Source organism: Paraflavitalea speifideaquila (genome assembly GCF_032395985.1).
In the GTDB taxonomy this organism is placed as follows: domain Bacteria; phylum Bacteroidota; class Bacteroidia; order Chitinophagales; family Chitinophagaceae; genus Paraflavitalea; species Paraflavitalea speifideaquila.
The window spans coordinates 7,935,799-7,992,029 of the sequence record NZ_CP135920.1 but is presented as its reverse complement, the minus strand read 5'-3'; the positions used below and the strand labels follow the sequence as shown (position 1 = coordinate 7,992,029).

Sequence of the window (56,231 nt, the reverse complement as noted above, 5' to 3'; positions counted from 1 at the left end):
TTATTTTAAAGCCTGACAGGATAGAAGGCGGGGCTGAAAAATATGATCACCCCTATACCTTAATTTTTCATAAGCAGACCGGTATTTACCGGCCTTTCTGCTTTATAATCCTATAGACTTCTTTAGATAGGCTGCACTGATCCACTTTACGTTCCGCTCGCTACTGAAGAAGAAGTACCTGGCATCGGGCGAGAAATAAGGGCAAAAGTCGCGGGTATTGGTATTGATCTTGTTATCGAAATGAACAGCGGGTTGCCAGGTTTGATCGCTGGCTGCTTTGGCATAATAAAGATCAGCACGACCGAATCCATCCTCCCGGTTAGAGGAGGCGAATATGAGCAGGTCTTCCCGGGCAGTAATAAATGGGTCAAATTCTGCGTGGGATGTATTGATGGCAGGCCCCAGGTTGGTGGGGGCAGTATACTGTGTATTTACTAACCGGCTTACATAAACATCTTCTTCACCAAAGCCACCTGGCCGGGAGGATGCGAAATACAGGTTGCCATTGGCGGCAAAAGAAATATAGAATTCGTTGCTGTCGGTATTGATGGCCTCCAGGCGTTGGGGGCAGACCAGTTGTTATTGGCTAAAGGGGTGGCCACCCAAATGTCGAAGTCGAACAGTGTATCGGATACGTTTTTAGGTCTATCGGAAATAAAGTAGAATTTACCATCCGGGGCAAATACGGGGTCGGCATCGGAGTAGCCATTGGCCCCCAGGCTTATGGGTACTGGTTCTGTCCAGTTGGTATCATTATAATGGGAAACATGAATAATTGTTTTATGATTGATGTTCCTGGTAAAGTAATACGACTTGCCATCAGGTGAAAAGGCAGCATTGAAGTCGAATGAGTCTTTAGAAACCAGGTTGGGTAAAAAGGTAAGGGCAGTGGAGTCAGGAAGGGGTTGGGGGTAAGGGATACCACTCGTGGGTTGCTTGGTTGCCGGGTCGGTGGCACAGGAGAAAAAGAAGGCGCTAAGCAGGGTACAGAGAGTTACAATAACTAACAGTGTTGGTTGTATGGATTTCATCTGCATAGAATTGGCTGGTTATTAATGGAAGGGTAGGCGGGGTTTCCTAAATTCCCATTTATTTCCTGATCCCAGGGGAAATTTGACAGGCGGGTGGTAATGGCCGTTAAAACAAGGTTTAAGGGGTTAGGCGGCAGTAACATGGCCTGGTTGCTATACCAGGCCATGTTGGGGCAGATGGGGGCTTTTACGTTACGCTATGAGGTTGTCGAGGGCGCCAAAAGCGTGGTCGATCACGATCTTCCAGGTACTATCGGGTTGTTGCTTCATTACCTCAATGCCTTTGGCGCTCACTTTAACTTCCTTACCATCGGTGATATTCCATTCGGAGCGGCCAACGGCCAGGTTGCCGGTTTGAAGGCAATACACGGTTTTGATCTCCATGGTTCCTTTGATGGCTAAAATGGCCTTGATGGCTTCTTCAAATTGTTCTCTTCCGGAAACCGGTTTGTCGGGTTCGAGTACAATAATGCCAGTAACATCATACATGTTCATAACGGTGGCTACATTGCCTGTATTAAAGGCGGCTGCCAGTGTTGCGTGTGCATCTTCGGCTCTTGTAGGTAGATTCATTGTAGTTGACTTTATTGGTGGTTAAATAATACTATTTCAGGAAAACAGGGAGAGAGGTTATTGGTGGTGCGGGTGGCTTGTGCCAGTGCGCCTACCTGGTCATAAACTTTATTAAACAAGAAGGGGCCCATGCTTACGCGTTTTACGCCCCAATTGTTCAGGGTGTCAAAGCCGGGTAAGTCGGGAATACTCATAATGTTCAGGGGTAGATGGGTATGGCTTACCACTGTTTTGATGTCTGTTTCTTCGGCAATACAGGGTAGGAAGATGCCATGGGCGCCGGTAGTTTCATACAACTTCAACCTTTGCAGGGTTTCCTGAAGTTTGTTCTCCACATTGAGGATAAATGTATCGCAGCGGATATTGATAAAAAGGTTCACATGTTGGGTGGCTAGTTGATTGCTCAGGTAGTCGATGGTGCGGGCAAATGTATTGGCATTCTTTAGTGAGCGCCCTGTTTTAAGCAGGGTCGAATCTTCTATATTGATTCCTACCACGCCAAGATCAATAAGCTGTTGAATATTGGTATAAATGGCTTCGTCGGATGCAGCATAACCCATTTCGATATCTACAGATACTGGGATGGTAACGGAGCTTAGGATCCTTTTAATGATAAAGAGGTAATCGGCAAAGGGCATATCTTCTCCGTCGGCATAACCCAGGCTATTGGCAACAGCGGCGCTGGAGGTTGCTATGGCAGGGTAATGATTATCCTGTAGCCACCGGGCGCTTGCAGGGTTCCAGGCATTGGGCAATACAAAAAGGTTGGGTGTGTGGTGCAGGTTATTGAAATGATCAAATAAAGAAGGCATGGTTATTTGTTTACTGAACGATGATTGATATTATCAGTAACAAAATTATAATGGAGGATACTACCGGAATTGTATAAAACGGAACAGCTTAATTAGTAGCAAGTGCTAAGGTAACAGGTGAACGCTCGATAGAATAACCGGAAGGTGTATAACCAGTAAAAGATTTGAATTCGCGGATAAAATGGGACTGGTCGAAGTAACCACTATCGTAAGCAATGGAGGTGAGTGAGGTATCGTTTTGGGTTATGAGTTGCAGGCTGCGCTGAAAACGGTTGATCTTACTGTATAGTTTAGGAGTAAGGCCGGTATATTGTAAAAACAGTTTTTGCAGGTAGCGGGAGGTGATGCCGTAGCGGGAGGCGACATTCTCCAGGTTATCAAAGAAGTCGGGCTGCTTTAATTCATTCATGATATCGTTTACTACTGCCAGCTTATTGAGTTTCTTTTCTGTGAGGGACAGCTTGTGTAGTAAAAAGGCTTCTACCAGTTCAATGCGTTTGTTCCAGGCCGGAATTTCCAACAGGGTGGCATGGAGGGTATTCACTGCTTTGTCGGCAACATCAGCAAAGCTTACTACCTGGTTGGTAAACAGGTCGGCTTTTTCATTCATGAAGCAGGCAGCGGCATGGGGATATAGGCGGATGCCCAGCATGGTATTTTTGCCGATGGACTTAATGGCCAGGGGGCGAACAATTTGGCCCCATAATTCAATAGGCGGAGTGGTAATGTAATGATCGTCCACGGCGGTTTGCCAATGGCCTTCGCCCAGGTTAAAGATGATCTCCATATTGCCGCTGGGGAAAACGGTATCTTCAAACGCTACGGATGAATTGGATTCATAGATGTAGTAGCATTTGACATACTGATTTAAAGACTGGCCTGGTTTGATCTCTCTATAGTGCATATCTATTTATTAAAGATACGAAGGGGGACGGATTTTGCTAATGCTTGTACCTGCACCAGGGTGAGCCGCCCCTTAGAGAGCGACCCACCCTAATACAGCCTGCTTTAGGCTACTGTTTAAGCCTGTAGCCGGAGGCTACAAAATAGCCTCATCCGCCATACGGCGGGAAGGCGAGCGAGTGCTAGGAAAATCGATATTCAAAAGAGGTGACACCTTTCCCTTGCGTAGAAAACGAAAGGTGTCACCTCTTTCGACTGCTCTTCGACAGGCCCCCTACGTCAACAATAGGTAAAATTAGGAACGGCCTGTTGCCGGGAATTGTATAAAACGGAACTGATTGTTAAATTGTAACTTTGAATGCCAGGCAATTGGCGGGTGGTAGAAATCGTATTGCAATGAATGACAGCAGGTACATATTGTTTTTCTCGGCATTTTGGGGGCCTTTAATGGCCTTATCCTGGGCATCTATTTGCTATTCATGACTAAGAAAAAGTCGCTACCCAATCTCTTTTTGGGTTGTTTATTGTTGGTGCTGAGCATCCGCATCGGGAAATCAGTATTTGTATACTTTAATCCTTCGCTGGCGCGGATCTACTTGCAGGTGGGGCTTTCGGGCTGCTTTTTCATTGGCCCCATGCTCTTTTTATGTTCGTTCGTCGCTGGGACGAATAACTACGATGCCGGTTGCCTGGAAGTGGCAGTTGCTGGGCTTATTGGTCCTTATTGCAGGGGTGGGGATCATGTACCCGTATGCTGATTATCCCCAATTGTGGAATCGTTATTTCATAAAGGTTATTTATGGGGTATGGTTTATTTATGTGGGGGCTGCAGTAATAGCCGTTAAGGGGCCGCTTACAAAACTGTTTGGCAGGCATGCCGGGGTGCAGGGTAGCTTATCACGGACTGAAAAATGGGTATTGACGATTGTAGGGGCCAATATCGTGATCTTCGCTTCTTTTTCCTGGCGATGGTGATGACGCGGGGCGGCAATATGTATTTCAGTGGCTCGCTCATCTTTTCTTTCAGTCTTTATGCCATTATTTTTGTGTTGCTGTACCGTAAAAAGCCGCAGGAGTTATTCGATTCCACCACGGCTGCGGTCAAATACCCCCATAAAAAGTAAGCGATGACAGTGCGGCTGTATTGCTAAGCAAGTTGGAGCAGGTGATGGTGGAAAAAGAAATGTTTAAAAACCCTGGCCTGACGTTGAGTGAGCTGGCCAAAGCGATCAACATATCAAGTCATCAATTATCGCAGGTATTGAATGATAACCTGGGTAAAAATTTTACTTCCTATATCAACGAATACAGGATCAACAGAGCCTGTTTGATGATCGCTGCCAACCATCCTTTTTCGCTGGAGGCGATCGGTTATGAGGTTGGTTTCAATTCCAAATCCACTTTTATACTTCTTTCAAAAAATTAAAGGCTACAACGCCCGCGCTTTACAAGGAAAACCTGGAGAAAACAGGATATTCGTAAATGCATCATTATCAATGCTATGCAGTTTTCCAGTAAGGTTGAACGTCCGGATTTATAAATCCGGACATCCGGAATAAAAGAGCCGGACGGGCTGTGGCTGTGGGCTTTCTACATTTAGGTACTTGCCTGCAAAAGGGCAAGCTAACTGAATTGTATGCGTAGTGTATGCTTATTGGCCTGCTTACTATTAGTGAGCACTTTTTCTATACAAGCCCAGGTGATGGTGAAGGGGAGGGTGATTGACGGCAGCAGTCAAAAGGTGTTGGCTATGTCAATGTATCGTTATTGGCCCTTCCGGATTCTTCTCTTGTACAAGGGGTGCAGGCGGACTCGGCTGGTAATTTTGGTCTTACGGTGAATAGAGCGGGCCGGTTTATGGCGGTATTTACTTCGCTGGAATACGGTTCGCAAAGACGGGAATTGTTGGTGAGCAGTTTGGCTCAGGGGCCATTGACCTGGGGCGTATTGCCTTGATGCGGGAGCAAAAGTTGCTGGAAGCGGTGGTGGTAAGTGGAGAAAAGCGGGCTATCCAATTCCGGGATGATCGGACGGTATTGCGGGTAGCGGGCAATAGTTTTTTTAAAACTTCTTCCAATGTAATGGATATTCTGACGAAGGCGCCGGGAATGACGGTGAATCCGGATGGCACGTTGCTAATGTCGGGTAGAAATACGCCGGTTATTTTTATTAATGGGAAGCCTACGGCCATGAGTGCTGAGGAGCAGCAAACTTACCTCAATGGGCTATCGCCGGAACTAATTGAATCAATAGAGCTTATCAGCAACCCCTCTTCCCGGTATGATGGTCAGTACAAGGCGATCATTGATATCAAGCTTAAAAACGAGGGGTTGGGCTGGAAAGGAACGATCAACAGCAACTTGCGGCAAAGCATGTATACGTATGCTGATAATTCATTAAACCTGACGCTGGGCACCAGGAAGCTTACGTATGGCCTTAGGGCCGGTTATATAGGTGGCAGGAGCCCGCATTTGTACCAGGCATTGCAACAATTGGCCAATACGAACTGGATGGCTACCCGTACGCTGAACAGGACGACTCTAAATGATTTGAATGTGCAATTGAGTGTTGATTATCTAATCAGGAAAGATCAGGCTATCGGCCTTTCCTGGAAGATGTATGATTCGGACCGGGACCGCCGGAGTGTGAATACGCTGGATTTTTCGGATTCCACGCGGCAACGCCAGTTGATGGCCACGCAAAACATTACGTTGGCCGATCCTTCGCAGCGTAACAATGCCATTAACCTAAGTTATGACGGGGTGTGGGGAAGAACCGTTTAAATGTGTTTAGCAATATTACACAAACGAAAAACCGGCAGGGGGAGGATATTCAAAACAGGAACCAGCTAACCGGTGAATTGATCAATTATTGGAAAACGACGATGAAAAATGATATCCTGCTGCGGACGGTACAGGTGGATTATAGCAGGGACCTTTCCAGGGAACCCTGGAGGCAGGGGCTAAGTTTGCCTTTATCACTACGGATAATGACTTGAAATACGATACGCTTAGCAAGGACAATCTATTTGTGCGGGATGCAGGGCGCACCAACCGCTTTTTGTATGATGAGTACATCAGCGCAGGGTATGCGGTGTACAGTTATAAAGTTAAAAAAATGAGTTTCCGTCTTAGTGTACGGTTGGAACATACGTATACAGAAGCCAATGCTTTTACGCAGGAACCCAATAAGAAAAGGAATTATTTTACCTGGCTTCCAGGCGCTAATTTTTCTTATGCCCTTGGTGCGCAGCAACAGGTTAATGTTTCATTTACCCGGCGGATGACCAGGCCTGGGTTTGCACAGCTTAATCCATTCCGGTTTTACCTAAGTCCGCTTAACTATTGGGTGGGCAATCCTTACCTGCTGCCTTCTGTAACCAGTGTACTCAATTTGTCTTATACGCATAAGAATTTCAATATTGGTATAAGCCTGGGTAAAGAAGAGGATGTGATGACACGGTACCCGGAGTATAACGGTGTAACGAATGAGCTGTTGTACCTGGGGGCAACCTGCCGTATAACAATTTTGCGAATGTCGAAGCGGGATACACGATCACGCTTGCCAAATGGTGGAAGGTGATTCAAAATGCAGGTATCTATTATAATATGACGCTTACGCCTTATCATGGTAAGAATTACTCGATTGATATTGTTGATCTTTCGCTTAGTGGCAGTCATGTATTTACGCTGCCACATGGTTTTACTACTGATCTATCGTATCAGTATAAATCGAAAACGGGGAATGGGTTGTATTTTATCAGACCCATCGGGTCATTGGATTGGGGTTTGCAGAAAAGCTGGTTGCAAGGTAAGTTGAACACCAGGTTTAACTTTTTATGATATGCTTAATACGAATATTGTGCGGTATGTGTTCCGGGAGAAGCAGCTCATTAATAACCGGCTCTCGCATCGCAATTGGATGCAGCGGGTGAACCTGGCCCTTAGTTATACGTTTGGCAAGGCCCGTCAAAAGGCACGGCAAAACAGGACTACGGAGGAGGAAGGGAGGTTGTGATAGAGTCCGGAAGTCCGTTAGTCGGAAAGTCCGGAAGAAAAACCTTTCGGTCGGGTGACAAGCGACAAGTTCCTTTGACAGTCCTTCGTAAGACTGACTTTGTGAGGTTGCAGCTGAAGTAAGTGACAGGATTACTCAAATGCCCCCTTTATTTGTCGTACCAGCACCCGCCGGGTATGGGCAAGCTTGTTTATTTTTAGGATCAACATTCAATAACCGTTGATAGCTTATGGAACAATTACTAAAAGATAAGGTGGCTGTTATTTATGGGGCTGGCCCTATAGGAAGTACGCTTGCTAAGGCATTTGCACGTGAAGGAGCTATGGTATACATTGGCGCCCGTACACAAAACCGTTCGAGGAAACTGGCGGACGATATTATCCAGGCGGGGGACAAGCAGAGGTGGGAGAAGTAGATGTATTGGATAAAGATTCGGTTAATGCTTTTGTTGACGGTGTGGTAGCCAAATCAGGGCGCATTGATATTTCATTCTGTGTTACAAACGTAAAGGGTGGTAAGCAAGGGGCTGCTTTATCGGAAATAAGCTGGGACGATTTTACGCTTCCTATCACGCATTATACCAAGGCGCAATTTATGACAGCCACGGCGGCAGGGCGGCATATGGTGAAGCAGGAGGCGGGTGTTATTATGATGATAACGGCTATACCCAGCCATATTCCTATACCCTACACTACGGGTTTTGGACCTGCCTGGGCGGCTATTGAAGCGCTTTCCAAAACACTGGCTGCCGAGCTGGGGCCGCATGGGGTACGCACCATTTACCTGCATTCGGCAGGATCGCCGGAATCGCAGGAAAGTATTGACCATACGTTTAAACAAGATGCGCTTACAGAGCAACGCATGAAGGAATGGAAGTTTGTGCACAGGAGCTTGCTGGGTAAATTCCCCACGCTTGAGCAGGTGGGTAATATGGCAGCTTTTATGGCTTCGGATAAGGCCGGTGTTACTACGGGTACCAGCGCCAATTTAACGGGCGGCATGGTCAATGATTAATTCCACCCGCTTCTACTATACGAGGGCTGTTCCTGCAAAGGGGCAGCCCTTATTTTTGGGGCCTTTTTCAACGATGCTTTTTGCCTGCCTGCCGATTGGCCCGGACGCCCGATATAGGACTGGCCTAGTTTTGAGGGGCAAAATACACGGACTAACCTTAACAGTTTATGAATACCCACAAACAAATTTTTCAAACGGGCTCCAAGTGGCGGTGGAGAACTTTTCAATGGACGGGCAGGCTGGTGATCTTTATACTGGTCATGATGGTGCCCATTGTGATCATTACCCTGGCGCGGGGATCTAAGCCGGGCCTGCCGGCATTGGTGAATGAAGCAGACAGGCTACACCGCCTGGCCAACCCGGTTACTCCTGCCGGGCTCAATAAGCGGGAAATAAGGAAATACAAAGGGTTTGATGCCTTCCTGCGGGCGAAGCAAAAAATGAGCAGCTGAAAAATAGTGTTCCCACTGTTACTGCGGGCGGACAGGTACGGGCGGCTTTTTATGTAGACTGGGACCCGCAGTCGTTCTTTTCATTGCAACAACACCTGGACAAGGTCAATATGGTGATACCGGAATGGTTTTTATAGATCCCGCTACGGATACCTTGCGTACAGAAATTGATATGAATGCGTTGCAATTGATGAAGCAAAAGCATGTGCGGATAGTACCACTGATCAATAATACGAATGAAAGTCTGGGAGAAGGGGAGTTTGATGGCAATATGATGCACCGCATCTTGCACAACCCGGTAAAAGAGAAAGGCTGATCAATGATATAGTGAAATACCTTGACCAGTACGAACTACAGGGGATCAATATTGACTTTGAAGATTTTAAAGAAAAGAGTGATGCGCCCATCATCGCCTTTCAAAAGAGTTGTATGCAAGGCTGCATCCCAGAGGCTACCTGGTGTCGCAGGAGATCATGCCGCATGATGAGGACTTTAACCTGAAGGTGCTACAGGCCTATAATGATTATATGTTCCTGATGGCCTATGATGAGCATTATGCGTCGAGTGTACCGGGCAATATCAGCAGCCAACAGTGGATAGAAAAGGTATTGGATGAAACGGCCAGGGATGTGCCCTCTAACAAGTTGGTGCTTTGTATTGCAGGTTACGGATACGATTGGCCAACAAATATGGAAGGCGTAACGGTCACTTATCAGCAGGCGCTGGCTAATGCTAAGCAATACAATGCCACCATTGATTTTGATAACAATACCTACAATAATTATTACCGCTATACAGATGGGAATGGCTTAAGCCATGAAGTATATTTTAATGATGCGGCCTCTAACTTCAATACGATGCGTTTTGCGGATGAGTATGGTACAGCGGGTACGGCCCTGTGGCGGCTGGGTAGTGAAGATGAAAGGTTGTGGGGTTTTATGATCGCAGTCTTAAAAATAAGGACCTGCAGCAGCAGCCTTTTGATTTTAAGAGCCTGGAGTATGTGAATACACCGGTAGAAAGGCCGGACTATATTGGTGATGGGGAAGTATTGAATGTGATTACGGACCCGGCTCCCGGGAAAATAAACCTTACGGTAGACAGTATGGAAGGGCTAATTGCGGAGCAGGACTATGTGCAATTGCCTACGAAATATGTGATCAGGAAATATGGTATTGTACACAAACAGGTGGTGCTGACCTTTGATGATGGTCCTGATCCAGAATACACGCCCCAGGTATTGGATATATTAAAGAAAGAAAAGGTACCTGCCGCGTTTTTTGTAGTAGGCATGGAGGCTGAAAATAACCTGCCGCTTTTAAAACGGATCTACCGGGAAGGGCATGAGATAGGCAATCATACTTTTACGCACCCCAATATTGCGGCAGTAAGTAGTGAGCGGGCGGCTACTGAAATGGAGAGCACGCGCTTGTTGATAGAAGCGATTACGGGGCATAGTACGGTGTTGTTTAGGGCGCCCTATAATGCAGATGCGGAACCTACTACGGATGTGGAATTAAAGCCAATTTCTTTAAGCAAGCAAAAGAATTACTATACGGTAGGGGAAAGTATTGATCCCAATGATTGGGAGAAAGGGATCACGGCGGATAGTGTGTATGCCAGGGTGATTGGTGAATACGAGGCCAATCCTGCCAAAGGGATCATCTTATTGCATGATGCGGGCGGCAACCGGCAGGCTACTGTAGATGCCTTGCCCAGGATCATCCACTATTTCAAAAGTAAGGGAATACAGTTTACGACTATTGCACGTTTGTTGGGTAAGTCGAAGGAGGTGGTGATGCCAAGGGTGCACAATAACCTGGTGGAATTGAATGGGCATATTGCCAGTGTTGGGTATTGGATGGAGCATTTTTAACAGCTGCCTTTTGGGTGGCTATCCTGTTGGGCTTTTTTGAATTGGGGCGATGGCAGTAATGGCCATCTTACAAAAGATAAAGAGCAGGAAAGTACGGGGGCTGGCGCCGGATATATTGCCGGATATATTACCTGCTGTAAGCATTATTGTTCCTGCCTATAATGAAGAAGTGAATGCAGTTAAAACGATTGAGAACCTGTTGCAGCAGAATTACCCGCATTTTAATATCGTGTTTGTTGATGATGGTTCAAAGGATAGTACTTACCAGCGGGTACTGGAGGCATTTGGCGGTCATAACCAGGTAAAGGTGCTTACGAAGGCCAATGGGGGAAGGCCTCGGCGTTGAACTATGGCATTGGTGCAACAGACCGGGCTTATGTGATCTGTATTGATGCGGACACGCAATTGAAAAGGGATGCGGTAACGCAGTTGATGCAGAAGATGGTTACCGGTGCTAATGACATTGGTGCGGCGGCAGGCAATGTAAAGGTGGGCAATGAAAAGAATATGATTACGCGGTGGCAGAGTATTGAGTATACAACAGCGCAAAACTTCGACCGGCGTGCCTTTGACCTTGTTAATGGCATTACGGTGGTGCCTGGTGCCATCGGGGCTTTTAAAAAAGAAGCCATTGAACAGGCTGGCGGTTTTACCACGGATACGCTGGCCGAGGATTGTGATCTTACGATCCGGCTATTGCGCAGTGGTTACCGGGTAGTAAACTGTACAGAAGCGGTAGCTATTACGGAAGCGCCGGAAACATTCAAGCAGTTTATGAAACAACGGTTCCGGTGGAGTTATGGTATTATGCAAAGTTTTTGGAAAAACAGGGATGCCTGCTTTAATCGCCGCTACAAAGCGCTCGGTATGGTAGCATTGCCCAATATTTTATTGTTCCAGGTACTATTGCCCATATTGGCGCCGCTGGCGGATGTGATGCTTATATTAAGTTTGATCTGGAACCGGCACGATCCCGGCAGTATGCATAAGATCACCTTATATTATCTTATTTTCTTTGGGGTGGATATATTGGTGAGTATGATTGCTTTTGCTTTTGAGGGGAGAAGCCGGCCAAGCTGATCTGGCTCATTCCGCAGCGGTTTGTATACAGGCAGTTGATGTATTTTATTTTGTTTAAAGCGATCCGTAAAGCGATAAAGGGCGAAAGCCAGGGGTGGGGGTATTAAAACGTACAGGGAATGTGCGGCAATTGGCGGGTAATGGATTGGGTGCTTAATGGAGTTGGGTACTTGCAATATTGATAAGCCGCTCTTATTTTTACGGGCTTTCTATTCAACGATCGTATTTGCCTGTTCATCGAATGACCAATATTGTAAGTGCTGACCTTCCTACATTTACTTAAACGATTAAATAACAAAACATGAAAAAGTTACTTATTGCCGGCCTTATCCTGGCAGGTTTTAGTACGGCAACGTTTGCACAAACTGCACCGGCTGTCAAGAAAGAGAATCCTGCTAAACTGCAGGTAGTAAAGAAAACAAATGAGAAAAAGAAAATGCGAAGGTGGTGGCCATCGACAAGGCGGCGAAGCCTACCGCAACAGCCACTACACCCGTAGCAGCCAAGGCAGAAGAAAAGAAGCAGGCGGTGAAAGCCTCCTCGACACCAGTTACTGCTGCTACCGGGCCGCTTAAGGCAGACGGTACGCCGGACAAGCGGTACAAAGCGAACCAGGGAACAGCCGCAGGACCATTGAAAAAGATGGCACGCCCGATAAGCGGTATAAGGCCAACAAGAAGAAAAGCTAATATAGTTGTTAAGGTTACGTGTACAGTTTCCCGTTCATTCTGCAAGAGCCCTGGTTTCTAAACCGGGGCTTTTTATTTGGAGAAAAGCTACGAGCTGTGAGCAGGAAGGGTTAGAGGGTAAGCTTTGTGTTACCTGCTTCGAGGGGGAATGCATGAAGGTGTTGAGACGGGGCTTTTATAGGCGCAGGTATGGAAGATGTATCAGTATTCAAATCTTTTTACGGCGGGATGTTGCATCATATCCGCGATGAAAGCCTGGTGTTTTTGGCGTGGCCATAAGCCTGCCAGATGATGGACAATTCATTTTCGTTTTTATTTCACTGACGGTTTTGAATTTCAAGGAATGCTGGTGAAATATGAGTTCAAACTGTTTTTTGGCATCACCCGAAAAGGTGCAGTTAACGGTATAGGTTTTTGATTGGTTGAGTTTGTCGATGACGTTTTCAATACGGGGCAAAAAAAGCCAGTACGATCAGGATGAGTATGCTGGCATAAGCAGCAGGCCAATAATAACCGGCGCCGATACCCATGCCCACAGCCGCTACCGCCCAGATAGAAGCAGCGGTGGTGATGCCATTCACGCGGTTATCGCCCCTGAAGATAACACCGGCGCCCAGGAAGCCGATACCGGTTACAATATTGGAAGCTATGCGGTCGGGGCTACTGGCGGTACCAATGAGCATGGACATCATGGTAAAAAGCAGGAGCCCATGGAGATGGTGATCATGGTACGAAAGCCGGCCGACTTACTGCGGTATTCGCGTTCGGCGCCCACCAGTCCTCCCCATAATGCTGCCAATAAGAGGCGAAGTAGCATTTCATTGTTCATACTGCAAATTATTAAGGGTTGAAATAGCCTGCTTTAAAAGCTTTGGAAAAACAGTGTAATCTTTCGATACCTGCACGGCATATTGTTGTATCCATTGTACCAGGGGAAGTTCCCAGGAGCTGTCTTCGGCAAAAGCCTTTAGGTCATCGGCGGTGGCGGCGCCATATCGGCCGCTGCTGCGCAGGTGGGCAGAGGCAGTAAGCAGGGCCAGATCGCTTAGGTATTGGTCTATCAGGCCGCCTGGTTTCCAGGAATTGTCGACGGTTATCTTGTCGGCCGTGGGTTGAATGGCCCGGACGACATACCACTCGTGCTGGTGGTGAAAGGGCGACAGGAAAGCGGGTGTAACGTGTTGCATCATATCCTGTACGCGTATGATCCTTTCGGCCTCATCTTTCCAGGCGGGTTGTTGCAAATGGGAGGGGGCAATAATGGAAGAAGGCAGGGCCATCTTTATATCAATCAACCTTTTTTGTTTGGGGTTGGCTTCATTTTCCAGTAAACATACATAACGTTTTACACCAATGCTACCAGTGCCTGCGATCCTGAACCCTATATCGGCCACCCGGAAACCGGCATGGATACTATTGGCAAACCATTGCTCGAGTGACCCGGCCAAGGCGGCTTTTTCTTTTTAGGCAGTTTCAGGAGCTTGTCGTCTACTATCAGTTTGGCGTTTTGGGGTTTATTGTTGGTGCGTTTGGCCAGCAGGTCGTTTTTGGTCCTCCCGGCTACTTTATTGATCAGTTTATTGATCAAGCCGGTAGCAGTTTCTTTCTCAATATTGAGGGCTTTGTTCTTTACAAGGGCAAAGCGGTACTGTTGTAATAATTGCTGAACGAATTTCTTCTTTTCCTTATTGGGTAACTGAATGGCGGTTAAAGCCAATTCAAGTGAAACCAGTAGCCTGGAAATATCATACAATAAAGGTGCTTTTATTCCTTCGTCAAAATCATTCATATCGAAATACACCAGTTTGTTTTCGCCTTTGTAGCTACCAAAGTTTTCGAGGTGCAGGTCGCCACAGATCCAGGCAGCAGGTGAGGGCTGAAAGGGATAATTGTTGAGGAGGTCATCATAAAACAAGTGGCAGGTGCCCCTGAAAAACCGGAAGGGGCTTTCCAGCATAGCCTCGTATTTAAGGGGCAGCACCTGCTGGTCTCTGTTGGCGTTGAAGTTCTTTATGATTAATGGGATGTCTCGGCTCATTGTATTTGTAAGTTACCAAAACTCTGTTAAAGGGCCATCTTATGGGATGGATCCTTCTGGCAGGGATAGGGTACAAGGGCTTAATGTGTGAGGATCACATGACCTTTGCGGAAGGCGGGCACACCTCCCTCAATATGATAGCTGCATACCCATATATAGCTGCCATTATCGCAAGGTTTTCCCTTATAGGTACCATCCCAGCCTTTGTCGGGATCGGTGGTATTAAATACGCGTTCGCCATACCGGTTGTAGACCTGCAAGTTAAATTGCAGGGTTGGCCCATATACGAGGGCCCTGAATACATCATTTTGCCGGTCGCCATTGGGGCTAAAAGCGTTGGGGATAAATACGCCATACAGACAATCCTTCTGAAATACCAGGGTAGTGTCTTTTCCTACACAGCCATTGTTATCTGTTACTGTCAATACATACAAACCGGGTTTGTTGATTTGGGTTGTTGCATTGCTGGAACCTGTAGACCATTGATAGTGCTTGTATGTTTTAGCGGGCACCAGGGTGAGTTTGGAATATTTACAGATAGAATCAACCGATTTAAGGAATTCGGCAGGAAGCGGATTGATCTTATTGATACGTATACTGTCGCTACCTACGCATTGGTGGTTGTTGGTAACGGTAACCCAGTAATGGCCCGCTGCTGCTGCCTGGAAGGTGCGGTTGGTACTACCATCCTGCCATTGGTAGGTAGTGTGGCTGCCGGCATCGAGTAGTTTGGGACTGCCTGCGCAAAGGTCCTGATCGGCGCCCAATGAAACTACTGGCAGGGAATAGGTTTGAAGTACGCGGAGTGTGTCGCGGGAAAAACAGCCATTGGGGTCTTTGGCTGCTACATAATAGCTCCCTGCATTTTTGGCGGTGATGGTAGCGGAGATACTACCTGTGCTCCATTGGTATTGGAGGTATCCCGTCCCTGCTGTAAGGGTGATGGAATCGGAAGCGCAAAAGCTGGTATCGGCGCCCAGGCGAACAGGTTGGGGGAACAAGAGTTTTATAGAGAGGGTATCTTTTGCGGAACAGCCATCGTTGGTAATACCCTGTACGATGATCGAGGTATCCTGGTAAGGCGCCACCTTTACTTGCTGACCCTGTCCAAGGAGTAGACCGCCGGGTGACCAGTTATACTTTGCAAAACCAGGAGAAGCCAATAATGCCAGGGTATCCTGTATGCAGGCTACTATATCTTGCCCCAGGGTTAATGGAGGTACAATGGCGGGATTGATGTTAATGGTGTCTGCAAACTCATCGCCACAGGAGTTGGCCACTTTTACAAAGTATTGGCCGGCTTGTTTTGCTTTGAATTCAATGCCGGTTGATCCATCCTGCCAGGTATATTGTGCATAGCCGGTGCCTGCCTTTAAGGTTATTGAATCGCCAGGGCAGAGTAGGGTATCTTTTCCAAGGGTCAGGGAGGAAGGTTCTTTTTGTATGTTTAGCAGTATGCTGCCTTCAAAGATCTTGCACCCGGTATTCAATTTGCCTTTGATCCATACCTGGCCGTCTTTTTTAAAACGCAGGACTACTGAATTGGCATTTACGCACTGCAGGGTAACCATGCTGGTATCGTATTTCCATTGTGGTTTGATGGTGCAATTGGGGTCTTTGTTGAATGAAATGGTAATATCTGTATTGAGTTGGCAAATATTGCCGGGGTCCAATACATCTAAGAAGGAGCATTCCTGGACGGTATTGCACACAATGGAGCCCAGGTTTAAAGCGGATTGATCGGGGAGAAATTGTAATGTAAAAGTAGACGCCGGGTAATTGATGGTGAATGGTGTACAGGTAATGGGGGTAGTATTGAGGGGATTTCGGAGAGGTTAGCAGGTTTGGAACTGCCGGAACAAGTGCCTACTTCGCCCTCCTGCCCATATTTGATGATAAAGGTTTCCCAATTGTTACCGCCAACTCCATAGGGGTAGTTGCCACCAGAATACATATAACCGCCATCGCTAACGCCAATGCCCCGGCTAACACGGAATCGTTCCAGCTCATAATCTCTTGCATACAGGATATTGAGGGCCGTATCAGCCTTTAGCATTGCTTCATTCCACCGGCTGCCATTCCAATAATTGTAATTAACGTAGAGATAGCCGTCTCTGGCCGTGGCGGCCCGCATCATGGAGCCTGCATCGGATGAAGTCAGCATCTTAACAGGGCGGCCTGTGGTATCGAAAAGACCGACCAATAAATTTGTATTGGAGCCGGCATAAAAGATATGTCCTGCATCATAGGTCAGTTTCCGTGTGTACATCATACCATCTGTGTTTTTGAGGAAAGCATAGCTGTTGAGCACTTGTCCGGTTGTCTTATCCAGTCTGATGGATATGCCATTGGTGGCCTCTGCTACAAGGATGAGACTGGACGGTGTAGTGGTAGCGCAGATGGTACCCAGAAACACATTGGAGTTGATCTCATAGTACTTTGCCCAGAGGTCGTTTCCTGCTGCATCTACTTTGTAAACGAACGCTTTGGGTTTTCCATAAAACCCAGATTACAACTAATGAAGTAATAATTTCCTTCGGCGTCCCTGTGTATGTCTCCTATGGTCATGCCACCTGCATACCAGCCGGAAGGGGAAAAGGTTTTGCTCCATACTTGTTGCAGATCTTCATCAACGATGGTTACGTTGTACCGTGGCTGGTTATTAAAAGATACGTTTGATACCAGGGCTACGTATTGGCTATCTACCGGAATGGCTTTGATGGGTAGGGAGCTGGTATTGTCATATACGGATACTGCTTTTAATAAAGCGCCTTTTTCGTTCAATATTTTCAGGCCATAAGTAATCTGATTCATTCCGCCCAGTATACGGTCATACCTGGCAGTAGCGATGAATTGTTTATTGCCACGTAGTAAGTGGTATTGAGAAATTACATCAACATAGCTATTGGAACGGAAGGTTTTGTAATAGGTACTTAGGCAGCTATCCTCCAGCGGATCTTTGGGGCAAAAGTATTCCCTGCAATCGAAACTGGGAGCATAGGCGCTGGCGATATCGGTAACGGGGGCATTGATGCCAATACTGGTTGGGTTGACGGTGAAGGCAGCGATGGGCGTATTGGGTTCGAGGATGGTTTCGGTGCTATTGATAGTAAGTGTTTGGTAGCCACAGGTGGGCAATGTGCCGATACTGTCGGTTTTGATCAGGATGATATGATCTGCCGTAGTACTATTGAGACCAAAAAGAAAACCGCCATCGAAGGAGCGGGCGATACCGGCAATGGAAGATGCATTGAGTACGGCATACTCCCTGCAAAATTCGGGCGCTGTATTATTATAGGAGAAATGCTTGATGAATATCAACTGTCCGGAGGCGGGCAGGAAATAACCCAAGGCATCACCTGCATTATCCATCGCTGCAGTAACGCCCAGGTGAAGGGCCACAGGTACCTGGTACTTATGTACGGTTTCGCTTTTTCGGAACCATAAATATTATTCCTGAAGCCATCATATCCGCCACCGGTGTTTTTGGTAACGCCCAATATGTTCAACCTTTCATTGAACCCCGTAGTGGCCATTGCCTTGCTTTCGGCAGGCCCATTGTTTTCGATATGGGTGGTGATCAAAACCCCGGTTGTTATATCAATATCAAATACCTGTACAGCTGGGTTCCCGTTGAACTGGCAATTGGTAACCAGTCCTAATTTTCCGTTCATGAGGGTACTAAAGCCCACGAGTCCGGTTAAGGAGGTGGGTGTTACTTTTTTATTCCATTGCGGGTTGCCTGTTTCGTCATAGGCTTTATAGTGGATGGAATTGGCCAGTTGAACGGCTACGGCTATAAAATTAAGTCTGAAAAGGTCTAGTGTGACCTTAACGGGCAATTCGGTTTCGTTGACTGTTTTTATCCAGGTGGCAGAAAGGTTGTCTTTGAACCTGGCCATAAAGGTGGCCTGGGTGCCATCGGCAAATAGCCCTGCAATATAAATATCACCGGTGAGGGAAATCCTGGCGTCGGCGATGATGGTGGGCTGGTTGTTGATGCGCAATCTTTTCTGGGCAAGGATATTGCCATCGTTGGAAAGCACCAGGAGCAAACCTTCTTTGGCTCCATTGGCCAGTGTGATGGTACCAGCCGCCAGGTAGTTGTTGTTGGGAAAGGTTTGTAATTCAGACAGTACCACCTGTTCACCTGGAGCTACGGGTATCTTTAGTTGAAAGGTGCTGTTGTTGCAAGGGGCGGCGGTGGTACGGGCCGTGGCGGTGGATCGGGATACCTTCAAGGCATTGGCTAATGGGACGCGGTGTTGCCATTTGATGAAGGAATCGGGCTGTATGGGTTGGGGGTAAATGTTTTGTCGTGATTGTGCCTGCAGGCAGTATGCGAATAGGATGCATACTACAGCAATTAGCATTGGTTTGCTACTCGGTGCAGGCCAGGGGGTGGTCATAAACAAATATAAATATTACAATTGATTTTTATAGTCCAGGCCTGGCAGTAATGCAAAAGGGTGTCTTCGTATAAGCGAAGACACCCTTTTGAAAAGAGGTGACACCTTTCTTTTTCGACGGAGAAAAAGGTGTCACCTCTCTCGGAACGCTGTTGCTTTCGAAGCTTAATAGCTATCGTTCTGCTTCAGGTAATCCTTGATATTGTTGGCAGCGTCGATTGCTGTTTGAGGAATAGGGAAGAGTCTTTTCTTGGGATTGTTGTTGTTTTTCTCTGTCCAGGTGCCTTCGTATTTGCCAAAGCGTATCATATCTGTTCTTCTGAGGCATTCCCAATAAAATTCAAATCCACGTTCCCTGAAAAGGATATCGAGGTTCATGCTGGAGAGTGCAGGAGGAAGCTGCCTGGCAGTGCGTGAAGCTCTTACGGTATTGACATCATTCAAGGCGCCACCGGCATCATTGTTCTTGCGCAGTTTTGCCTCGGCAAGCATGTGATAAACATCGGCCAGGCGCAGGATCACAATATTGGCTTCGCCAAAGTTGCGGCCACTAACTGATTTACGGCTGAACTCATATTTGGATACGCGGTAGCCGGAAGGGTAGTTGCTGCCTTCGGTGGTATAATCCACTTTCTCGGTGAAGATCACAGGCAATGTAGGCCTGGTACGGGTATCGTGAAACAGGGGCCCTACTTTCATATTGCCATTGACGCATTTTACAAACACACCACCTTTGCGGATAAGGCCATATTGTTGACCACGCAGGATGCCACGGTTGATATTGAATTGAGCGGCAGGTACGCAGCTATCGGCTGGATTGGTGTAAATACCAAGGTTTTGTTTGAAGAACCGGGGATCGGCCACAGCGGGATCGATAGTGCCGTATGCGCTTACCCATGATTGGTAAAAATCGGAGGTAATGGCGGGGCCATCGGTACCATTGGCATTTACATAATCGGGTAAAGGAAATTGATCACCGGAAAGGGAGAAGTAGGCCATGCGGTTGTGACCGTTGAGGTCAGCGCGCTGGTCAACGGCGAAGATGATCTCCTTATTGGTGTCGTTGTTATCGTCGAAGATGGAAAAGTATTCTGGTGACAACTTGTATTTGTTGGTGGCGATGATCTTACCGCAATACTCGATCACTTTGTCCATATCGGCTGCCGGGAAATTGAATTGGGTAGCATAGATATCCTTGTACACGGCGGTGTTGAGGTACAGGCGGGCGAGGATACCCCAGCAGGCTTCTTTGGACATGCGGCCATGGGTTGCTGTGCTTTCGAGGTTGGGCTCGGCGGCCAGCAGTTCGCTCTTGATATATTCTACTGCCTGGGTGCCTCTCAGGATAACAGATGTTTCCAGGGGTTCGTCTTTAGAAAACACAATTCCAAACAGGTCGAGCGACAGCATATTGTAATAAGCCCGCATAGCCCTTGCTTCGGCCAGGAACGTTTTGGCAGAAGGGTCTTTAGAGGTAGGCAGGGTTTTCAGTGCTGTAATAGACCTGGAAATGGACTGGGTGATGAAGTTCCAGGTGTTCCTGATATTGGGATCGGTCGTGGTAAAGTTGTGGGTGTGCATGGCGATATAGATACCGTTATCGCCCCAATCGGTGCCACCGCGGTAAGGCAGGATGGCTTCATCGGTAGATATTTCCTGGAGGGCCAGGTAGTTGGTGTGCAAGAAGATATTGGGCAACTGGGCATACACAGGTGCGATAATACCTTCGGCAATTTGCTTTATCAGTAAGACCTACAGACGATGTTTCGTCGAGGATCTTTTCATTCAGTTTGGTGCAACCGGTACCTGCTACCAGTGCAGTTATAAGGAGTGGAAGTATAAATGATTGCTTCTTCATGTTAAATCGCTTTAGAATGTTACGTTAAGACCAAAGAGGAATGACCTTGCTTTGGGATAGCTGAGGTAATCAATACCGTAAGAGGATACGCCTCCATCCTGGCGGTCGATATTCACTTCGGGATCATATCCATCATAAGGTGTGATCACAAACAGGTTCTGGCCGGTGAGTGATACACGGATGGCAGATACCCATTTGGAAAGGCCCATTTTGGCTGGATTGAAGTTGTATCCGATGGCCAGGTTGTTGAAGCGGAAATATTTTCCATCTTTCACGAACCGGGAAGAAATGGGTGCATCATTGGTTTTGGCCTCTTCGGGGTATTTGATGGCTTCGGCGGTTGTATTTACTCCTTTAGACAGCAACAGTTTATAGAAATTGGAATTGGCGGTATTGTCGTAGATCTTATTGCCTGATACGCCATTGAGGTTGGCGGCCAGGTCGAACCCTTTATAGGCCAGTGTAAAGAACAGGTTGTAAGTGCGGTTGGGCAGGGCTGTTCCTATTGGCAAACGGTCGTAGTCGTTGATAAGACCGTCATTGTTTACATCCCTATAGGCGCTTTTACCATTGGCATCAAAACCAATAAACTCTTTGAGGTAGTAGGTTCCGATGGGTTGGTTGTTGATATAGCCATTTACGGGTGAGCTGGTGAGGCCCGCACCTTGAGCAAAACCAGAGGCGATGACTGAGTAAGGTGAATTTTTCACCTTGTTGTCAATGAAGGTAATATTACCACCTACTGAATAGGTGAAGCCGCCGGGGGTAGTATGCCTATAGTTCAGGTCGGCTTCCACACCCTGGTTAATGATGTCCATATCCTTAATATTGCTCCAGGTGGTATTGGCTGGTTGGATAGGATCGGCGGGTATGATCTGGAGGAGGATATTGTTGGATACTTTTCTAAAGTAATCAACGGTTCCGCTTAATGCACCTTTGAATAATTCAAAGTCTACGCCCACATCGGTTTGAGTAGATACTTCCCACTGAATGTCGGGATTGGCAAACCTGTTATAGGTAGTACCAGCGGGGTAAGCAGTACCGGGGTAGAGGGGATAGCTGGTGGTTCCTGATACCTGTGAGGTAAATAAGGCCTGGGTGATCTTGGGAGGAATTTCCTGGTTACCGGTTTGCCCCCACCCTGCCCGCAGCTTCAAATTATGGAAGAAGGAATTTTCCAGGAAGGATTCTTTGGAAAGTATCCATGCGCCGGCGAATGAAGGATAATAACCGTATTTGTTGTTGGCGCCGAATTTGGAAGAACCATCGGCCCGGATTGAAGCGGTAAACAGGTAGCGGTCATTGTATTGATAATTCACCCTTCCAAAGTAAGATTGCAGTTCGTTGATATAGGCCGAACCGGAGGGCTTGTTACCGGCGAGGGTTAATTCCTGTCCGAGCCCTGGGTTGTAGAGGGGCTCTATATCAGAGATCGCAAAATTGTTGATGCTGGTAGCCCTTGTTTGCACAAATATCTTTTGGTAAGAATATCCTGCGAGGGCGGTGAGCTTGTGCCTGTCGATAGTAGTGGAATAATTGAGGGTATGCTCGATCAGGTGGTTGCGATTGACGTTGTTATAGGTTTCGAGCCTGCCCGGACGCAAGGGAACGGAATTGGGCAGTGATTGGATATCTCTATTACCGGTAGCATTGTCGATGCCGAAATTCAGTTTGTATACCAGTCCTTTGGTAAGGGTTAAAGCACCGCTTACATTACCCAGTACACGGTTGATGGTGGTAAGGTCTTTTTCCAGGGCCAGTACAGTCAATGGGTTGATGCCATTTTGGAAAACATAGGGTTTGCCATCGGTGCCATAAGCTGGGATGGTAGGATTGGTAGAGATAGCGCCGCCGATAAGGCCGCCGATACTTGGGCGGAGGTTGACGGTATTATTAGCGCTTAAGTTTACCTCGATCACCAATTTGTCGTCGAGCAGTTTCTGGGAAAGGTTGATACGGCCGTTGTACCTTTTGATCTCATTGCCTTTCAGGATACCTTCCTGTATTTGCATACCGAGGGAGCCGAAGTAATTAAACTTATTGGTTCCACCTGATAGGCTAAGGTTGTGATTTTGGGTAAATGCGGTACGGCTGACTTCATCCTGCCAGTCGATAGCGCCTTTAAAATCCTCTACTGTACCGCCGAGGGCTGTTACTTGTTTTTTGTATTCTTCTGCTCCAAATACGGGCAGTTTGCCAGCCATTTTACTGATGCCGCCACTGAAGGTATAATTGGTGGTGCTGACGCCAGCTTTGCCCCTTTGGTGGTGACCAGTACTACGCCGTTGGCGCCGCGGGCTCCATAGATGGCGGTAGCGGATGCATCTTTCAATACGTCGATAGATTCAATATCCTGTGGATTGATAAAAGCGAGTGGATTGGAGGCACCGCCGGTGGTGTTGTTGTCGAGGGCCATTCCATCTACAACAAAGAGGGGTGCCGCATCGGCCCTCAAGCTTCCAGGGCCGCGTACGGTAACTTTTGCATACCGCCTGGTTCGCCGGTGGCAGAGGTAATATTTACACCGGATACTTTTCCCTGGAGGAGTTCTTCGGGTGAGTTGATGATACCGCGGTTGAAATCGGTACTCTTCACCGATTTAACCGATCCGGTAACGTCGCGTTTGGTGGATTTACCATATCCTACCACTACTACTTCGGCAGCAGTGTTGGAGGCTGATTGTTCCAGTTTTGCCTCCAGGGTAATATTGCCTGAAGCATCGGGTTTGCCGGAAACTACTTTTTCGGCATAGCCTACGTGGGAAAAGGTAAAAGTGTAAGTGCCTGAGGCATCGAGTCCTTTAAATTCAAATGTTCCTTTTGAATCGGTTTGAGCTGATCTTTTAAAAGCGGATTTTTCTTTAGCTATTATCACCGTAACACCGGGCATGGGGGCATCGGCTTCATTCAATACGGTTCCTCTAGCGGTTGCCTGGTTGGTTTGGGAATATGCCGTAGCATACATGATCAGGTGCAGCAATAGCAGTACACCCCACATGGTAACCCGTGGGTTGATTAATTTCATTTTGGCGCTAATTTTAATTGAGTTGCAAAGTTGTTAGAAATCTGTGGGTATGGATTGATGGTTGGATTATGAATGAGTTAAGTTAATGAGAACTAAATATTATCTTTTATCTTATTACGAAACCGGTTTCGTAATAAAAGTGGGTCAGGAGTCCAGCTTTTGGGGATTGTTTTACGGGGCGGTGTATGCGCAATTGTTGGGATAGTCTAGGTGTATTGTGCCGGACTGTTAGGTTCCTTGTTTACTACTTCTCTGTGAGTTGCCTGGGTATTGTACTAAACTACACTTGGGACCTATTCAGTGGTTGTATGTATCGTGAGGGGTTGTGTAGGGTGGTTAGTGGATAGTATATGGGTGATATGAGGGTAATCTATGGCTGATATGAGGGTTTGGACCTCATCATGTCCTCGTCAACTCCTCGTCAGGTCCTCTACAGGTCCTCGTCAGCTTTTCTTATATTATGGTATATAATATATGTAAATTTTGTAAATTGGAGATAATTGATTCATAATTCCATTAAAAACCGACCAGTATGGCTAAAAAGAAAAAGCGAAGGTGGACGGATCGGCCTCCTTGCCCTGATCCAGACCGGTACAGTTGGGTAGAAACGATTGAAGGGGGCTATTGGCGAAGGAAGCGGGAGCCGATCCTGAATAGTGTGTTACAAATGAATGCGAACAATACGCGGATAACGAATGAGGCGGCGAGCCGGGTAATGGTCAAGTTGCAGCCCTTTACACAGGATCTTCTTTTGCGGCGAACGATGGCGAAGATGGCAGGCGCTTTTAAGAAATCAATGGCTGCTAATAACAGAATGGATTATACAAACCTGAATAGTCTGGACTTCCAGGAAAGTGAATACAAAATGGCGAAGCTGTATAAAGGGAGCTGGATGGTGAAGGAGGAAAAAGGGGTGTTGTACATCAATGTGAGGTTGGGTACCTTAAATATAAGGCGGCACAGTCCACTAGCGACAGGTTATTTTGCGGAGATCATTTTATTGTGGGGTGATCCTGGTAATGCAAAAAAGTTTGCGGGTAGATAGTACTGTATCGGAGTCTTTTCCTTTTGGAGCGGGAGCGCAGAAATTACATGATGTTGTGTTGTCGGCTCAATTGCCGGTTAAAGATCACTGGATGGCGATACTCAAGTTGAAATGTTTGGGTAAAGATGTGGAGCATGCTGCCAAATACCAGGCTATGAAAGTGGTAAAGGTGGGGAAGGGAGTTAAGGAATAAGGCAATACTCTTGTGCTAAAAGCTGGCAAAAGTGCGATGCCCTTAATTTAGATAATTGTTGGCGTTAAATTAGTAATTATTACTATATTATTTAGTATTTTTGTTTCTACTATCATCAGTGTATTTTTATTTGATGTCAAAAATTGAGAACGATATAAAGTTGGGAAATGGTATTTATTCAATACCTGATCTTGCTTTGATCCTACGTTTACCTCAATCTAAAATTCGAAGTTGGTTGAATGAATATTGGGATCTTCGTTTGGGGAGAAGCACAAAGAGAAGTATTCGTGGGGAACGGGCAGAAACAAAGCGACAAATTTTTATACGCTCATTGAATTCTTCGTTTTTATCAGTTACGGAATTTAAAGGTTAGCACAAAAACAATATTACGTGCTCATGAGGTAATGGCTGATCAACTTAATACCCCCTATCCATTCGCCTCTTCCGAGGTTCTAACAGACGGTAAGAAAATAATCTACTCATTGTATGATGGAACCACAATTAATGCAGATAATAGTCAACAGATTGTTTTTAAACAAATAATTGAATCTTTCTGTAAGCGAATTGAATTTTCTGAAACTCATCTTGCTGAACGATATTGGCCATTGGGAAAAAGACCGCCATATTGTTGTAGATCCTCATCATCAATTTGGCCAGCCGGTTATAGAGAAAACTAACCTTTTGGCGGAAACAATTTATGATTTGTATAATGCAGGAGAGAATAAGCAATTTATATCCCGATTATATAATGTTTCTGTTAGGGAAATAAACGATGCAATCGACTTTTTAATCATAACGCAGCTGCATGATACAGGTTTTAATCGATGAAAATCTATCAGAATATTTGGCTGAAGGGTTAGATAAGTTACAATTCCCATTAGATAATGGAATAGTCGTAACATCCATTTCAAAGGAATTCAATAAGGGTGTGAAAGATGAAGATTGGATACCAGCGTGGGGGAAGCGAAGAGGTGTTTTCATAACCCAGGATATCAAGATTACCAAAACCAGACAACAAGCACAGTTGCTCACAGAACATCACTTAGGGGCTTTTTTTCTGGATTTGCCCAAGAGTTATCGATATTGGGATAAAGTACAAATTGTTATTTCAAAATGGCCGGATATTAGTGTGTCTCCGAGTAGCCTAAAAAATCGTATTGTTTAGTTGCCTAATTTTGCTTTAAGCCGTAGTGATGGCTTGTGTTTTTTTCCACTGGTGGGGTAAGAGTTTCCTGAGTTGCCCGGTAGTCATCTCGTTGATGTTATGACTAAGCACTTCGCGGAGCCACTCATAAGGGTTTACGGTATTAAGTTTGCAGGTAACCAGCAGCGAGTATAAGAGGCCTGCTCTTTTGGCCGCTTCATGCGAGCCACAGAACAGGTAGTTTTTGCGTCCGACAGCCAGGTTTTTCATACAGCGCTCTATGGGATTATTATCAATATGCAAATGATTAGTAGAGGCATAGAGACTTAAGCCGTCCCAGCGTTTGATGCTGTAAGCTATAGCCTGTGCTATAGGGCTTTTCGGTTTTAGCTTTACATACTCCTGCTTCATCCACTCTCCCAGTTCTTTTAAAGTGTGTCTCCGAGTAGCCTAAAAAATCGTATTGTTTAGTTGCCTAATTTTGCTTTAAGCCGTAGTGATGGCTTGTGTTTTTTTCCACTGGTGGGGTAAGAGTTTCCTGAGTTGCCCGGTAGTCATCTCGTTGATGTTATGACTAAGCACTTCGCGGAGCCACTCATAAGGGTTTACGGTATTAAGTTTGCAGGTAACCAGCAGCGAGTATAAGAGGCCTGCTCTTTTGGCCGCTTCATGCGAGCCACAGAACAGGTAGTTTTTGCGTCCGACAGCCAGGTTTTTCATACAGCGCTCTATGGGATTATTATCAATATGCAAATGATTAGTAGAGGCATAGAGACTTAAGCCGTCCCAGCGTTTGATGCTGTAAGCTATAGCCTGTGCTATAGGGCTTTTCGGTTTTAGCTTTACATACTCCTGCTTCATCCACTCTCCCAGTTCTTTTAAAATAGGCACAGATTGTTCTGTCCGCCGCACTTTGATCTGGTCCGGGTTGAGCTGCTCTTCTCTACATTGCTCCTCGATCTTATAAAGCTTCGCTATCTCGGTCAAAGCATATTCTGCCCGAACTTTATCATTGCCTTTCGCCTCATAAAAATGACGGCGGGCATGGGCCATACAAAAGAACACATGTATTCCTTTGATGTCCAACTCTTCATAGACATCATAACCATCTACCTGCAAGTGACCCTTAAAATGTTGTAAGATATGTTTGGCTGCCAATGTATCCCTCCCCGATGATAATCAAAGTAGATCAGTTGCCCGTTATGCGTTAAGTACGTCCAGTAATACCCCTGGTGGGTATCTTTCTTCTTATTCCTGTCCAGAACCTGTATGGTTGTTTCATCACCATGCCAATAATCATATTGGTACATCTCATGCAGGTGCAGATGGCCCAGTGGCGCTACCACGTTCGCAACCTGCCGTACCCAATCGGTAATGGTTGAATAAGCAATGGTGACATTACTTCTCTTGAAGCAGTCCAACTGACGATTCAGCGGTTTATGATCTATAAACTTATCTATAATGATCTGTGCTAACAACTCCGGCGTGGCAATGCTCTTAGACAAGGCTTGCTCTGGAAGATGCGCCTGCACTATACGATGCTGATCAGGCCGTTCTGCTACAGAGCATTTATACTGAGGGATAATAGTACGTTGGAGAAATATTTCTCCCGGCTTCCAGCCAAGCTGTTCCTTTACTTCTTCTCCCACCTTCTCGCATCCGCTCACATCTTCCGGAGGCTCTATCACGGTCTCTTCCACCCGTAGATGATCCGGAAAGGCATTGGCTAACCCGTTTTCCCGTTGAACCTGTTTTTGCTTTACGTAACTTATCTTTTGAACATCAGCAAGGTTGGTTGCTTTATACCCCTGCTCAAAGGAAAGGCCTAATTCCTGCTGTTGCTGTAAAGGGGAAGGAACAAACTTCTCAGTCTTAAAACCACCCAGTAACTTCGTTAGTTGATACAATTGATATTGAAGCTGCGTTACCTGATCGCGTAATTCTTTATTGCTTTGTAATAGCTCCTGGTTGTTTTGTGGTAATTGTCCATTATTTTGTTGCTGTAGTTGCAGCATTGGAAGCAGTTGCTCATAGAGCGCTTTGTAATCTATATTTTCTGCTGCTGCTGACATTATACAAAGATAGCCCGGCTATGCATTTAAGCTATATCGTATAACCGAAAGTTATACAGCCGATGCGTGGATAAACCCGCATTCAAAAATGATTTTAAAAAACAGCACCAAAAATGTGGATAACCCGGCCTGTTTTTCTTAAAATAAAAAACGTTGCCATTTTTCGATGGCAACGTCAAATATATTCAACCCATGATCCATAAGGATTACATCGTACCGATGTACCGCTTTCGAAAAAACGCTTTCTTCAAAGAAACGCCCTGTAAGATCATACTTAATTGTTTAGCCGTAATACTACTGTGAGTGCCTTCCATAATACCTGCCGGTAACTCAAAGGTACCTTCCTCTAATCGCTTATAGTATAAGCTAAAACCATCCCCTTCCCATTCTAACGCCTTCAGGTGCGTTTGCCGTTTGTTCAAAAGATAAATACATCACCCGTCTGAATTTCCATTCCCAGTTCGTTGGTAACAAGCCCGCTCAAACCGTCAAAACTCTTCCTTACATCCGCCCACTTATGATACAACCAGTAATGGGTGCCGTTGTTGATCTGTAACATAAGTTAACTGATTAAAGCTTTTAAAAAACTCACAGATGGCTCCCGGTAAAAACGGATGCCCCGGTATTCCGCAAAGAGATCCTGGGAAATGGAAACCTCTTGCTGCCCTGTCACTGTTAGCAAAGTGAAACTACTTTGATTCTCCATCGGCTTATCTTCCAACCGGGCGTGATATTTCTTCTGCCAGTAGTGATATGTACCAGGTGAAAGATCATACAACTCACAAAAATCTTTTACTGTCATCGAACTGGCTTCATGTTCAGCTATCAACGCGAACATTTTTTGCTCCTTCGATAAGCCACTTGATTGCTTTTGTTCCATACGTTTACATTTTTGATAAGCCCAAAAAGTAAACTTTTTATAATATCTTAATTTTTAGCTACTCGGAGGTACACCTTTTAAAATAGGCACAGATTGTTCTGTCCGCCGCACTTTGATCTGGTCCGGGTTGAGCTGCTCTTCTCTACATTGCTCCTCGATCTTATAAAGCTTCGCTATCTCGGTCAAAGCATATTCTGCCCGAACTTTATCATTGCCTTTCGCCTCATAAAAATGACGGCGGGCATGGGCCATACAAAAGAACACATGTATTCCTTTGATGTCCAACTCTTCATAGACATCATAACCATCTACCTGCAAGTGACCCTTAAAATGTTGTAAGATATGTTTGGCTGCCAATGTATCCCTCCCCGATGATAATCAAAGTAGATCAGTTGCCCGTTATGCGTTAAGTACGTCCAGTAATACCCCTGGTGGGTATCTTTCTTCTTATTCCTGTCCAGAACCTGTATGGTTGTTTCATCACCATGCCAATAATCATATTGGTACATCTCATGCAGGTGCAGATGGCCCAGTGGCGCTACCACGTTCGCAACCTGCCGTACCCAATCGGTAATGGTTGAATAAGCAATGGTGACATTACTTCTCTTGAAGCAGTCCAACTGACGATTCAGCGGTTTATGATCTATAAACTTATCTATAATGATCTGTGCTAACAACTCCGGCGTGGCAATGCTCTTAGACAAGGCTTGCTCTGGAAGATGCGCCTGCACTATACGATGCTGATCAGGCCGTTCTGCTACAGAGCATTTATACTGAGGGATAATAGTACGTTGGAGAAATATTTCTCCCGGCTTCCAGCCAAGCTGTTCCTTTACTTCTTCTCCCACCTTCTCGCATCCGCTCACATCTTCCGGAGGCTCTATCACGGTCTCTTCCACCCGTAGATGATCCGGAAAGGCATTGGCTAACCCGTTTTCCCGTTGAACCTGTTTTTGCTTTACGTAACTTATCTTTTGAACATCAGCAAGGTTGGTTGCTTTATACCCCTGCTCAAAGGAAAGGCCTAATTCCTGCTGTTGCTGTAAAGGGGAAGGAACAAACTTCTCAGTCTTAAAACCACCCAGTAACTTCGTTAGTTGATACAATTGATATTGAAGCTGCGTTACCTGATCGCGTAATTCTTTATTGCTTTGTAATAGCTCCTGGTTGTTTTGTAGTAATTGTCCATTATTTTGTTGCTGTAGTTGCAGCATTGGAAGCAGTTGCTCATAGAGCGCTTTGTAATCTATATTTTCTGCTGCTGCTGACATTATACAAAGATAGCCCGGCTATGCATTTAAGCTATATCGTATAACCGAAAGTTATACAGCCGATGCGTGGATAAACCCGCATTCAAAAATGATTTTAAAAAACAGCACCAAAAAATGTGGATAACCCGGCCTGTTTTTCTTAAAATAAAAACGTTGCCATTTTTCGATGGCAACGTCAAATATATTCAACCCATGATCCATAAGGATTACATCGTACCGATGTACCGCTTTCGAAAAAACGCTTTCTTCAAAGAAACGCCCTGTAAGATCATACTTAATTGTTTAGCCGTAATACTACTGTGAGTGCCTTCCATAATACCTGCCGGTAACTCAAAGGTACCTTCCTCTAATCGCTTATAGTATAAGCTAAAACCATCCCCTTCCCATTCTAACGCCTTCAGGTGCGTTTGCCGTTTGTTCAAAAGATAAATACATCACCCGTCTGAATTTCCATTCCCAGTTCGTTGGTAACAAGCCCGCTCAAACCGTCAAAACTCTTCCTTACATCCGCCCACTTATGATACAACCAGTAATGGGTGCCGTTGTTGATCTGTAACATAAGTTAACTGATTAAAGCTTTTAAAAACTCACAGATGGCTCCCGGTAAAAACGGATGCCCCGGTATTCCGCAAAGAGATCCTGGGAAATGGAAACCTCTTGCTGCCCTGTCACTGTTAGCAAAGTGAAACTACTTTGATTCTCCATCGGCTTATCTTCCAACCGGGCGTGATATTTCTTCTGCCAGTAGTGATATGTACCAGGTGAAAGATCATACAACTCACAAAAATCTTTTACTGTCATCGAACTGGCTTCATGTTCAGCTATCAACGCGAACATTTTTGCTCCTTCGATAAGCCACTTGATTGCTTTTGTTCCATACGTTTACATTTTTGATAAGCCCAAAAGTAAACTTTTTATAATATCTTAATTTTTAGCTACTCGGAGGTACACGGATATTATTGAAATAATCAAGGAAAATAAAAGACCGCTTGCCTACACAATTACTCCAAGAAAGATCGCTAGACTTTCATTATAACCGAGAAGGGAGTTAGTTGACCAACTGCTTCACCCTTGTTTTGATGTATCCATTTTGTAAATACTGATAGAGGTTTTTGCCGGGACAATCGGTTTTTGCTGAATGGTCTTTGTGGGAGGCGATGGTTTCGGCGGGTATATTGTATCTTTTAACGCAATAGGCAATGAGTTTGGTCAGGGCTTCCAATTGTTTTTGGGGACTTCCTGTTCTTCAAAATTGCCCAGGCAGGAGATGAGCAAATGGCCTGCAGGATCATACTCGGTAGCGGTTTCGCCAACAGTATATACGTCCCTGCCCTCATAAATGGTTCCATCGGGAGCCACCAAAAAATGATAAGGGATATCAGCCCAGTTCCTGTCTTTGCCCATACCCCAGGTTTGTACATTCTTAATGTGCTTAGCAGCATCTTTGGAAGAATCGAAGGCGGTGCCCTCATGGTGGATGGTAATCTTTACGGGTGTATGCTGCCGGAATGCTTTGGGGGCTGCTGCATTCCACCCGGAGCGGGGCACGATGACTGCACTCGTGCCCACGATCTTAATGGTATTTTCTATTTCTTGATAGGTACTCTCATTGCCGTTGCGGTCTACTGCTGTTACCACAATATGGGTAGGCATGTTTTTATCGGCCGGTAATTCAAAGGTGGTAGACCGGTCATTGCGGTTCATGATCTTATACTTCCAGCTGATGTTGCCTGCATTGTCTTTGAACTTGCCATACACTACATAATGAAATACATCTTTGTCATCGGGATGGGTCCAGCTTACCTTTAAAGCATTGCCCAACTGGTCGAGGCTAACGGCCGGGGCATCAGGGGCTTTGTCATCCAGCCAAGGGCTAGCCGGTATCAGGGCTTGTTTTTATAGGGGCCATTGATGATGCCATTGGTCATTTGCGGGCTCTTGGTGAGTTGTGAAATACTCAATGGATGGCGCCGGCACTATTGGGCAACATACCACGGGTGGTCATAATTTGACCGATGATCTCATTTACATTCCGGATGCTGGTATCGGTGCCCACGCTCATGCCTGGCCATAAGTGCCTGCTCTGGGTGTTTTCGGCAGCCCACCAGCCTAGCAGGATGGGGAAGGATTGCATTTGGCGACTGATGGGCCAATACAATTGAGGAGAGAAATAATCTATCCATCCTTTGTTCAACCACAGTTTGGCATCGGCATAGAGTACGCTGTATTGATCAAAACCTGCTACGTATTCGGGATAACCGGGACGCCAGATACCAAAGGGGCTCAAGCCAAATTTCACATGTTTCTTTTCGTGCTTGATCTCTTTATACAAACGCTCAATGAACTTGTTGACGGCATCCCGGCGCCAATCGCCTCTTTCCAGTTTGCCACCACCTGCTTTATAGACTGCATAGCTGGCGCTATCGGGAAAATCTTCGCCTTTATTGTAGTCGGGATAGGGATAAAAATAGTCGTCGAAATGAACGCCATCAATATCATAGCGTTTTACAATGTCCATCACTACGGCAGCGGAATGGTCCTGGGTGCCTTTGAGGGCGGGATCGAACCACCAATAATTGCCCTGCTTTAGTTTCACTACCAGTTCGGGTCTTTTTTAACGATGGAGCTATCGGATACTTCGCCGCCAACGGTATGATGGGCACGATAAGGGTTGAGCCATACGTGTAATTCCAATCCACGGTCGTGGGCAGCTTCGGTCCAGAACTGTAAGGGATCATAATAAGGGGTGGGCGCCTTGCCTTGTACACCGGTGAGGTAATAGGACCAGGGTTCGAGGTCGCTTTTGTATAAGGCATCGGCTTGTGGTCTTACCTGGAAAACAACGGCATTGAAATTATTGGCTTTCAGGTAATCGAGTAAGGCGATGGCTTCCTGCTTTTGTTGATCGGTAGTGAGGCCAGGTTTGCTGGGCCAGTTGATATTGGCTACAGTGGCCACCCAGGCTGCGCGAAACTCACGGGATGCCTTGGGTAAGGAGCCAGGTGCAGCAGTAGCTGCTGCTTGTTGTTTTGTTGCTGATTTGGAGGAAGTGCAAGCTTGCACTAAAAAGACAATGGCAAGAGCAGTAAAAAGGATAATAATTTGTTGACCATAATACGGTATTGAAACGCTGTTTTGCAGTGAGGGCTAAAGATACAAGTACCAGGAAATGAAAGCTGTACTGCCGGTTTAAATTCGCTTAAAAAGTGCAGTTTGTTGCGGGATTTGTCGAGGGCTTTTCGCTTTGAGATTGTATTACCAGGTGGAAGTTACAGGAACCTGCAATGGAGTTGTGAAACGGTAGTCGGATCCTGAAGAAGGTGAGCCGCTCTACAACGCTGCATTCGCCGGGCGACAGAGCGACCCACCTTTGTACCTTGCGCGTGTACCTCCGAGTAGCTAAAAATTAAGATATTATAAAAAAGTTTACTTTTTTGGGCTTATCAAAATGTAAACGTATGGAACAAAAGCAATCAAGTGGCTTATCGAAGGAGCAAAAATGTTCGCGTTGATAGCTGAACATGAAGCCAGTTCGATGACAGTAAAAGATTTTTGTGAGTTGTATGATCTTTCACCTGGTACATATCACTACTGGCAGAAGAAATATCACGCCCGGTTGGAAGATAAGCCGATGGAGAATCAAAGTAGTTTCACTTTGCTAACAGTGACAGGGCAGCAAGAGGTTTCCATTTCCCAGGATCTCTTTGCGGAATACCGGGGCATCCGTTTTTACCGGGAGCCATCTGTGAGTTTTTTAAAAGCTTTAATCAGTTAACTTATGTTACAGATCAACAACGGCACCCATTACTGGTTGTATCATAAGTGGGCGGATGTAAGGAAGAGTTTTGACGGTTTGAGCGGGCTTGTTACCAACGAACTGGGAATGGAAATTCAGACGGGTGATGTATTTATCTTTTGAACAAACGGCAAACGCACCTGAAGGCGTTAGAATGGGAAGGGGATGGTTTTAGCTTATACTATAAGCGATTAGAGGAAGGTACCTTTGAGTTACCGGCAGGTATTATGGAAGGCACTCACAGTAGTATTACGGCTAAACAATTAAGTATGATCTTACAGGGCGTTTCTTTGAAGAAAGCGTTTTTTCGAAAGCGGTACATCGGTACGATGTAATCCTTATGGATCATGGGTTGAATATATTTGACGTTGCCATCGAAAAAATGGCAACGTTTTTTATTTTAAGAAAAACAGGCCGGGTTATCCACATTTTTGGTGCTGTTTTTTAAAATCATTTTTGAATGCGGGTTTATCCACGCATCGGCTGTATAACTTTCGGTTATACGATATAGCTTAAATGCATAGCCGGGCTATCTTTGTATAATGTCAGCAGCAGCAGAAAATATAGATTACAAAGCGCTCTATGAGCAACTGCTTCCAATGCTGCAACTACAGCAACAAAATAATGGACAATTACTACAAAACAACCAGGAGCTATTACAAAGCAATAAAGAATTACGCGATCAGGTAACGCAGCTTCAATATCAATTGTATCAACTAACGAAGTTACTGGGTGGTTTTAAGACTGAGAAGTTTGTTCCTTCCCCTTTACAGCAACAGCAGGAATTAGGCCTTTCCTTTGAGCAGGGGTATAAAGCAACCAACCTTGCTGATGTTCAAAAGATAAGTTACGTAAAGCAAAAACAGGTTCAACGGGAAAACGGGTTAGCCAATGCCTTTCCGGATCATCTACGGGTGGAAGAGACCGTGATAGAGCCTCCGGAAGATGTGAGCGGATGCGAGAAGGTGGGAGAAGAAGTAAAGGAACAGCTTGGCTGGAAGCCGGGAGAAATATTTCTCCAACGTACTATTATCCCTCAGTATAAATGCTCTGTAGCAGAACGGCCTGATCAGCATCGTATAGTGCAGGCGCATCTTCCAGAGCAAGCCTTGTCTAAGAGCATTGCCACGCCGGAGTTGTTAGCACAGATCATTATAGATAAGTTTATAGATCATAAACCGCTGAATCGTCAGTTGGACTGCTTCAAGAGAAGTAATGTCACCATTGCTTATTCAACCATTACCGATTGGGTACGGCAGGTTGCGAACGTGGTAGCGCCACTGGGCCATCTGCACCTGCATGAGATGTACCAATATGATTATTGGCATGGTGATGAAACAACCATACAGGTTCTGGACAGGAATAAGAAGAAAGATACCCACCAGGGGTATTACTGGACGTACTTAACGCATAACGGGCAACTGATCTACTTTGATTATCATCGGGGAGGGATACATTGGCAGCCAAACATATCTTACAACATTTTAAGGGTCACTTGCAGGTAGATGGTTATGATGTCTATGAAGAGTTGGACATCAAAGGAATACATGTGTTCTTTTGTATGGCCCATGCCCGCCGTCATTTTTATGAGGCGAAAGGCAATGATAAAGTTCGGGCAGAATATGCTTTGACCGAGATAGCGAAGCTTTATAAGATCGAGGAGCAATGTAGAGAAGAGCAGCTCAACCCGGACCAGATCAAAGTGCGGCGGACAGAACAATCTGTGCCTATTTTAAAAGAACTGGGAGAGTGGATGAAGCAGGAGTATGTAAAGCTAAAACCGAAAAGCCCTATAGCACAGGCTATAGCTTACAGCATCAAACGCTGGGACGGCTTAAGTCTCTATGCCTCTACTAATCATTTGCATATTGATAATAATCCCATAGAGCGCTGTATGAAAAACCTGGCTGTCGGACGCAAAAACTACCTGTTCTGTGGCTCGCATGAAGCGGCCAAAAGAGCAGGCCTCTTATACTCGCTGCTGGTTACCTGCAAACTTAATACCGTAAACCCTTATGAGTGGCTCCGCGAAGTGCTTAGTCATAACATCAACGAGATGACTACCGGGCAACTCAGGAAACTCTTACCCCACCAGTGGAAAAAACACAAGCCATCACTACGGCTTAAAGCAAAATTAGGCAACTAAACAATACGATTTTTTAGGCTACTCGGAGACACACCCTTGCGCCAGGTTCGCAGTATTCACTGGATAAGGTAAGAAGGAGTCAATATTCGGTGTTCCGAAAGCATTCGGGAGTGAGTGGGGAGTGGTGTAATTTAGTGATCTATAATTATGGCAAAGGAATCATCAGAGATCAATCCGGCGGGGATTAAACTTTCACGGCAATCGGCTACGCCGCTCTACGTACAATTGTATGAGCAGTTTCGCGCGATGATCCTGGGGAACAGGCTGCGACCGGGTGACCGCCTGCCACCGGGCAGGAACCTGGCCAAAGAACTGGGAGTGGCGCGGGTAATTGTTAGTCAGGCTTATGAACAGCTGATCATGGAAGGCTACTTATCGGGCAAAACAGGGGCCGGCACTTTTGTAGCGGCACAATTGCCTGATCATTTATTAAATGCTTCTCCCAATAAAACGGCTGGTATAAAGGCGGTGGCTGCTAAAAGCGCATCACCCGAGCCGCCTGAAAATCTTCAAACAGGCAGTCGTATAGGCGCCATCGCTTTTCAGATAGGTATGCCAGCACTGGATCAATTCCCCTATAAAATATGGCAGCAGGTAGGGAACCAGGTATTGAAAGACCTTAAACAGGCGCACCTGGGTTATGAAGACACGCTGGGTTATTGGAACCTGCGTAAAGCGATTGCTGCTTACCTGCGTATAGCACGGGCCGTTATCTGTGAAGCAGAACAGGTAATAGTGGTAACAGGTTCGCAGCAAGGCCTGAACCTGGTAGTGGAATGTTTACTGAATAAAGGCGACCGGGTATGGCTGGAAGATCCGGGTTATTATGGCGCCAAGATTGCTTTTACCAATGCCGGTGCCTCGATCTGCCCGGTGCCGGTAGAAACAGATGGCCTGGATGTTGGTTATGGCCTACGGCATTATCCCGATGCCAAATTGGCCTACGTGACGCCCTCGCATCAATTCCCCTGGGGTATACTTTATCACAAGCCAAGCGGGAACAATTACTCGAATGGGCCCATGAACAGGAAAGCTGGATACTGGAAGATGATTATGACAGTGAGTTTCGCTATGAAGGAAGGCCACTGCCCAGCTTACAAGGAATGGATAGGCATGGCCGGGTGATCTACTCGGGCACCTTCAGCAAAGTATTGTTTCCGGGGTTAAGACTGGCCTATATTGTACTACCCTCTGTAAAGCTTATCAACCGGTTCAAACGGGTGAAGGATAACCAGGACCGGCAATCACCGATCATGGAACAAATGATCTTATGTGGATTTATGGAAGGGGGTATTTCCTGCGGCATATCCGTAAAATGCGGTTTTTGTATGCTGAACGGCAACAACAATTACTACAATTGTTGCAAACACAGCTCAATGATGAACTGCAGGTGAATATGGCTCCATCGGGCATGCACCTCTTGTGCTGGCTACGAGAGGGGATAGACATCGTAAGGTTTAAAGAAGGGATCAGGAAACGTGGGTTGGCGGTTTCATTTGTACGTAGTTTCTCATTGCAACATGAACTGCGGCCAGCGATCTTACTGGGATTTACAGCCTATACGAAATACAAAATGAAAGTGGGGTAGAACTGTTGAGGGAGTGTTTGAGGGAGGGGAATGGTGAGTGCGTTTGAGCTGGCAATCGGCAGTCGGCAGTCGGCAATCTTTTGCTTCGATGGTAGGGGGTAAGTTAATTCTCAATTGGTCTTATTGGTTTGGGTAAAATGGACCCAAAGGCTATGGCGAGGGGCTATTAGTTTTGTTTTCAGATTCGAAAACAAAAAACCAATAGTCATGGAATCAATGCCATCAAACACTACTACATCATTAGACAATGGGCCCTTTAGTACAACGGACAATCATCCTCGTAAAAGGATCAAGGTACTGGATGCTGAAATGAGTTATATTGATACTGGTACAGGTGATCCGGTTGTATTCTTACATGGTAATCCTACTTCTTCTTTTCTTTGGCGCAATATTATTCCCTGGTTGAGTAAATACCGCCGTTGCCTGGCGCCGGATCTGATTGGTATGGGGCAATCGAGCAAATCGCCCGGCAAAAATTATCGCTTTGCCGATCATGTGGCCTACCTGGATGCCTGGTTTGAAGCCGTGGGCCTGAAGCAAAACATCATCCTGGTATTGCACGACTGGGGCTCGGCGTTGGGCTTTAACCGGGCTTTCCGGTACCAGGATCAAATAAAAGGGATTGCCTATATGGAAGCGATCGTGCAACCACGCTTATGGAGTGATTTCCCAAATGGGCGGGATGGGATCTTCCGCGCACTTCGTTCGGACAGAGGAGAGAAAATGATCCTGGAAGATAATTTCTTCATTGAAACTGTTTTGCCCAAGAGTATTATCCGCACGCTTAGTGAGGAAGAAATGGATGCTTACCGGGCCCCATTCACCAAACCTGCCGACCGGTTGCCCACCTTGCAGTTTCCGCGTGAAATACCGATTGAAGGTGAGCCGCCGCATATTGTAGGTATGGTAGAGCAATATGGTCAATGGCTGGCGCAAAGTCGGTTTCCCAAATTGCTGATCTCGGCAACGCCAGGCGCCCTGCTGGTAGGTCGTGCGCTTGATTTTTGCAGAACCTGGCCCAATCAACGGGAAGTAACGGTTAAAGGCATCCATTATATACAAGAAGATTCTCCTGCTGAAATTGGTGAAGCGGTACGGGAGTTTGTGTTGAATGATTGTGTGTAGGAAATTAAGCTATGAGCTGCGAGCGAGAAACCTTAGGTGCTGTAACTGCAAAGCAGTGGTCGACGGGCTGAAGCAAGTTAATAGGGTGAGAAGAGGACATGAACGGGTGTAAATTGTATTAAATCAATTATTATGAATAGGAAATTGGGATTTGCACAATTGTTTTTGCGTTTGGCACTGGGTATTACGTACCTGGTGCCCGGACTTGACCGACTGGGTGCCTGGGGACCTCCGGGTGGTAAGCAAGTTAGTTGGGGCGACTGGTCGCATTTTTCGGCTTATGCGCATGAGGTGATGTTCTTTTACCGTATGGACTGGCGGAAGTATTTGCCATCATAGCTACGATATTGGAGATCGTCTTTGGGGTATTGCTGCTGGCAGGATGGTTTACGAAGTGGGCGGCCATTGGTAGTGGGGTATTGTTGCTGTGCTTCGCCTTGAGTATGGCGGTTGCTTTTGGTATTACCTCACCATTGAATTATTCGGTGTTTACGGCCAGTGCGGGCAGTTTCCTATTGGCTGTTATGCCAGCCTATGCATGGAGTATTGATGCATTGCGGGCGGGCCGGCAAAATTAATAACCTGCTTTTGTATGATCCTGAAAATTGCCCATACCTATCGGTCTTCCTTTACGGGATTGAGTCGGGAAACCTGGCTGCTGAGTGCTATTATCCTGGTTAACCGGGCCGGCACCATGGTGGTGCCGTTTATGAGTATGTACCTCACGCAGCAGCTGCATCGCAGTGTGGCCGATGCCGGTATGGTGATCACTTTGTTTGGAGTAGGGGCTGTATTGGGATCGGCGGCTGGTGGTTACCTCATAGATAAAATAGGATTCAGGCCGGTACAGATCCTTTCTTCCATTATAGGGGGATACTGTTTATCCTTTTGGCATGATCAATAATTTCGGGGTCTTGTGTGGTTTATCAGTAGGATTGAGTTTTGTGGCCGCATCCTTCAGGCCTGCCAACGTAGCAGCGGTGGCGGCTTATTCAACACCGGCCAATCTTACACGCTCCTACTCGCTCAACCGGTTGGCCATGAATATAGGTTGGGCAGTAGGGAGCTCTATGGCGGGCATACTGGCAGCCATTCATTATCAGTTGTTGTTTTGGGTAGAAGGGATTGCTTATATCCTGGTAGGGTTACTGGTGATGGTGTTGCTACCTAGTGTAATGACAAATTAATTATGAAACATTTTGTATATTAGTGCTCTAAATCGACACTAATATGGCATTATCCTTAAAGCTTAACCGGAAAGAACTATCCTTTCTAGAGTCTAAAAAGCAAGGTAAGGATTTGGGGTTGCGCAGATATAACCGCATTAATGTGCTATTGCTTCTTCACAAAGGGAAGAAGGCGTCAGAGATAGAGGAGTTCCTGGGAGTCGACCGTATCACGGTCTGGCGCACAAAGAATCGTTATCTGGAACAAGGGATAGAGGCGGCCATTGAGGAAGAAAGTCGTACAGGTCAGCCGGTGAAGTATACAAGCGATCATGAAGCTGAATTGGCCTCATTAGCCTGTGGTCCGTGCCCTGCAGGCAGAAAGCGTTGGACAATACGTTTACTCACAGAAGTGATCCGGTCCAAACCCGGTTTTGAACAGATCAGCCGCGAAAGTGTGCGGCTGGTGTTAAAAAAATGAATGTAAGCCTTGGTTAAGGAAGATGTGGTGCATTCAGGAGATAACCCCGGAATATCGTAAACGAATGTACCGGCTCCTGGATCTTTACAAGCAGCCATATGACGATAAACACCCGGTGATCTGCCTGGATGAAAAAGTAAACAGTTATTAATGGACAGCCGTTCACCGATAGCGGCCAAACCCGGAAATCCGGAAAAGTATGATTACGAATACAAGCGAAAAGGAACCTGTAACATATTCGTTGCAGTTGTACCCAAAGCCGGAAAGCGTATCGTGAAGGTAACAGATACAAGAACAAAGGCGGACTTTGCCTGCTTCGTTGAAGAACTGCTGAACAACCATTTTCCAAAAGCCGATTACATACAGTTAGTCGTGGACAACTTAAATACACATTTTGAACGTTCCTTTTATGAAACAATGGGGCATCAAAAAAGCTTCCCGGATACTGAAGCGAATAAGATTTATTTACACCCCGAAACATGCAAGTTGGCTGAATATGGCAGAAATTGAAATCAATATTATGGATAGGCAGTGTACCGGCGGCAGGATAGAATCAAAGAAAAAATTGATCACTGACATCCACGCCTGGAGCAAAAGCGCAATCGTAATAAATGTGACATCGAATGGAAGTTTACACAGCAGGACGCAGATAAAAACTTTCTAAACACTACGTTTCATAATTAATTTGTCACTACACTAGGGGAAGGAAAGGGCCTCAAAAAGCAGTTACTCCAGACCTCTCTTTCAAAATCAGTTCGCCCTGGAAAGACCCTTACTTACTGCGCTTCCTGTTATTGGCTACGCTTTATACCACTTGTTTTATCCTGATGTTTCGGCTGGTGCCGGTATACTGGAAAGAAGAATTGCATATCAATGAATCGGTGATTGGTTTGTTATTGGGATTGAACGGAGTGATCATTGCCTTATTTGAAATGGTGCTGGTAAGGCATTGGGAAGGCAAGCAGCGGCATGTATACTATATTGTAGCCGGTGTATTTTTTACAGGGATTGGTTATTTGTGTCTGGGCTTGCCAGGTCTGCCAGCCTTGTTGATCGCCGCCAGCGCTGTATTGTTCCTGACATTTGGAGAAATGATGGCGATGCCTTTTATCAATACGGTGGTGATGCAAAGGGCCGATGAACATAGCAGGGGAAATATGCTGCTGCTTTTGCTTTGTCGTGGTCGGTGGCCAATATTGTTGGTCCGGTGGGCGGGGCCTTGATCGTGATGCAGGGCGGCTATATTTTATTGTGGAGCATACTGGCAGGACTGTGTTTTGTATGCGCCCTTGTTTTTAACCGGCTTCGGGAGAAAAAGATCAACAAAGAATGACGATCTTCGGCAGCATGAAATCGTTTGCCTGTTTTATCCTCGTGTTATTGGCCATGTTTTCCTGTCTGGCCACCCAAAAAGTAGCCTGTATTGGCGCCAGCATTACGTATGGACATGGAATTGATAATAGGGAACAATATTCCTTTCCCGCCCAGTTGCAAACGCTGCTGGGAAAGGATTACGCAATAGCTAATTATGGGGTAAGCGGCACTACGCTGCTGCACAAAGGAGACAAACCCTATTGGAATACCCCTCAATATCAGGCGGCTCTGAATAACTTGCCTGATATTGTTGTAATAGACCTGGGTGGTAATGACAGTAAATTGATCAACCGGGTATACCTGGGGGAATATGAAAAGGACTATGCTGAACTGATTCAATCTTTCAGGCAATTGTCATCACACCCCCGCATTATTTTATTACTGCCCATTCCTTCTTTTCTCAGAGATACGACACAGATCTATGACCGGGTGATTGTAAAGGATATTATACCGCGTATACAACAGGTAGCTTATAACGAACAGGTAGAGGTGGTAGATATGCACTCGCTATTTGTAGACCAGGAAAAACTGATGCCTGATAAAATTCATCCCAATGGAGAAGGGGCGGGTATCTACGCGCAGCGGCTGCATGCACTCCTTACCGCCAAACGGGATACTGTCTTTAATATTTTTACGCAGCTTCCTCATTTTGTGCAAGACTCTATGAAGAAAAGCTCTTTTTATGGTTATGTGCGTGCAGATTTCAATTATATGACCAGGAAATGCAAGGTGGTAAAACCGAAATGGGTGGCGCCTAACCGTCCCTGGGTATGGCGGGCCAGGTTTTGGGGGCATGAGCCTCAGGCTGATATTGCTTTGCTGGAGCGTGGCTTTCATATAGTTTATTGTGATGTGGCGGAGTTGTTTGGTAACCCGGAAGCTATTAGTGCCTGGAATGCTTACTATGCCTTGATGACAAAAAACGGATTGGCAAAGAAAACGATATTGGAAGGTATGAGTCGCGGCGGAGTATATGCCTTTAACTGGGCAGCTGAAAACCCCGACCGGGTAGCCGCTGTATATGTAGATAATCCGGTTCTGGACCTGAAATCATGGCCGGCGGGATTGGGCAGGTTACCCGCCTATCCAAAGGAATACGAGTTGTTTAAAACGGATTATCAACTAACGAGCCTTGAGCAGGTGCAAGGATTTAAAGGCAGCCCTATTGAGAAAGTACCTCAAATTGTAAAGGGTCATTATCCGATCCTGATCCTTTGTGCGGATGCGGATGAAGCAGTAGCGCCGGAAGAAAATACGATCCCCTTTGTGGAAAAGGTAAAGGCACTGAAAGGGAATATTACGGTTATCTATAAGGCGGGCTTTAAGCATCATCCGCATAGCTTGCCCAATCCTACACCGATAGTGGAGTTTATTGTGAAGGCAGCAGGTAAGTAGGGGCACAAATTCAATTTGGGTTAGCCCCAAGGGCTTTTTCTGTTCTTTTGCCTTGATGCAAAAGAACCAAAAATCAAGTCTGGCCCGATCCTCCGGGCGGCCAGACTGGCCCACTCCTCCCCATGTATTGCTTTGGTTATTTGCTTTAGACGACCTGTAGATTTGAATGACTGGTAAACTTACCAGTTGGACATAAGTACACTAGCTCACTAGGCTAGGCTGTATACTTGCTCCAGGTTTGGAAATGCTTTTGCTTGAATTGTCAAATGTTCAATACTCAATGGTGGGCAATGCAGAGATGCGGTTTTGTGCTATTTTCGTTACTCTAAACGTGAAAGGATGGCACAAAAGAAAGCAGCGGCATTGATGACCTTTGCAGACCGGGTGATAGATTTTAATAAGCATGTTCACTATGAAGGCAAGTTGCCTGCGGGGATACGTATTATGAATCCTTTCCAGGAAGAAGCACATGTACTTCCTATTGCTTCTTCATTTTACAAAAAATTTTACAACGATCATCAGGTACGGTACCTGATCCTGGGCATTAATCCCGGCCGGTTTGGTGGTGGCGTTACAGGTATTCCTTTTACAGATACCAAACGGCTTAAAAATGAATGTGGCATTCCTTATACAAGTAAGGAAACGCATGAGCCTTCCTCGGTATTCGTCTATGATGTGATCAATGCCTTTGGAGGTGTAAAAGCCTTTTATAATAAGATATACATCAACTCCATGAGCCCCCTGGGGTTTACCTCGATTGGTCCCAATGGTAAAGAGGTCAATTATAACTACTATGATAGCAAGGAACTGACGAATGCAGTATATGATTTCATTGTAGACAATATCCGTAAACAAATAGGGATGGGGGTAAAAACAGATGTATGCTTTTGCTTTGGTACGGGTAAGAATGAAAAGTTCTTGCGTCAGCTCAATGAAAAGGAGCAATTTTTTGGTAAGATCGTAGCATTGGAACACCCACGGTTTGTGATGCAATACAAGTTAAAGGCCAAGCAGGTGTATATTGATAAGTACCTGGCGGCATTTGAGGAAGCGGGGATGTGAGAGGGGAGTATGGCATGTGGTCGCGAAAGTTTTCGGGAGTGAGTTTTTTTATGAATTGGGCAATTGTGAATCAATGTCGTTTAGTTAATGCTCGAAGCATTCGAAATGCAATAAATTAAAAGTTCTTTGACAATTGGTTGTAATTCAATTGTGGGCGTTATTTTTGGGATATAGATTATAGGGGCTGTTTAAACGATCCAACTCCTTTAATCGATTTTCGGGAAAATTGTATTGATGACGTAATTCAAACCATAGAAGATGAGAAATTTGTTGAAAGAAGCCGTTCGAAAGACGGCGGAAATGGATTTTCCCGTAAACGAAAATTACACTTCATAGATCTAATAACATTACTTACGCAAGGACTAAGCCGCTCTATACAACGGGAACTCAATAGCTTCTACCAGAAGATCAAATCAAAGGATTTTAGTATACAACATGTAACCAAGGGTGCTTTTAGCCAAGCACGGGTGAAGTTAAAACCTGAGGCATTTATTGAGTTGAATCAGGTTGGCATCAGATCCTTCTATAAAAACGCGCCTTACCTGACCTGGCGAGGATGGCGATTGTTGAGCATAGATGGCAGTACTATAGTATTGCCTAAACATAAAACAGTAACGGAGGAGTTCGGCATTACCAATTTTGGCCCACAGGCATCCTCACCCCAAAGTGTAGCGAGGATATCGATGCTGTATGATGTATTAAACTTTACCACATTGGATGCCTGTATAGATCGCTATGATGTACCAGAAACAAAACTGGCCCGCAAACATTTAGGGCAGGTAGAATCAGGAAAAGATCTGCTGATCATGGACAGAGGATATCCGAGCTTGGCGTTGCTTTTTGAGTTAAAGATGAAGGGCATCGATTATTGTATTCGAATGCGGGATGATTGGTGGCTGGAGGTGAGGAAGATGTTACATGAAGGGGAAAAGGATAAAGAAGTCACATTTAAATTACCAGCAAATCATAATGACCTGCTCAGTCAATATAACACCAATGACCGGGAAATAAGATGCCGATTAGTAGTGATAGAATTGCCAGATGGAAGCCGGGAAGTGCTTTGTACATCTGTACTGGATAATCAAAAACTTCCATACGAGAACTTTGGGGAATTATATAATTATCGATGGAATATTGAGGAAGGTTATAAACTGTACAAATGCCGGCTTCAATTTGAATCTTTCTCTGGCAAAACTGCCATTGCAGTCAAACAGGACTTTTATGCCAAGGTATTCATGATGTCTATGATGGCAGTGTTAGCCTTCCCACTGGAGGAAAAGCTAAAGCAAGAACAAGCGCAGGGTAGAAGAAAACATCCTCATAAAATAAATCGCACCAATGCCCTGGCTATGGTCAGGAAATTGCCCATAAATTATTCATTGAAAAGATGATCAGGCCTGCATTAGCAGCCTTTGATAAAATATTAAGGGTAACGACCGAAATCATCCGGCCCAAAAGAAAAGCGCCCAGAAAAAACGCACCAAGAAACCTCCTGCTATGAATTACAAACAATTGTAGCTAACTAAACGACATTGAATTGTGAATTGTTATAAATGGAGGGTACAAGTAGGCCAAGGCGCTGGGCCAGTCAGCATACTTTGCGCCAGATATTGTAAGTGCCTTGCCTGGCAGGGACTTTTCTGTTCTTTTGCCTTGATGGGTGGTTAAAAAGTGTTATAGTTCGTCGAATCGTTTTAATAGTTTATCCAGTTCTGGTTGGGAGAGGTGGAGGTGGAGGCTATCGTCGGGGATAAAGCATTTCTCGCGTAATTGTTTCAGGGTGCGATTCAGGCTTCTAAGGGAAATAGCCAGGTAATCGGCCAGGTCTTGTTTGGACAAGGTCAGCTCCTGGTGGGAGAACAAAGACAATAGTTTTAATACGGTATATTCAATGGGGTATAGTTGCTGATAAGATACGCGTATGGCCAACTGGCTTACCCTGGTGGCGAGTTCTTTTAGAATGATCCGGTTGAAATGAGGATTGGTTTCCAATAATTGCCAAAAGCTACTGCCACTTATTTTATACAGCATCAATTCGGTAACGGCTTCTACGGTACTTAGGATGGTTGTATTCTGTAACAATTCCAGCTCACCCAAAACTTCGCCTTCTCCAAAAAATTCCAGGATATAATCTTTGCCATTCTCTTCGGTAATATAGCATTTGGCAATGCCCTGCCTGATAATGTAGGCATGCAGGGGTTTGCCATCCTGGTGTAATAATTTCTGTCCGGGCTTTAGGGTTTGTTGCTGTATACCCTCTTGTTGTATAATAAATTGCAGCAGATCCTGGTTGGTTCGTATCATAGCTGTTTGTGCGGGACAAATGTCCCATCTTTTTGGTAGGGAAAGCTATTTTGCAAAAAAATAAACAAGATGTGGTTAATTAGACCGCTTACGGTGGTCACAACGATCATTTGTATGTTATCGTGTAACAACAATAGTAGTAAAGTAGATATTGGGGCCTTGCCCAAGATAGAATTGCACCAGCACCTGGATTGTTCGCTCAGTTATGAGGTGGTACAGCAGTTGAGCCCTGGCATCACGCTGGCTGAATATAAGCGGGATTTTATTGCACCTGTCAAATGCATGGATTTGGCAGATTATATTACCCGCGCGGTAAAAGCGGTGGACCTGATGCAAACAGAGGAGCAGTTGAGGCTGGTAACGCTGGATGTAATTAAACAGTTGAAGAAAGATAATGTGATCTATGCAGAGTTGCGCTTTGCCCCGCTTCAACACCTTCAAAAAGGTCTTACGCCGGTACAGGTGGTACAGGTGGTGAATGATGCGGTAGAAGCAGGTGTTCGGCAAACAGGGGTACAAGTGGGAATCATCCTTTGTACGTTGCGTCATTACTCAACCATGCAAAGTATGGAAACGGTGATGCTGGTTGATCAGTTTAAAGGGACGCATATTGCAGGTTTTGATATTGCGGCTGATGAAGCCGGCTTTCCTATTGACAATCATACTGCGGCTTTTAAGTATGCGCATGAAAAAGGAATTCCCTGCACAGCGCATGCGGGAGAAGCCAAAGGGGCTGGCAGTGTATGGGAAACGCTGGAACATTTTCGTCCTTCGCGTATTGGTCATGGAGTGCGGAGTATGGAGGACGCATCGCTGATGGATTATCTGAAGAAGCATGATATTCACCTGGAAGTTTGTCCTACGAGTAATATGCAAACGGCTATTTACGACCGGATCGAGCACCATACGGTGAATAAGATCTATGAAGCAGGAGTGTCGATGAGCATCAATACAGATGCGCGCACTATTTCGGATGTAAGTCTTGGTTCAGAGTATCAATTGCTGGAAGACACGTTTCACTGGACGAAGGCGCATTTCTTGCGTTGTAACCTGGAAGCGGTAAGTCATGCCTTTACGAGTGATGAAAATAAGCATTTGCTGCGGAACGGTTGATTGCGGGATACCGCGGGAAGTAGGGGGCGTGATCGTGCATCGGCAGTCGGCAACCGGCAATGCGGTTGCTTCGGAGAGGAGTGTGTATCTTTGGAAGTATGAAGGGTGCTATTGAATACCTGGATGAACGGTTCCCACAGTTTGAACCAGCTTTGCGGGAGGTATTGGCAAGGCATTGTGTTGTGAAGCCCTTGCAGGCTGGGGAGAAGATGGTACAAACAGGGCAGTATATCCGTTCTACGATGCTTATTGTGGAAGGCAGGGCCAAGCTGTACCGGGAAGGGGAGGAAGGAGGTGAATTTTTTATGTATTACCTCGAACCGGGTCAGGCCTGTGCGCTTTCGATGCTTTGCGCTACGCGTCAACAAACCAGTGAGGTAATGGCTATTGCGGAAGAAGATTCGGTGGTATTGTTAATGCCCATTGGGATGATGGATGACGTCATGCAGCAATTTAAAAGTTGGAATAATTTTGTGATCGAAACATACCGTTCACGGTTTGAGGAACTGCTGGTAGTTATTGACCAGGTGATCTTCAAGGGAATGGACGAGCGACTGGAATTTTATCTCAAAAACCAGTATCAAAAGCTTCAGAGTCGTGAACTTACTATCACGCACCAGGCGATTGCCAAGGACCTCAACACTTCAAGGGAGGTTGTATCGAGGTTGTTGAAAAAAATGGAGCAACAAAAACGCCTGGTCCTTCACCGTAATTATATAGAATGGTTAGTATGATCCTGAGGATCTAAAGGATTGATGGGAATACCTGTTGCGTGTTTTTTTTGAGGGACTACATAATCTGCACATAGAGAGGTTATTACGAACAATTTTTGTGGAACGGATGGCTGTGTGACAATTGTCACCGTACAGAATGCCAGCCTTTGGCAACTTTGTCCTGTAATTGAAAGGGCTATGATAGCAATGGGACTGGTTGGCGTACCCGGCGAAAGTCATGGTTTGCGGGTGGTTAAATAAACAATTTTGTGGTTGAAAACATTATAAAATAAAGGGAATGATATGAAAATAGAACAAATTTATACGGGTTGCCTGGCGCAGGGAGCATATTATATCCAATCGGGTACTGAAGTGGCTATTATTGACCCGTTGCGGGAGATACAACCTTATATCACCAAGGCGGCGGCTAATGGGGCCACGATCAAATATATTTTTGAGACGCATTTTCATGCTGATTTTGTGTCGGGCCATATTGACCTGGCCAAGGCAACGGGAGCGAAGATCGTATATGGCCCCCTGGCGGCCCCGGCCTTTGAAGCAATCATCGCAAAGGACCAGGAAGTATTTAAGCTGGGTGATGTAACGATTAAGGTATTGCATACGCCCGGACATACGATGGAATCGACGTGTTACCTGCTGGCGGATGAAACAGGGAAGGAGGTAGCTTTGTTTTCGGGGGATACATTATTTATAGGCGATGTGGGCCGTCCCGACCTGGCGCAGAAGGCAGCGGATATGACGCAGGAAGAGATGGCCGGTACTTTGTTTGATTCTTTGCGTAATAAGATCATGCCGTTGGCGGATCATATTGTTGTTTACCCGGCGCATGGAGCGGGTTCGGCCTGTGGTAAAAATATGGCCAAGGAAACGTCTGATACGTTGGGGCACCAAAAGGAATTCAACTATGCTTTGCGGGCTGATATGACGAAGGAGGAATTTATTACAGAAGTAACTACTGGATTATTGCCCCCACCTGCTTATTTTCCGCAGAATGTAAAAATGAATAAGGAAGGATATGAGAATATTGCACAGGTATTAAAGCAAGGAACGCAGCCATTGAGTGCAGAAGCCTTTGAAGCTGCCGCCAATGAAACGGGAGCGCTGATGCTGGATACACGGGCGCCGGAAGTATTTGCAAAAGGGTTTATTCCCAATGCTGTAAATATTGGTATTGACGGCAATTTTGCTCCCTGGGTAGGGGCGCTGGTGACGGACATTCATCAGCCGATCCTGATCATAGCGGAGGCGGGGCGGGAAGAAGAGGTTGTAACAAGGTTGGCGAGGGTTGGATATGATCATTCGATCGGTTATTTGCAGGGCGGCATGAAAGCCTGGAAGCAAGCGGGAAAGGAGATAGATGAGATAGAGTCGATCACGGCAGACGAGCTTGCCGTGCGGCTGGAAAAAGATGCCGGTCTATCCATTGTGGATGTGCGTAAGGACAGTGAATATGTTGCGGAGCATGTAAATGGGGCAGAAAATATGCCATTGGATTATATTAATGACCAAGTGGCCAAACTGGATAAAAACAAAACCTCGTATATACATTGTGCGGGCGGCTATCGCTCGATGATCTTTAATTCGATCCTGCGTGCCCGTGGCTTTGACAAGCTCATTGATGTGCAAGGAGGATTTAAGGCGATCAAGGATTCGGGAAAGTTTGTTATTAGTGATTACGTTTGTCCAACCGCTATGCTTTAATATACTATAAAACTATGAATACTATTATTGATGGGATCAGGCAGCCCTGGCCCTGGTATGTGGCGGGGCCGCTGATCGGCTTAACGGTACCAGCTTTGTTGTTGCTGGGCAATAAAAGTTTTGGCATTTCGGCCAACCTGCGGCATATCTGCGCGATGTGCCTGCCGGCCAATATTCCCTTTTTAAATACAACTGGAAGAAGGAGGTTTGGAACCTGGTGTTTGTAGCGGGGATTTTGCTGGGCGGTATCATTTCGGCCTGGCTACTCGCTAATCCACAACCAGTACAGGTAAACCCGGCGCTGGCAACGGAGTTATCGGGATATGGCATCCAAAATTATGCAAACCTGGTTCCGCCTGAAGTATTCAGTTGGAAACAGCTCTTTACGGTGAGGGGCTTGCTAATGATGGTGGGTGGCGGTTTCCTGGTAGGGTTTGGAACGCGTTATGCGGGTGGCTGTACCAGCGGTCATGCCATAACGGGCCTTAGTATGTTGCAATGGCCCTCCTTGGTGGCCACCATCAGTTTTATGGTCGGGGGCTTGATCATGGCCAATTTAATTTTACCATTTATTTTATCGTTATAAGTTATGCAAACAATAGCAGAAACAGATTTTGAAGTTCGCACACAGGATACAGTAAGTGTGAATGAATCGCAGCTGACGAATAAGTGGTACCATAATATTAAATACCTTATTGTGGGTGTATTGTTCGGGATCGTTTTTGTAAAGGCTGAAATAGTCAGTTGGTTCAGGATACAAGAGATGTTCCGTTTCCAAAGTTTCCACATGTATGGCGTGATTGGATCGGCCGTAGTAGTAGGTATGATCTCGGTATGGGTGATCAAGCGATTCAAGATCAAAACGATCTATGGGGAGCCGGTGGTATTCCACTCAAGAAATTCCATAAGGGACAGGTGATTGGGGGCTTGATGTTTGGCCTGGGCTGGGCAATAACGGGGGCATGTCCGGGGCCTTTGTTTGCGCAAATTGGTACAGGAGCTACGGTCATAGTAGTGGTATTGTTGAGTGCGATTGCCGGCACCTGGGTATATGGACGGTTCAGGGATAAGCTGCCGCATTGAGGGGTGTTAGCTGTGGGAGGCAAGGCGTTGGTTTTTAGCTGATAGGCATTGGGATTTGGCTGTTGGGAAATAGAAGTTGGCTTTTAAGAATTGGTTATTAATTAATGAGTTATTTTGGCTCCTAAATAGTATACATGAAAAGACAAGTATTTTTATTTATCGCGATGAGCATTGATGGGTATATAGCTAAGGATGAAGATAATATTGATTTTCTTTCTATCGTGGAGCTGCCTGGAGAAGATTATGGTTATGCGGATTTTAAACAATCAGTAGATACGGTGATCTGGGGAAGAAAGACCTATGATAAGGTCAAGGCAATGGGCATCGGGTCTTTGTACAGCAAGGAGAAAGTATATGTTTTATCAAGAACAAGGACTGGGACAGATGAAAATGTAACGTATCACAATGGTCCTATTAAAAGTCTGATTGAAACCTTGCAACAACAACCTGGTAAAAATCTTTATTGTGACGGCGGTGGTGATCTGGTATATGAATTGTTGAAAGAGTCGTTGGTTGACCGGATGATCATTTCAATTATCCCTCACCTGGTAGGTACTGGTGTGAGGCTGTTCAGGGATGGGTTGCAAGAGCAAAGCCTGACGCTTACGCGCAGTATCAGTTTTCCTTCGGGGCTGGTGCAGTTGTGGTATGAAAAAAGGGTTGAGAAATTGAGTGGTTAATTAGTTGATAGGGGTTTAAGTGTTTGAAATGAAGGCCATCTGGTAATTCCAGGTGGCTTTTTTATTGGTATACCCTACGGAATAGGGTATTTATGAGGAAGTTATACTCCATGAAAAATATTTTATGGGTAAGCTGTAATATTTTAAAATACGCTACTACGCTTGGTTTGGGTTGCATGTAGTTTCAGAAAAATATATAAATATTCCTTTTGTAACATTTTTGTAACGACACACACTGATGTTACAATAGTATCACGGTATACTTTCTGCACCATGCAATATTAATTACTACATAAACATTACGTTCCATGCTTAAAAGTTGGAAACATCTGTTTGTAAAAACAGATGAACCTAAAGCTGGAAAAGAAGAGGCTGAACCTGCTTTTTCTTTCCCGACCAGTGAACCCATTGTGCCTGCTGTTAAAAGCAGCCCTACCCCATTACCTGGTAATGATGCTGGGGTGGCTGAAGTGATAGAGGTCTATGAATCGGGATTGGAATCGATCAATATGCCTGGTTATGATTTTTATGAATTCTATAAGGCGATCAGCAGTACGGGACAATCGGGCGAGCATACTTATCGGTTAGCTTACCAAATGGCAAAGTCGATGGACAAAACCATTACGGTACAGAAGTTATTACAGGATGCTGGTTTTTATATCAGCAAGATCAATGAAGTGCATGGTCAATATGTAAATCAGGGGCAGGCAAAGTTACGATCGCTGGAAGAAAAAAAGAATACGGATAAAGGGCACTTGCAAGGTGAGATAGATCAGGGGGCGATGCGTATTGCACAGCTACGGGCTGAGTTGCAGCAATTGGAAACAGGTGTTGGGCAAAAGAAGGTTATGCTGGCAAAGATTGATGAAGGATTTGCTCCGCAGGAGAAAGCCATTAGGGAAAAGTTGGCGGCTAATGATGCAGCACGGACAATCAGCATTGAAAAATTGGAGCAGATCCGGGAGGGATTGCCCGTTTTATTAAGTAAGAACCAAACACAACCAAATAGTATGTCAGTAGAAATGAACAAGGTGCTTGAGCTACCTATCCTCAAACACTTTGAAAAAGCCAGATCACTTTTAATCCCAAGAACTGGAGAAAGGGAGAAAAAGGTATTGCCTGGGTGGTAGGTCTGGTACTGTTGGGCACCTTTGCCTGGGGCCTGTACCAATTTATTTTGCCTATCGTATTTACCTGGATCGGGCAGGCGCTGGGGGCTATTGCAGCGGCTGTACTGGTGATTGGCTTCTTTATTATGTTGCCGGTGATCATAAAGGGTATGAAGAAGCTCGCGCGGACTATGCATAAGATGTTGATCCGTAATGATCCTTTCGGTGAGTTGGAGGAACAAAAGGATAAGATGATCCAGCACCGTGTTGAGTTCAAGGAGGCCAAAGCAAAGATCAAGGCGCTGAAATCGGGTATGGAGGCGGAATCGATCAAAGCTGAAAAAGAGGCCAAGGATTACCAGGAGAAGGTACTGACCTTGCAAACGCGTGCAGCTACTACGAAGCAAAAGATGCAAGAAATAGAGCAGCGAAAAGGGGAAGCGGCAAAAGATTCGGATGAATATGTGGAGCTGCAAACGAATATTATGAAAACGCTGAGTGAGGCACAGCGGGTGAGTCATATGTTGAATCAAAGTACGGGATTGGTACGCAAGTACGGTAGCCGTGCGCATGTGATTGGCAAGCTTGACCGGAAGCTGAATATGGTAGATACGGCCATGGAGATCAAGGTGGCTGATTTTGAAGTGAGTATAGATATGCTGAAAAAGAGTATGCTTTTGCGCAGGCAGCCCGCAGTGCTACGGAACAAGCCAGGAGTGCGATGTTGTTTACAAAAGGCTGGGAGCTGGAATATGCGCTGGATGTGGTAACGGATACGATTGCACTTGACCTGGCCAGTACGCGTGAAAACTTGCTGGACCTTGATTCGTTGACGAGCCAATACTCACTTGACAGTGATGAGTTGTATACCAAGCTGGACAAGCTGGCCGATCAAATCAAGACGGACAATTATGAAATCCCTGAATCGAAGAAATACAGTAATCCGAATTATCAGTTGTCGCAGGAAGACAAGCAAGAGAGCAAAGGATTCGGAGATATATTTAATTAAACGCTTAATAAATCATACAGAACATGAAATGGTCAAATCTTACCTTTTTTTCTAAAACGCTTATCACTCTGGCGATTGCGGGTGTAGTGGGTGGTGGTGTTTATTTTCTCTCCCCGGGTTTACGGGTTGATGAATCGAAAGTTGTTGAGAAACTAGAGGTATCCAACAAAGATGTAAATAATGTAACTACTTCGGCTGAATTGCCCGTACCTGTAGAAGAAGCCTCTCCGGAGGTGGCATCCAAACCTTTGGTACGAATAGCGGGCTATGCGTGGAATGCACAATCGGGTATTATTGTGGCCAATGGGGGACCCAAGACTACGAAGGGTTCAATGATGGAAAAGAATGGGGTGAACCTGGAGATCATCCGCCAGGACTGGCTGACGGAGTTACGCAACCTGCAGATGAAGTTTGTAGAAGAATTCGACAAAGGAAATAGTTTTCCCAAGGAAGGTGCTGCTGGTATTATGATCATGGGTGATGGGGTTCCCTTCTACATAAGCTCTGCGCAGCAGGCATTGGATGACAAGTATGGTGCTGGTAAATACCAATGGCAAGTGGTTGGTGTGGTTGGCTTAAGTTATGGTGAAGACAAGCTGATTGGGCCACCCAGTTGGAAAATGAATCCGCAATCGATGAAAGGAGCGTTGGTATCGGCAGTCATTGGGGATGGTGATTGGGTTACGGCAGTGAACTACGCTTCGGCCAATGGTATCAAGATCAATCCTGACCCCTCTACCTATGATGCAGAAGCGGTGAACTTCCTTGCTTCAGCCAATGACGACTATATCGAATCAGCGAAGGAGTTGATCAAGTCTCAAACGCAGAAGTGGACGGTTCCTTTGAAGGAGGTAAAGGCTGGGAAACTGACAGGCAAAACGATTGACAAGAAGGTAGATGGTTGTGCTACCTGGACACCTGGCGATAAGATGGTATTTGATGCTTTGACAGGGTTTACGGATGTAGTATCTACAAAAGAGTTTAACAACCAGATGGCTACTACGCTCATTTTTGTACGTCAGTGGGCGGAAGGTAATAAAGGGATCGTGAGTAATATTTTGAAGTCGGCCTATACTGCTTCCAACCAGATGAAGCAATATGAAACCTGGAGGAAAAGGGCTTCGGAAACAACTGCCAAGTTGTTTAATATGGAAACGCCTGAATACTGGTACAATATGTTCAAAGGTCAGCAAGGGGAGAAAGGGGGTATATCGTATAATATGGGTGGTTCCAGGGTGTTTAACCTGGCTGATGCCAATCAGTATTATGGTATTACGGATGGAACCAACCGTTACAAAGCGGTATATGACCAGGTATCACGATATCTGAAGGAGTTGAATCCTGCTGGTTTTAATCAGAACGTAAAACGGATTGTTCCTTATGAAGAAGCAGTGAATTTATCGTTCCTGAAAGAGGTGAAGGATATAGATGCAGGGGCTACTTATGCTACGGACTATTCCAAAAATGCTACCAGTGTAATGGCCTCGGGAGAATGGCGTATCAACTTTGACCCAGGCCGCGCTACCATCCGCCCCGAAGCAAAGGACGTATTGGAGCAGATCTATAACCTGCTGGTACAGGCAGAGGACTCCAAGCTGGAATTAGTAGGGCATACTGATAATACGGGTACTCAAGAAGGCAATTACTCATTGTCGACTGCCCGTGCAGAAGCAGTAAAAAACTATCTTATTCAGAAAGGTATTCCTACTAGCCGTTTCCAGAAAATTGATGGGAAGGGGCAGGATGAGCCTACTGCGGATAATAATACGCCTGTCGGCAAGGCCAAGAACAGGCGGGTGGTGATTAGTCTTTTGAAATAGCGAGGAAAGCCTGGTGGTCCCGAAAGTTTTCGGGAGTGAGTAGCTGGTGGTAAATGGTTTCACCATGGGTGAGGAAGCTTTTGCTTTGAGGAAAGGGAAAGTGGTGTGAAAAGCTTTTGAGGTGAATAGAGAAGGACGTTTGCTTTGAACGGGGCGCGGGTTAG

70 protein-coding genes and 9 pseudogenes are annotated in these 56,231 nt (G+C 45.7%); 50 read left to right on the top strand and 29 right to left on the bottom strand.

Translation table 11 applies throughout. The features are described from left to right. Positions 1-443: 443 nt before the first annotated feature. The 4 genes from RS881_RS54815 to RS881_RS54800 form a co-directional block, all read right to left on the bottom strand. A complete protein-coding gene (locus RS881_RS54815) occupies positions 444-1,031 on the bottom strand; it encodes a hypothetical protein (RefSeq protein WP_315818506.1) in 588 nt (195 codons plus the stop codon). Between the two features lie 192 nt (positions 1,032-1,223). Then, positions 1,224-1,604: a YybH family protein gene (locus RS881_RS54810; protein WP_315818505.1), complete on the bottom strand. Its 381-nt coding sequence runs from the start codon at positions 1,602-1,604 to the stop codon at positions 1,224-1,226. A gap of 11 nt (positions 1,605-1,615) precedes the next feature. Further along, on the bottom strand, positions 1,616-2,416 hold the full coding sequence (locus tag RS881_RS54805) for an isocitrate lyase/PEP mutase family protein (RefSeq protein WP_315818504.1): 801 nt from the start codon (positions 2,414-2,416) through the stop codon (positions 1,616-1,618). Between the two features lie 88 nt (positions 2,417-2,504). Then, a complete protein-coding gene (locus tag RS881_RS54800) occupies positions 2,505-3,320 on the bottom strand; it encodes a DUF6597 domain-containing transcriptional factor (protein WP_315818503.1) in 816 nt (271 codons plus the stop codon). 560 nt (positions 3,321-3,880) lie between these two features. Here RS881_RS54800 and RS881_RS54795 point away from each other — a divergent pair. The 18 genes and pseudogenes from RS881_RS54795 (at position 3,881) to RS881_RS54710 (ending at position 12,508) form a co-directional block, all read left to right on the top strand. Continuing rightward, positions 3,881-4,294, top strand: coding sequence for a hypothetical protein (locus tag RS881_RS54795; RefSeq protein WP_315818502.1), 414 nt, complete (start codon positions 3,881-3,883; stop codon positions 4,292-4,294). Further along, positions 4,288-4,443 (top strand): hypothetical protein, encoded by a 156-nt coding sequence (locus tag RS881_RS54790; protein ID WP_315818501.1) that lies wholly within the window; start codon positions 4,288-4,290, stop codon positions 4,441-4,443. The genes RS881_RS54795 and RS881_RS54790 overlap by 7 nt, the downstream gene beginning before the upstream one ends. 20 nt (positions 4,444-4,463) lie before the next feature. Continuing rightward, the gene (locus RS881_RS54785) at positions 4,464-4,745 is read left to right on the top strand and encodes a helix-turn-helix domain-containing protein (protein WP_315818500.1); all 282 of its coding nucleotides are present in this window, start codon (positions 4,464-4,466) and stop codon (positions 4,743-4,745) included. Between the two features lie 341 nt (positions 4,746-5,086). Continuing rightward, positions 5,087-5,275, top strand: a complete 189-nt coding sequence (locus RS881_RS54780) for a hypothetical protein (protein ID WP_315818499.1) — start codon at positions 5,087-5,089, stop codon at positions 5,273-5,275. Continuing rightward, positions 5,275-6,102 carry a TonB-dependent receptor plug domain-containing protein gene (locus RS881_RS54775; RefSeq protein WP_315824931.1) on the top strand — a complete coding sequence of 276 codons (828 nt, stop codon included), beginning with the start codon at positions 5,275-5,277 and terminating at the stop codon, positions 6,100-6,102. Before RS881_RS54780 ends, RS881_RS54775 begins: the two co-directional genes overlap by 1 nt. Then, complete coding sequence (locus tag RS881_RS54770; RefSeq protein WP_315818498.1) at positions 6,084-6,317, top strand: hypothetical protein; 234 nt, start codon at positions 6,084-6,086, stop codon at positions 6,315-6,317. Before RS881_RS54775 ends, RS881_RS54770 begins: the two co-directional genes overlap by 19 nt. Then, on the top strand, positions 6,314-6,901 hold the full coding sequence (locus RS881_RS54765; protein WP_315818497.1) for a TonB-dependent receptor domain-containing protein: 588 nt from the start codon (positions 6,314-6,316) through the stop codon (positions 6,899-6,901). Before RS881_RS54770 ends, RS881_RS54765 begins: the two co-directional genes overlap by 4 nt. Next, complete coding sequence (locus RS881_RS54760) at positions 6,832-7,161, top strand: outer membrane beta-barrel protein (protein ID WP_315824930.1); 330 nt, start codon at positions 6,832-6,834, stop codon at positions 7,159-7,161. The genes RS881_RS54765 and RS881_RS54760 overlap by 70 nt, the downstream gene beginning before the upstream one ends. Position 7,162: 1 nt before the next feature. Then, positions 7,163-7,336, top strand: a complete 174-nt coding sequence (locus RS881_RS54755) for a hypothetical protein (protein WP_315818496.1) — start codon at positions 7,163-7,165, stop codon at positions 7,334-7,336. A 229-nt stretch (positions 7,337-7,565) separates the two neighbouring features. Then, positions 7,566-7,751 carry an NAD(P)-binding domain-containing protein gene (locus tag RS881_RS54750; protein ID WP_315818495.1) on the top strand — a complete coding sequence of 62 codons (186 nt, stop codon included), beginning with the start codon at positions 7,566-7,568 and terminating at the stop codon, positions 7,749-7,751. Then, positions 7,739-8,350 carry an SDR family NAD(P)-dependent oxidoreductase gene (locus RS881_RS54745; protein WP_315818494.1) on the top strand — a complete coding sequence of 204 codons (612 nt, stop codon included), beginning with the start codon at positions 7,739-7,741 and terminating at the stop codon, positions 8,348-8,350. Before RS881_RS54750 ends, RS881_RS54745 begins: the two co-directional genes overlap by 13 nt. A 167-nt stretch (positions 8,351-8,517) precedes the next feature. Continuing rightward, positions 8,518-8,802, top strand: coding sequence for a hypothetical protein (locus RS881_RS54740; protein WP_315818493.1), 285 nt, complete (start codon positions 8,518-8,520; stop codon positions 8,800-8,802). 124 nt (positions 8,803-8,926) lie between these two features. Beyond that, positions 8,927-9,118: a hypothetical protein gene (locus RS881_RS54735; protein ID WP_315818492.1), complete on the top strand. Its 192-nt coding sequence runs from the start codon at positions 8,927-8,929 to the stop codon at positions 9,116-9,118. A gap of 109 nt (positions 9,119-9,227) precedes the next feature. Beyond that, positions 9,228-9,809: a glycosyl hydrolase family 18 protein gene (locus RS881_RS54730; RefSeq protein WP_315818491.1), complete on the top strand. Its 582-nt coding sequence runs from the start codon at positions 9,228-9,230 to the stop codon at positions 9,807-9,809. Further along, the gene (locus RS881_RS54725) at positions 9,731-10,678 is read left to right on the top strand and encodes a polysaccharide deacetylase family protein (protein WP_315818490.1); all 948 of its coding nucleotides are present in this window, start codon (positions 9,731-9,733) and stop codon (positions 10,676-10,678) included. Before RS881_RS54730 ends, RS881_RS54725 begins: the two co-directional genes overlap by 79 nt. 49 nt (positions 10,679-10,727) lie before the next feature. Next, positions 10,728-11,758, top strand: a pseudogene (locus RS881_RS54720) (glycosyltransferase family 2 protein). Positions 11,759-12,059: 301 nt separating this feature from the next. Next, positions 12,060-12,257 carry a hypothetical protein gene (locus RS881_RS54715; RefSeq protein ID WP_315818489.1) on the top strand — a complete coding sequence of 66 codons (198 nt, stop codon included), beginning with the start codon at positions 12,060-12,062 and terminating at the stop codon, positions 12,255-12,257. Continuing rightward, entirely contained in the window at positions 12,203-12,508 is a 306-nt protein-coding gene (locus tag RS881_RS54710) for a hypothetical protein (RefSeq protein WP_315818488.1), read from the top strand. The genes RS881_RS54715 and RS881_RS54710 overlap by 55 nt, the downstream gene beginning before the upstream one ends. Before the next feature lie 147 nt (positions 12,509-12,655). Here the strand turns inward: RS881_RS54710 and RS881_RS54705 are convergent, their stop codons facing one another. The 12 genes and pseudogenes from RS881_RS54705 to RS881_RS54650 form a co-directional block, all read right to left on the bottom strand. Further along, on the bottom strand, positions 12,656-12,904 hold the full coding sequence (locus RS881_RS54705) for a hypothetical protein (protein ID WP_315818487.1): 249 nt from the start codon (positions 12,902-12,904) through the stop codon (positions 12,656-12,658). Continuing rightward, positions 12,891-13,264 (bottom strand): annotated as a pseudogene (locus tag RS881_RS54700) (MgtC/SapB family protein). Before RS881_RS54700 ends, RS881_RS54705 begins: the two are co-directional and overlap by 14 nt. A 1-nt stretch (position 13,265) precedes the next feature. Beyond that, a complete protein-coding gene (locus RS881_RS54695; RefSeq protein WP_315818486.1) occupies positions 13,266-13,895 on the bottom strand; it encodes a DUF2252 family protein in 630 nt (209 codons plus the stop codon). Next, positions 13,829-14,485, bottom strand: a complete 657-nt coding sequence (locus tag RS881_RS54690; RefSeq protein ID WP_315818485.1) for a DUF2252 family protein — start codon at positions 14,483-14,485, stop codon at positions 13,829-13,831. Before RS881_RS54690 ends, RS881_RS54695 begins: the two co-directional genes overlap by 67 nt. Positions 14,486-14,565: 80 nt before the next feature. Further along, positions 14,566-16,197 carry a T9SS type B sorting domain-containing protein gene (locus RS881_RS54685; protein ID WP_315818484.1) on the bottom strand — a complete coding sequence of 544 codons (1,632 nt, stop codon included), beginning with the start codon at positions 16,195-16,197 and terminating at the stop codon, positions 14,566-14,568. Positions 16,198-16,211: 14 nt separating this feature from the next. Continuing rightward, positions 16,212-16,901 (bottom strand): hypothetical protein, encoded by a 690-nt coding sequence (locus tag RS881_RS54680; RefSeq protein ID WP_315818483.1) that lies wholly within the window; start codon positions 16,899-16,901, stop codon positions 16,212-16,214. Positions 16,902-16,951: 50 nt separating this feature from the next. After that, entirely contained in the window at positions 16,952-17,887 is a 936-nt protein-coding gene (locus RS881_RS54675) for a hypothetical protein (RefSeq protein ID WP_315818482.1), read from the bottom strand. Continuing rightward, the gene (locus RS881_RS54670; RefSeq protein ID WP_315818481.1) at positions 17,803-18,726 is read right to left on the bottom strand and encodes a hypothetical protein; all 924 of its coding nucleotides are present in this window, start codon (positions 18,724-18,726) and stop codon (positions 17,803-17,805) included. The genes RS881_RS54675 and RS881_RS54670 overlap by 85 nt, the downstream gene beginning before the upstream one ends. Positions 18,727-19,059: 333 nt before the next feature. Continuing rightward, positions 19,060-20,604: a RagB/SusD family nutrient uptake outer membrane protein gene (locus RS881_RS54665; protein ID WP_315818480.1), complete on the bottom strand. Its 1,545-nt coding sequence runs from the start codon at positions 20,602-20,604 to the stop codon at positions 19,060-19,062. Positions 20,605-20,763: 159 nt separating this feature from the next. Further along, positions 20,764-22,956 carry a SusC/RagA family TonB-linked outer membrane protein gene (locus tag RS881_RS54660; protein ID WP_315818479.1) on the bottom strand — a complete coding sequence of 731 codons (2,193 nt, stop codon included), beginning with the start codon at positions 22,954-22,956 and terminating at the stop codon, positions 20,764-20,766. Beyond that, on the bottom strand, positions 22,905-23,207 hold the full coding sequence (locus tag RS881_RS54655; protein WP_315818478.1) for a TonB-dependent receptor plug domain-containing protein: 303 nt from the start codon (positions 23,205-23,207) through the stop codon (positions 22,905-22,907). Before RS881_RS54655 ends, RS881_RS54660 begins: the two co-directional genes overlap by 52 nt. After that, entirely contained in the window at positions 23,204-23,776 is a 573-nt protein-coding gene (locus RS881_RS54650) for a carboxypeptidase regulatory-like domain-containing protein (RefSeq protein ID WP_315818477.1), read from the bottom strand. The genes RS881_RS54655 and RS881_RS54650 overlap by 4 nt, the downstream gene beginning before the upstream one ends. A 532-nt stretch (positions 23,777-24,308) precedes the next feature. Here RS881_RS54650 and RS881_RS54645 point away from each other — a divergent pair. The 4 genes from RS881_RS54645 (at position 24,309) to RS881_RS54630 (ending at position 26,179) form a co-directional block, all read left to right on the top strand. Further along, positions 24,309-24,821, top strand: a complete 513-nt coding sequence (locus RS881_RS54645; protein WP_315818476.1) for a hypothetical protein — start codon at positions 24,309-24,311, stop codon at positions 24,819-24,821. After that, complete coding sequence (locus RS881_RS54640) at positions 24,808-25,014, top strand: hypothetical protein (RefSeq protein ID WP_315818475.1); 207 nt, start codon at positions 24,808-24,810, stop codon at positions 25,012-25,014. The genes RS881_RS54645 and RS881_RS54640 overlap by 14 nt, the downstream gene beginning before the upstream one ends. 585 nt (positions 25,015-25,599) lie before the next feature. After that, positions 25,600-25,842 carry a DUF433 domain-containing protein gene (locus RS881_RS54635; protein ID WP_315818474.1) on the top strand — a complete coding sequence of 81 codons (243 nt, stop codon included), beginning with the start codon at positions 25,600-25,602 and terminating at the stop codon, positions 25,840-25,842. Further along, a complete protein-coding gene (locus RS881_RS54630) occupies positions 25,820-26,179 on the top strand; it encodes a PIN-like domain-containing protein (protein ID WP_315818473.1) in 360 nt (119 codons plus the stop codon). The genes RS881_RS54635 and RS881_RS54630 overlap by 23 nt, the downstream gene beginning before the upstream one ends. A 15-nt stretch (positions 26,180-26,194) precedes the next feature. Here RS881_RS54630 and RS881_RS54625 read toward each other — a convergent pair whose 3' ends face one another. The 12 genes and pseudogenes from RS881_RS54625 to RS881_RS54575 form a co-directional block, all read right to left on the bottom strand. Continuing rightward, the gene (locus RS881_RS54625) at positions 26,195-26,569 is read right to left on the bottom strand and encodes an IS66 family transposase (protein WP_315818472.1); all 375 of its coding nucleotides are present in this window, start codon (positions 26,567-26,569) and stop codon (positions 26,195-26,197) included. 75 nt (positions 26,570-26,644) lie between these two features. Continuing rightward, a complete protein-coding gene (locus RS881_RS54620; RefSeq protein WP_315824521.1) occupies positions 26,645-26,791 on the bottom strand; it encodes a transposase domain-containing protein in 147 nt (48 codons plus the stop codon). Continuing rightward, a pseudogene (tnpC, locus tag RS881_RS54615) lies at positions 26,792-28,173 on the bottom strand (IS66 family transposase); the annotation flags it as partial. Between the two features lie 263 nt (positions 28,174-28,436). Beyond that, positions 28,437-28,789 (bottom strand): annotated as a pseudogene (gene tnpB, locus RS881_RS61270) (IS66 family insertion sequence element accessory protein TnpB). 3 nt (positions 28,790-28,792) lie between these two features. Beyond that, positions 28,793-29,110: an IS66 family insertion sequence element accessory protein TnpA gene (gene tnpA / locus RS881_RS54605; RefSeq protein ID WP_315814461.1), complete on the bottom strand. Its 318-nt coding sequence runs from the start codon at positions 29,108-29,110 to the stop codon at positions 28,793-28,795. A gap of 54 nt (positions 29,111-29,164) precedes the next feature. Next, positions 29,165-30,324: pseudogene (tnpC, locus tag RS881_RS54600) on the bottom strand (IS66 family transposase). 263 nt (positions 30,325-30,587) lie between these two features. Further along, positions 30,588-30,940: pseudogene (gene tnpB, locus RS881_RS61265) on the bottom strand (IS66 family insertion sequence element accessory protein TnpB). A gap of 20 nt (positions 30,941-30,960) precedes the next feature. Further along, complete coding sequence (gene tnpA, locus RS881_RS54590) at positions 30,961-31,209, bottom strand: IS66 family insertion sequence element accessory protein TnpA (RefSeq protein ID WP_315818471.1); 249 nt, start codon at positions 31,207-31,209, stop codon at positions 30,961-30,963. A 220-nt stretch (positions 31,210-31,429) separates the two neighbouring features. Continuing rightward, positions 31,430-31,603: a peptidoglycan recognition protein family protein gene (locus RS881_RS61260; RefSeq protein ID WP_350340051.1), complete on the bottom strand. Its 174-nt coding sequence runs from the start codon at positions 31,601-31,603 to the stop codon at positions 31,430-31,432. Further along, positions 31,591-32,202, bottom strand: a complete 612-nt coding sequence (locus tag RS881_RS61255) for a peptidoglycan recognition protein family protein (RefSeq protein WP_350340050.1) — start codon at positions 32,200-32,202, stop codon at positions 31,591-31,593. Before RS881_RS61255 ends, RS881_RS61260 begins: the two co-directional genes overlap by 13 nt. Positions 32,203-32,338: 136 nt before the next feature. After that, positions 32,339-32,977 carry a glycoside hydrolase family 10-like protein gene (locus tag RS881_RS54580; protein ID WP_315818470.1) on the bottom strand — a complete coding sequence of 213 codons (639 nt, stop codon included), beginning with the start codon at positions 32,975-32,977 and terminating at the stop codon, positions 32,339-32,341. Next, positions 32,977-33,444, bottom strand: a complete 468-nt coding sequence (locus tag RS881_RS54575; protein WP_315818469.1) for a glycoside hydrolase family 10-like protein — start codon at positions 33,442-33,444, stop codon at positions 32,977-32,979. The genes RS881_RS54580 and RS881_RS54575 overlap by 1 nt, the downstream gene beginning before the upstream one ends. 445 nt (positions 33,445-33,889) lie before the next feature. On the opposite strand from RS881_RS54575, the gene tnpA (RS881_RS54570) reads away from it, so the two are divergent. The 16 genes and pseudogenes from tnpA (RS881_RS54570) (at position 33,890) to RS881_RS54495 (ending at position 45,905) form a co-directional block, all read left to right on the top strand. Beyond that, positions 33,890-34,156, top strand: coding sequence for an IS66 family insertion sequence element accessory protein TnpA (gene tnpA, locus RS881_RS54570; RefSeq protein WP_315818468.1), 267 nt, complete (start codon positions 33,890-33,892; stop codon positions 34,154-34,156). A 3-nt stretch (positions 34,157-34,159) separates the two neighbouring features. After that, positions 34,160-34,512 (top strand): annotated as a pseudogene (tnpB, locus tag RS881_RS54565) (IS66 family insertion sequence element accessory protein TnpB). Positions 34,513-34,719: 207 nt separating this feature from the next. Continuing rightward, positions 34,720-36,158: pseudogene (gene tnpC, locus RS881_RS54560) on the top strand (IS66 family transposase); the annotation flags it as partial. Next, complete coding sequence (locus RS881_RS61250) at positions 36,156-36,323, top strand: transposase domain-containing protein (RefSeq protein ID WP_350340287.1); 168 nt, start codon at positions 36,156-36,158, stop codon at positions 36,321-36,323. The pseudogene tnpC (RS881_RS54560) and the gene RS881_RS61250, both read left to right, overlap by 3 nt. A gap of 147 nt (positions 36,324-36,470) precedes the next feature. Further along, positions 36,471-37,448, top strand: coding sequence for an aminotransferase-like domain-containing protein (locus RS881_RS54550; RefSeq protein ID WP_315818465.1), 978 nt, complete (start codon positions 36,471-36,473; stop codon positions 37,446-37,448). Between the two features lie 145 nt (positions 37,449-37,593). Beyond that, the gene (locus RS881_RS54545; RefSeq protein WP_315818464.1) at positions 37,594-37,911 is read left to right on the top strand and encodes a hypothetical protein; all 318 of its coding nucleotides are present in this window, start codon (positions 37,594-37,596) and stop codon (positions 37,909-37,911) included. Positions 37,912-38,118: 207 nt separating this feature from the next. Further along, positions 38,119-39,036, top strand: coding sequence for a haloalkane dehalogenase (locus tag RS881_RS54540; RefSeq protein ID WP_315818463.1), 918 nt, complete (start codon positions 38,119-38,121; stop codon positions 39,034-39,036). Between the two features lie 132 nt (positions 39,037-39,168). Next, positions 39,169-39,375 (top strand): hypothetical protein, encoded by a 207-nt coding sequence (locus RS881_RS54535; protein WP_315818462.1) that lies wholly within the window; start codon positions 39,169-39,171, stop codon positions 39,373-39,375. A gap of 8 nt (positions 39,376-39,383) precedes the next feature. Further along, the gene (locus RS881_RS54530; RefSeq protein ID WP_315818461.1) at positions 39,384-39,614 is read left to right on the top strand and encodes a hypothetical protein; all 231 of its coding nucleotides are present in this window, start codon (positions 39,384-39,386) and stop codon (positions 39,612-39,614) included. A gap of 14 nt (positions 39,615-39,628) precedes the next feature. Next, on the top strand, positions 39,629-39,940 hold the full coding sequence (locus RS881_RS54525) for an MFS transporter (protein WP_315818460.1): 312 nt from the start codon (positions 39,629-39,631) through the stop codon (positions 39,938-39,940). Further along, the gene (locus RS881_RS54520; protein WP_315818459.1) at positions 39,930-40,223 is read left to right on the top strand and encodes an MFS transporter; all 294 of its coding nucleotides are present in this window, start codon (positions 39,930-39,932) and stop codon (positions 40,221-40,223) included. The genes RS881_RS54525 and RS881_RS54520 overlap by 11 nt, the downstream gene beginning before the upstream one ends. A gap of 43 nt (positions 40,224-40,266) precedes the next feature. Continuing rightward, positions 40,267-41,363 (top strand): annotated as a pseudogene (locus RS881_RS54515) (IS630 family transposase). 3 nt (positions 41,364-41,366) lie between these two features. After that, on the top strand, positions 41,367-41,906 hold the full coding sequence (locus tag RS881_RS54510; protein WP_315824929.1) for an MFS transporter: 540 nt from the start codon (positions 41,367-41,369) through the stop codon (positions 41,904-41,906). A 106-nt stretch (positions 41,907-42,012) separates the two neighbouring features. Then, positions 42,013-43,452 (top strand): GDSL-type esterase/lipase family protein, encoded by a 1,440-nt coding sequence (locus RS881_RS54505; protein ID WP_315818458.1) that lies wholly within the window; start codon positions 42,013-42,015, stop codon positions 43,450-43,452. A 339-nt stretch (positions 43,453-43,791) separates the two neighbouring features. Further along, positions 43,792-44,514 carry an SMUG2 DNA glycosylase family protein gene (locus RS881_RS54500; protein ID WP_315818457.1) on the top strand — a complete coding sequence of 241 codons (723 nt, stop codon included), beginning with the start codon at positions 43,792-43,794 and terminating at the stop codon, positions 44,512-44,514. A 170-nt stretch (positions 44,515-44,684) separates the two neighbouring features. Next, on the top strand, positions 44,685-45,905 hold the full coding sequence (locus RS881_RS54495; protein ID WP_315824452.1) for an IS4 family transposase: 1,221 nt from the start codon (positions 44,685-44,687) through the stop codon (positions 45,903-45,905). 283 nt (positions 45,906-46,188) lie between these two features. Here the strand turns inward: RS881_RS54495 and RS881_RS54490 are convergent, their stop codons facing one another. After that, the gene (locus tag RS881_RS54490; RefSeq protein WP_315818456.1) at positions 46,189-46,818 is read right to left on the bottom strand and encodes a Crp/Fnr family transcriptional regulator; all 630 of its coding nucleotides are present in this window, start codon (positions 46,816-46,818) and stop codon (positions 46,189-46,191) included. Between the two features lie 69 nt (positions 46,819-46,887). Here RS881_RS54490 and add point away from each other — a divergent pair, with 69 nt between their 5' ends. The 12 genes from add (at position 46,888) to RS881_RS54430 (ending at position 56,067) form a co-directional block, all read left to right on the top strand. Further along, positions 46,888-47,931: an adenosine deaminase gene (gene add, locus RS881_RS54485; protein ID WP_315818455.1), complete on the top strand. Its 1,044-nt coding sequence runs from the start codon at positions 46,888-46,890 to the stop codon at positions 47,929-47,931. 98 nt (positions 47,932-48,029) lie between these two features. Further along, entirely contained in the window at positions 48,030-48,665 is a 636-nt protein-coding gene (locus RS881_RS54480) for a Crp/Fnr family transcriptional regulator (protein ID WP_315818454.1), read from the top strand. Positions 48,666-48,947: 282 nt separating this feature from the next. Continuing rightward, positions 48,948-50,366 carry an MBL fold metallo-hydrolase gene (locus tag RS881_RS54475; protein ID WP_315818453.1) on the top strand — a complete coding sequence of 473 codons (1,419 nt, stop codon included), beginning with the start codon at positions 48,948-48,950 and terminating at the stop codon, positions 50,364-50,366. 14 nt (positions 50,367-50,380) lie between these two features. Beyond that, positions 50,381-50,593 (top strand): hypothetical protein, encoded by a 213-nt coding sequence (locus tag RS881_RS62135; protein WP_315818452.1) that lies wholly within the window; start codon positions 50,381-50,383, stop codon positions 50,591-50,593. Beyond that, complete coding sequence (locus RS881_RS62130) at positions 50,584-50,952, top strand: YeeE/YedE family protein (protein WP_315818451.1); 369 nt, start codon at positions 50,584-50,586, stop codon at positions 50,950-50,952. Before RS881_RS62135 ends, RS881_RS62130 begins: the two co-directional genes overlap by 10 nt. Before the next feature lie 3 nt (positions 50,953-50,955). Next, positions 50,956-51,285, top strand: coding sequence for a hypothetical protein (locus RS881_RS54460; RefSeq protein ID WP_315818450.1), 330 nt, complete (start codon positions 50,956-50,958; stop codon positions 51,283-51,285). Beyond that, a complete protein-coding gene (locus tag RS881_RS54455) occupies positions 51,282-51,449 on the top strand; it encodes a DUF6691 family protein (protein ID WP_315818449.1) in 168 nt (55 codons plus the stop codon). Before RS881_RS54460 ends, RS881_RS54455 begins: the two co-directional genes overlap by 4 nt. Before the next feature lie 134 nt (positions 51,450-51,583). Further along, complete coding sequence (locus tag RS881_RS54450) at positions 51,584-52,129, top strand: dihydrofolate reductase family protein (protein WP_315818448.1); 546 nt, start codon at positions 51,584-51,586, stop codon at positions 52,127-52,129. Positions 52,130-52,437: 308 nt separating this feature from the next. Next, positions 52,438-53,259 (top strand): hypothetical protein, encoded by an 822-nt coding sequence (locus tag RS881_RS54445; RefSeq protein ID WP_315818447.1) that lies wholly within the window; start codon positions 52,438-52,440, stop codon positions 53,257-53,259. Further along, entirely contained in the window at positions 53,253-54,008 is a 756-nt protein-coding gene (locus RS881_RS54440) for a hypothetical protein (protein ID WP_315818446.1), read from the top strand. Before RS881_RS54445 ends, RS881_RS54440 begins: the two co-directional genes overlap by 7 nt. Then, on the top strand, positions 53,960-54,247 hold the full coding sequence (locus RS881_RS54435; protein ID WP_315818445.1) for a hypothetical protein: 288 nt from the start codon (positions 53,960-53,962) through the stop codon (positions 54,245-54,247). The genes RS881_RS54440 and RS881_RS54435 overlap by 49 nt, the downstream gene beginning before the upstream one ends. 23 nt (positions 54,248-54,270) lie before the next feature. Further along, positions 54,271-56,067 carry an OmpA family protein gene (locus tag RS881_RS54430; protein ID WP_315818444.1) on the top strand — a complete coding sequence of 599 codons (1,797 nt, stop codon included), beginning with the start codon at positions 54,271-54,273 and terminating at the stop codon, positions 56,065-56,067. Positions 56,068-56,231 lie beyond the last annotated feature (164 nt).

Excerpts from the sequence above, each read along its gene's own strand:
- RS881_RS54630 (WP_315818473.1), top strand. The coding sequence starts at position 25,820 with ATGATACAGGTTTTAATCGATGAAAATCTATCAGAATATTTGGCTGAA.
- RS881_RS54435 (WP_315818445.1), top strand. The coding sequence starts at position 53,960 with ATGTTGTTTACAAAAGGCTGGGAGCTGGAATATGCGCTGGATGTGGTA.
- RS881_RS54430 (WP_315818444.1), top strand. The coding sequence starts at position 54,271 with ATGAAATGGTCAAATCTTACCTTTTTTTCTAAAACGCTTATCACTCTG.
- RS881_RS54540 (WP_315818463.1), top strand. The coding sequence starts at position 38,119 with ATGGAATCAATGCCATCAAACACTACTACATCATTAGACAATGGGCCC.
- RS881_RS54755 (WP_315818496.1), top strand. The coding sequence starts at position 7,163 with ATGCTTAATACGAATATTGTGCGGTATGTGTTCCGGGAGAAGCAGCTC.
- RS881_RS54475 (WP_315818453.1), top strand. The coding sequence starts at position 48,948 with ATGAAAATAGAACAAATTTATACGGGTTGCCTGGCGCAGGGAGCATAT.
- RS881_RS54525 (WP_315818460.1), top strand. The coding sequence starts at position 39,629 with ATGATCCTGAAAATTGCCCATACCTATCGGTCTTCCTTTACGGGATTG.
- RS881_RS54445 (WP_315818447.1), top strand. The coding sequence starts at position 52,438 with ATGCTTAAAAGTTGGAAACATCTGTTTGTAAAAACAGATGAACCTAAA.
- RS881_RS54490 (WP_315818456.1), bottom strand. The coding sequence starts at position 46,818 with ATGATACGAACCAACCAGGATCTGCTGCAATTTATTATACAACAAGAG.
- RS881_RS54450 (WP_315818448.1), top strand. The coding sequence starts at position 51,584 with ATGAAAAGACAAGTATTTTTATTTATCGCGATGAGCATTGATGGGTAT.
- RS881_RS54750 (WP_315818495.1), top strand. The coding sequence starts at position 7,566 with ATGGAACAATTACTAAAAGATAAGGTGGCTGTTATTTATGGGGCTGGC.
- RS881_RS54520 (WP_315818459.1), top strand. The coding sequence starts at position 39,930 with ATGATCAATAATTTCGGGGTCTTGTGTGGTTTATCAGTAGGATTGAGT.
- RS881_RS54505 (WP_315818458.1), top strand. The coding sequence starts at position 42,013 with ATGACGATCTTCGGCAGCATGAAATCGTTTGCCTGTTTTATCCTCGTG.
- RS881_RS54775 (WP_315824931.1), top strand. The coding sequence starts at position 5,275 with ATGCGGGAGCAAAAGTTGCTGGAAGCGGTGGTGGTAAGTGGAGAAAAG.
- RS881_RS54645 (WP_315818476.1), top strand. The coding sequence starts at position 24,309 with ATGGCTAAAAAGAAAAAGCGAAGGTGGACGGATCGGCCTCCTTGCCCT.
- RS881_RS54480 (WP_315818454.1), top strand. The coding sequence starts at position 48,030 with ATGAAGGGTGCTATTGAATACCTGGATGAACGGTTCCCACAGTTTGAA.
- add (WP_315818455.1), top strand. The coding sequence starts at position 46,888 with ATGTGGTTAATTAGACCGCTTACGGTGGTCACAACGATCATTTGTATG.
- RS881_RS54545 (WP_315818464.1), top strand. The coding sequence starts at position 37,594 with ATGTGGATTTATGGAAGGGGGTATTTCCTGCGGCATATCCGTAAAATG.
- RS881_RS62135 (WP_315818452.1), top strand. The coding sequence starts at position 50,381 with ATGAATACTATTATTGATGGGATCAGGCAGCCCTGGCCCTGGTATGTG.
- RS881_RS54790 (WP_315818501.1), top strand. The coding sequence starts at position 4,288 with ATGGTGATGACGCGGGGCGGCAATATGTATTTCAGTGGCTCGCTCATC.
- RS881_RS54740 (WP_315818493.1), top strand. The coding sequence starts at position 8,518 with ATGAATACCCACAAACAAATTTTTCAAACGGGCTCCAAGTGGCGGTGG.
- RS881_RS54535 (WP_315818462.1), top strand. The coding sequence starts at position 39,169 with ATGAATAGGAAATTGGGATTTGCACAATTGTTTTTGCGTTTGGCACTG.
- RS881_RS54805 (WP_315818504.1), bottom strand. The coding sequence starts at position 2,416 with ATGCCTTCTTTATTTGATCATTTCAATAACCTGCACCACACACCCAAC.
- RS881_RS54550 (WP_315818465.1), top strand. The coding sequence starts at position 36,471 with ATGGCAAAGGAATCATCAGAGATCAATCCGGCGGGGATTAAACTTTCA.
- RS881_RS54810 (WP_315818505.1), bottom strand. The coding sequence starts at position 1,604 with ATGAATCTACCTACAAGAGCCGAAGATGCACACGCAACACTGGCAGCC.
- RS881_RS54815 (WP_315818506.1), bottom strand. The coding sequence starts at position 1,031 with ATGAAATCCATACAACCAACACTGTTAGTTATTGTAACTCTCTGTACC.
- RS881_RS54800 (WP_315818503.1), bottom strand. The coding sequence starts at position 3,320 with ATGCACTATAGAGAGATCAAACCAGGCCAGTCTTTAAATCAGTATGTC.
- RS881_RS54460 (WP_315818450.1), top strand. The coding sequence starts at position 50,956 with ATGCAAACAATAGCAGAAACAGATTTTGAAGTTCGCACACAGGATACA.
- RS881_RS54650 (WP_315818477.1), bottom strand. The coding sequence starts at position 23,776 with ATGAAATTAATCAACCCACGGGTTACCATGTGGGGTGTACTGCTATTG.
- RS881_RS54735 (WP_315818492.1), top strand. The coding sequence starts at position 8,927 with ATGGTTTTTATAGATCCCGCTACGGATACCTTGCGTACAGAAATTGAT.
- RS881_RS54660 (WP_315818479.1), bottom strand. The coding sequence starts at position 22,956 with ATGGCTGGCAAACTGCCCGTATTTGGAGCAGAAGAATACAAAAAACAA.
- RS881_RS54690 (WP_315818485.1), bottom strand. The coding sequence starts at position 14,485 with ATGAGCCGAGACATCCCATTAATCATAAAGAACTTCAACGCCAACAGA.
- RS881_RS54500 (WP_315818457.1), top strand. The coding sequence starts at position 43,792 with ATGGCACAAAAGAAAGCAGCGGCATTGATGACCTTTGCAGACCGGGTG.
- RS881_RS54715 (WP_315818489.1), top strand. The coding sequence starts at position 12,060 with ATGAAAAAGTTACTTATTGCCGGCCTTATCCTGGCAGGTTTTAGTACG.
- RS881_RS54625 (WP_315818472.1), bottom strand. The coding sequence starts at position 26,569 with ATGAAGCAGGAGTATGTAAAGCTAAAACCGAAAAGCCCTATAGCACAG.
- tnpA (WP_315814461.1), bottom strand. The coding sequence starts at position 29,110 with ATGGAACAAAAGCAATCAAGTGGCTTATCGAAGGAGCAAAAAATGTTC.